This window comes from Microbacterium salsuginis, from assembly GCF_012524205.1.
Classification (GTDB): Bacteria; Actinomycetota; Actinomycetes; order Actinomycetales; family Microbacteriaceae; genus Microbacterium; species Microbacterium salsuginis.
In genome coordinates this window covers 343,114-399,443 of the sequence record NZ_JABACI010000005.1, presented here as the reverse complement: position 1 = coordinate 399,443, position 56,330 = coordinate 343,114, and the positions used below count along the sequence as shown (strand labels likewise).

The following is a 56,330-nucleotide window of genomic DNA, read 5'->3' as shown; positions in this document are numbered from 1 at the left end:
CTCACCCACGACAATGCGGGCAGCCCTCCGGCATCCGCAGTGCCGCGGACGGCGTAGAAGACCGACATGACGATGACCGCGAGCGTGCTCGCGCCGCGCGAGGTGGCGGCGAGCATCGCGGTGATGGCACCGACGCCGGTCATGAATGCGCCGGCCGCGAAGAACTGCGCACCTGTCAGGACAGACCCCGCAGCCGCAAAGCCCAGGGCCGCGAAGGCCGCCGCGATGAGCACAGCGGTGGCGAGGTTCGCGCTCAGGGCGATGATCACGGAGCCCGCGAGAGGGGTCGCCCGGCCGAGGGGGGCGCCGCCCAGGAACTCCCGGTAGCCGTCCTCCTCCGCGGTTCTCGTGTGGCGGATCACGGTGAAGGCGCTGGCGATCCCGAGAATGAGTACGACCAGGCCCTGGACTCGCCATGCGACCAGCCCCGCGACGCTGGCGGCGTTGATGCGGCCGATCATGAACACTTCGGCGGGCGAGCTGTTGATCTCTTCGGCGTACCCGGCGCGTGCCGCCTGCGTGGGGTAGGTCGCCCCGATCGAGGCGGCGACGCCGACAGCCACCACGACGGCGATCCCGTACCAGAGGGTCAGGCGCAGTCGGTCGCGACGCAGGATGAGGCGAAGGAACGGTCCGAGGCCGGCGAGGGTGTGCATTTTCAGCCTCCGACCCTCGCCGTGGCCGGCTCGCTGTCGTAGAAGCGCATGAAGAGCTCCTCCAGGGTGGGCGGAGCGACAGTGAGCGTCTGGATGCCGGCGCGCTGGAGTTCGCCGAGCACCGCATCGAACGAGTCCACTCGCAGCCGGACATGATGGCCTTCGACCTGGACCGAGGTGACGCCGGGAAGATCGGCAAGGTGCGCGGGCACCGACGCGAGGGTCGCGGTGATGGTGGTCGCGGTGAGATGACGCAGATCGGTGAGGGAGCCCGATTCGACGACGGTCCCTGCCCTGATGATGCTGACCCGGTCGCACAGGTCCTCGACCTCCGACAGGATGTGGCTGGAAAGCAGGACTGTCCGGCCCGCTCTCTTCTCTTCGGCGATCACCTCCTTGAACACCGCCTCCATGAGCGGGTCCAGGCCCGAGGTGGGCTCGTCCAAGATGAGAACCTCGGCGTCGGCCGCCAGTGCGGCGATCAGGCCGACCTTCTGCCGGTTCCCTTTCGAGTAGGTGCGGGCCTTCTTGCTCGGATCCAGTCCGAACCGCTCGATCAGCGCCGCCCGCCGCGCCGGGTCGAACCCGCCGCGGAAACGGCCCATCACATCGATGATCTCCCCACCGGTCAGGCTCGGCCACAGGGCGACATCGCCGGGCACGTATGCCATGTGCCGGTGCAGCCGGGTCGCGTCCCGCCATGGGTCCATCCCCAGCACTTCACACAGACCGGACTCTGCTCGCAGCAGGCCCAGCAGCAGACGGATGGTCGTGGTCTTCCCCGCGCCGTTGGGCCCTAGGAAGCCATGCACCTCGCCTCGCTGGACGTGGAGATCGAGACCGTCGAGGGCACGAGTGGTGCCGAAGGACTTCGTCACCGCTGACATCGAGATAACGTTGCTCACAGAGCACAGCGTAAACTAAGTTCACGAATTTTGTGAAAGGTGCGAATACATGCCCGATGCTGACGAGCTCGACGCCTTCGTCGAACGGTACGCCGAAGCGCTGACGTTGTCGGGGTGGCCGCGCATGATGGCGAGGGTGTTCGCGTGCCTGATGGTCGCCGAGGACGGCCGCCGCACGGCCGCGGAGCTTTCGTCGGCGCTCCACGTCGGTGCGCCGGCCATCTCCGGCGGAGTGAAGGCTCTCCTCCAATCGGGACTGGTCACGCGGGAGCGCGAGCCGGGCGACCGGCGCGACTACTACCGCGTGCAGGAGGACACGTGGTTCCGCGCTGTCACGGGCAACGACGCCAACCTCGCCCGGTGGCAGGAGGCGTCCGAGAGTGGTGCGCGGCTGCTGGGCACCGACACGGCGGCAGGCCGACGCTTCGACGAGACCCGGCGGTTCTTCGAATTCCTCCGCGAAGAGCTGCCCCGGCTCATGGATCGCTGGCACGAGTCCCAGCGAGACTGAGCCGCATCGCTCCGGCCGCAAGACGTGGAGCTGCCCCGTGGCGTTCATCCCGACGCTCGGTGGTCGCTTCCGAGCGTTCACGTGAGGCCGCGAATCTGGTCGCGTGCAGGTCGCATTGCGCCCTCGGGCAGTCGTCACGGCATCCCTGATCGCTCTCTCGCTCGTTCACGCGGCACCCGCGGTGGCAGCAGACGTGCCTCCGTCGGGCCCGTCCGTGGTCATCGATGAGATCAGCCCTGGCGGTGGTCCTGGTGGTCCCGGTGCGTCCGGCGGCTTCTTCGAGCTGCGCAACGCCTCGGACGAAGCGATCGAACTCGACGACTGGGCGATCTATCGCTGCGACGCCGAGGGCCTGCGGGCGAAGGCATCGCGGCCCGAGATCGACCTCACCGGGGTGACGCTCGCGCCGGGGGAGCGCTACACCGCGACCCACATGGGCTGGCGGGGCGGGCCGGCGGACGCCGTCTTCACCGCGGTGCTGCCCCACGAAGGCTACGGCCTCGTGCTGCTCGAGCCCGGCGGTGCCGTCGCCGACAGCGTGGCGGTGTATCCCGGCGACCCCGTGCCGACCCAGAGCGAGTGCGGGATGCCGGATGCCCCCGCCGCGACGGCTTTCGCCCTCGGCGAGAGCTGGCAGCGCGGCGCGACGGGGTGGGTCCGGGCGCGGGCGACGCCGGATGCCGAGAATGCGGTCGCCGAAGAGGCGGCTCGTGCGTCCGGCATTCGTATCGACGAGCTCGCCGCCGCCGGACCGGCGGGGCACGGCGACGACTTCGTCGAACTGCGCAACACCGGCCCCGAGGCCGAGTCGCTCGCGGGCTGGGCGCTCTACCGCTGCACCGCCACCGGGCTCTTGATCCATGACACGCTGCAGCATCGTTTCGCCGGCGAGGCATCGCTCGCGCCCGGCGAGAGGCTCGTGCTCGGCGGCCCCGAGTTCACCGGCGAGACCGCCGTCCGCACGCGCACGTCGCTCGCCGACCTGGTGTCCGGCGTGCTCCTGGTCGACGCCGACGGCCGCCGCGTCGACGGCGTGACGGTGTCGTCGCGCGGCGACACCGCGTGTCAGGACGGCGGTGAGCGTCTCGCGGCCGAGCTCGACCACCGGTCGGGGGAGAGCTGGCAGCGCACCTCGGACGACGGCTTCGTGATCGCGGCGCGCACCCCGGGGGAGCGCAACGCCGAACGAGACGCTCCGGTCGTCTCGAGGGCGTTCGACTACCCGGCGCGTCCGGGTGTGGCGATCAGCGAGTTCGCCACCGATCCCGAGATCGCCGGCGCCACCCGGTCGCACTACGTCGAGCTGGGCAACTTCGGCCGCAGCACCGTCGACATCTCGGGGTGGCGGATCGTCGCGTGCGGCAGCGACGGCTTCCGCGCATTCGACGATGTCGCGGTCGTCGCCCAGGGCACGCGCCTCGCGCCGGGCTCGACGTGGCTCGCTGCCCTGGCCGGCACTCCGGCGGCGACAGGCGCCGACACGCAGTTCGAGCACGCGTGGGAACTCGGCGGTGGCGGGGTGTGGATCGAGGACGCCGCGGGCCGGCGCATCGACAGCATCGGCGTCTTCCATCGCAACGAGATGGACGACAGCGTCGAGCGCGCGAGCTTGTGCACCAAGGGCCTGTCCCTTCCCACCTTCGGCGTCGACCGGCTGCGGGGCGAGACGTGGCAGCGCGCCGGGTTCACCGCAGACGACGCCACGGACTTCGTCGCTGCGCCGGCCACACCGGGCGTCCTCGCCGACCGCGACGCCCGGGCGCCGCACGCCCTCGCCGACGAGGCTCTCGAGCGTGCCGTGGCGGCCGCGCCGGCCGCACCCGAGACGCCGCCTCGCGGGGCCGACACCGCGCATGCCGAGACACCGGGAGCCGAGACACCGGGAGCCGAGGCACGCATCGTCGCGGCGTTCGCGGGAGCGACGGACGAGCCGCTGACCAAGCACCGCCTGGCCGACGAGGTGCCGATCGATCCCGCACACATCGACCTCGCGGCCAGAGACGACGGCTACCGGCTGCCCTACCTGCGGCTGATCGTCGCGGCGACCGGCGACGGCACAGTGGGCTGGTCGGGTCGCACCGTCGGCCGCGCCGCTGTGCGACTGTCGGTCTGGAGTCCGGATGCCGGCGGGTGGCGCACGCTCGACGAACAGGCCGGCACGCGCACCGCGACCGGTCCCCGTGCCGAGGAGAGCATCCGGCTGACCGGCGAGGTGGCCGATCGCGAGATCGACGACGGCCGCGTCGAGCTGCTCGTTCAGGTCGTTCCCGCCGGGGATCCCGCGGTGACGGCGGATGCGGGCATCGCGGATGCCTCCGCGTATGACCTGGCGCTGAGCCACATGACCGACACGCAGTACTACTCGGAGGCGTATCCCGAGGTCTATGCCGACCAGGTGGGGTGGGTCGCGGCCAATGCGGAGGCGCGCAAGATCGCCTTCGCCACGCACACCGGCGACCTGGTCCAGAGCTGGGTCGATCCCGACCAGATCGAGGACCGGGCGCGGCGAGAGTTCGAGGTCGCCTCCGAGATGCAGCGGGTGCTCGACGATGCGGCGGTGCCGAACAGCGTCCTGCCGGGCAACCACGACAACAAGCGCGGCGTGACGAACGACCTGTTCAACGAGTACTTCGGCCCCGAGCGGTACGTGGAGGAAGCCTGGTACGGGGCATCCATCGCTCCCGGCGACAACAGCGCGAACTGGTCGTCGTTCGTCGCCGGCGGGGCGCGCTTCGTCATGATCTCGCTGCCCTACGCGTACGCAGAGCGTGAGGTCGCCTGGGCCGAGGCTGTGGTCGCGGCCCACCCCGATGCGAACATCGTGATCTCGACGCACGAGCATCTGACACCCAAGACGGACGAGCAGGATGCCGAACGCTCGACGTCCTCGCGCTGGGTGTCGCACGGCGACCTGCTGTGGGAGCGCGTCGTGGCACCCCATCGCAACGTCGTCCTGGTGCTGTCGGGACACTTCCACGGCGTCGGCTCGATCGTCACCGAGAACGCCGGCGGCATCGCGGGGCACACGGTGCTGGAAGTTCTCGCCGACTACCAGGAGTTCCGCACCCACACCGGCGAGCGGGCCACGGGGTTCCAGCGTCTCCTCCAGATCGACCTCGCATCCGGGACGCTGGCGGTCGACACCTTCTCGGTGGGACTCGGCGCCACCGCCAGCCACCCGTACGACTACGAGCAGTTCGTCCCCGACAACGGCCACGACACGACGGCGTCGAACGAGCGGCCGTGGCGCGTGCTCGAGCGCGGGCTGCAGCACCGGTACACCGAGGCCGACGATGAATTCGCCGTGCGACTGCACCTGCAGTACGCGAAGGCGGTCGAGACGGATGCCGTCACCTTCGCCGCCGCGGATGCCGCCGCTGCCGACGGGCACGAGGACGACTCCGCACTCGCGGCTAGTCTGGAGCCGTGAACGGCCGAGACGACGATGCCCTGAGCTGGTCGGGAGACGACGACCCGACGCTGGACGCCGGCGTGCCGGAGGCGGACCCGGATCCCGCCGGTCCCGTGCTGCCGGATGGATACGTGGCAGTCGGGAAGGGGAGCGAGGCGATCGGCGAGGCGCAGGACTCCACCGGCTCCGCCGATGCTGACGCGCCGAACGACGCCGGGGCAGGAGCGGAAGAGGTTTCCGCGAAGACGCCGATGGGCAGCGCCGAGCTCATCACGCTGGGCGTGCTGGGCGGGGTCTACGCCCTGTTCGCGATCGGGTGGCTGATCGGGGGGCTGCGGCTCCAGGGCCGCGCGCAGTATCTCGTCTTCGACGTCATGTACCAGGGCAGTCTGTGGCTGGCGGTGCTCGCGCCGGTGCTGTGGTTCGTCACGGCGTTCCTGCTCACGCGCGGTTCGCGCGCCTGGGTGAGGTTCGCGTGGCTCGCGGCCGGTGTCGTGCTGCTGCTTCCATGGCCGTTCGTGATGATCGGGGCGGTGGGGCAGTGAGTGACATGACGACGCAACCGGCCGCGTCCGGCCCTACTGAGCGGCGGACGCCGACGTGGCTGGTCGCCACGATCTCGGGCCTGGTCGGGCTCTTCTACGCGTACGCGGTGTGGAACGCGATCGGCAATCTCGTGGTGACGCTCGGGGCCTTCGGCGATGCGGGGCTTACCCTGAACGCGCTGGGCTGGTTCATCTGGATCTTCGCCGCGGTCTTCCCGCTGCTGGTGTGGGGAGCCGCGTTCGCGCTCGGCTACCGGCGTGCACCGCAGCAGCTCCTGCTGCTCATGATCACTGGGCTCGCGCTGGTCGCCGTGTTCTGGCTCAACGTCGTCGCCTACACGACCCTCAACTCGGCGTCCTTCCTCGCGTGACCGGCGTCACACGGTCAGGCGGCCGGTGACGCGCGCGATAGGCTGAGCAACGGCCTCGCCCCCGCTGGCGTGCGGCGCGGCATCCGGTCCGCACTGCTCCGCGCCCTCGCGCATCGCCTCGAAGGAATCACCTGTGACGAAGCCTGTCGTCCTCATCGCCGAAGAGCTCTCTCCCGCCACGATCGACGCTCTGGGTCCCGACTTCGACGTGCGCTACGTCGACGGAACCGACCGCCCCGCTCTGCTGTCGGCCCTCGCCGACGCGAACGCGGTGCTCATCCGGTCGGCGACCAAGATGGACGCCGAGGCCATCGCCGCGGCGCCCGTGCTGAAGGTCGTGGCACGTGCGGGCGTCGGCCTCGACAACGTCGACATCAAGACGGCGACCACCGCGGGGGTGATGGTGGTCAATGCTCCGACGTCGAACATCATCTCCGCCGCGGAGCTGACGGTAGGCCACATCCTGAGCCTGGCCCGCCGCATCCCCGCCGCGCACGCCTCGCTCGCGGCCGGACAGTGGAAGCGCAGCGCGTACACCGGCACCGAGCTGTTCGAGAAGACAGTCGGCATCATCGGCCTGGGCCGCATCGGCGCCCTCATCGCGGCGCGTCTGCAGGCGTTCGGCGTCAACGTCGTCGCATACGACCCGTACGTCACGCCGACCCGCGCGCAGCAGCTCGGCGTGCAGCTGCTCGAACTCGACGAGCTGCTCGCGCAGAGCGACTTCGTCACCATCCACATGCCGAAGACCCCCGAGACCACCGGGATGATCGGCGCCGAGCAGTTCCGCCGCATGAAGCCGACCGCGTTCGTCGTCAACGTGGCCCGCGGTGGTCTCATCGACGAAGCGGAGCTTCACACCGCGCTCACGACCGGCGAGATCGCCGGCGCCGGACTCGATGTCTTCACCAGCGAGCCGCCCGCCGAGGACGGCACGGCCTTCCCGCTGCTCAGCCTTCCCAACGTCGTGGTCACCCCGCACCTCGGCGCCTCGACCGACGAGGCGCAGGAGAAGGCTGGCGTCTCGGTCGCCAGATCGGTCAAGCTCGCTCTCGAAGGCGACCTCGTGCCCGACGCCGTCAACGTCGCCGGCGGTGTCATCGATCCGTTCGTCCGCCCGGGCATCGCCCTCGTCGAGCAGCTCGGCCAGTTCTTCACCGGCCTCGCGCACAGTGCGCTCACGAGCCTCGACATCGAGGTGCGCGGCGAGCTCGCGCAGTACGACGTGAGCGTCTACCGGCTGGCCGCGCTCAAGGGCATCCTCGCCAACGTCGTCAGCGAGAACGTGTCGTACGTGAACGCCCCGCTGTTCGCGGAGCAGCGCGGCATCGAGACGCGCCTGATCGTGGAGGCCGAGAGCCCGCTGTACCGCAACATCACGATCCTGCGCGGCACCCTCGCAGACGGCTCCGTTCTGACCGTCGCCGGCACACTCGCCGGCACGCGCATGGTGCCCAAGGTGGTCGGGATCAACGGCTATGAGATCGAGGTGCCGATCGAGCGCCACCACCTCGTGATGCGGTACGCCGACCGGCCCGGGATCGTCGCGATCTACGGCCAGAAGCTCGGCGACGCCGGCATCAACATCGCGGGGCTCCAGGTCGCGCAGGCCGATGCCAGCGGACGCGCGCTGTCGGTCCTGACGGTGGATTCGCCGGTGCCCGAGGAGCTGCTCGAAGAGATGCGTCAGTCCGTCGGCGCCGACCTGTTCCGCCGTATCGAGGTCACCGAGGACTGACTCGGCGTCAGCTCTTGGCCGCGCGCTCCACGAGGGCGACGAGGGCGTCCATGGCCGGTCCGCGTGGCACGGGGCCGGGGATGGACCCGCCCGAGAGCGCGTTGTTGAAGTAGATGCCGTCGCTCACCAGCATCACCAGGTCGAGCGCGGTGTCGTCGGCGGCGTGCGGCCGCAGCGTCTGCGCCCACAGCTCGCGGATCTGCCGCAGCGACTCGCTCGCCGCGGTATTGCCGCCCTGCGCGAGCCGGGAGGTCGCGAGGATCGCCCGGTCGAGCGGGTCGTTCTGCATCGCGGACGAGCGCAGGAAGTAGCCGATCGGACCCTCCGGCGACGCGGCCATCGCCGCGACATCGGCATCCGCGAGCGCTCGGAGGCGCTCGATGAGCCCCGCCTCGAGCGCTTCCTTCGAGGCGAAGTGGTACAGCAGCCCGCCCTTGGACACGCCGGCGGCGCGAGCCGTGGCATCCATCGTCGCCGCCCGCTCGCCGTCGTCGACCAGAATGCGCTCGAACGCGTCGAGCACCTTCTCGCGGGCCAGGGGAGGGCGGCTCATGCGGTCGATCGTATCGACAGGGGCCCCGGCATCCTGTTACTATACCGGCTGGACGGTACAGAAATGATGACTCTCACTCAAGAACTCTCCCTCGCCGACGCACAGGGCCGTCGCGTGGGCTGGCGCGGCTGGGCCGCGCTGGTCGTGCTCATGCTGCCGGTGCTGCTCGTCTCGGTCGACAACACCGTGCTCAGCTTCGCGCTGCCGTCGATCGCCCTCGATCTCGAGCCCACCAGCACGCAGCAGCTGTGGATCATCGACGCCTACCCGCTCGTGCTCGCGGGTCTTCTGGTCACGATGGGCACGCTCGGCGACCGGTTCGGACGGCGACGGATGCTGCTGGTCGGCGCCGTCGGCTTCGCCGCTGTCTCGGCACTCGCGGCCTTCGCGCCGACCGCGGCATGGCTCATCGCCGCACGAGCCGCGATGGGCGTGTTCGGCGCGATGCTAATGCCGTCGACGCTGTCGCTCCTGCGCAGCATCTTCACCGACCGCGACCAGCGACGACTGGCCATCGCGGTGTGGGCGTCCATGTTCTCGGCGGGCTCTGCGCTCGGCCCGATCGTCGGGGGAGTGCTCCTGGAGCACTTCTCGTGGGGATCGGTGTTCCTCATGGCGGTGCCCGTGCTCGTCCCGCTCCTGATCCTCGCCCCGCTTCTCGTGCCCGAGAGCCGCGATCCTCATCCGGGTCGCATCGATCCGATCAGCATCGCGCTGTCGATGGCGACGATGATCCCCGTCGTGTACGGGATCAAGGAGCTAGCGGTGCACGGCTTCGGTGTCAGTGCGTGGCTGCCGGTGCTCGCCGGCCTGGGCTTCGGCGTCGTCTTCGTCCGCCGGCAGCTGCGGGCCAAGTCGCCGATGCTCGACATGCGCCTCTTCCGCCAGGGCACCTTCAGCGGCGCGCTGCTCGTGAATCTGCTCAGCGTCATCGCGCTGGTCGGCTTCCTGTTCTTCGTCGCGCAGCACCTGCAGCTCGTGGTCGGCCTGTCGCCGATGCACGCGGGGCTCGCACTCGTGCCGGGCCTTGCGATGATGATCGTCGCCGGGCTGGCGGTCGTGCCGATCGCCAAGAAGTGGCCTGCCCGGATCGTCGTTCCGGTGGCGCTGGTCTTCTCGCTGGCGGGCTACCTCGCGGTGGCCTTCGCCACGGGCCCTGACAGCCTGGGTGCGCTGGTCGGCGCATTCGTGGCGCTCGGCATCGGCATCGGCGCCGCCGAGACCGTGTCGAACGAGCTCGTCCTCGCCAGCGCGCCGCCGGCGAAGGCCGGTGCTGCCAGCGCGGTCTCCGAGACGGCATACGAACTGGGGGCGGTGCTGGGCACGACCGTGCTGGGCGGCATCCTGACCGCGCTGTACCGGGCAGAGCTCGTCATCCCAGACGGAATCCCGGATGCCGCCGCCGACGCCGCTCGCGAGACCCTCGCCGGTGCGGTCCAGGTGGCGGGCGACGTCGGCGGGTCCGCGGGCATGGCGCTCCAGGAGGCGGCGGCACACGCGTTCGACGCCGGCGTGACCGTCACCGCCCTCATCGGCGCAGGGCTGGTGGTCCTGGCCGGCGTCATCGCGGCCACTACCCTGGGAGGGTCCCGCTCGACCTCGTAGGAGCCCCATGTCGTCCCCAGCACCGTCGCGTCCGCACGAAACCAGGCCCGTGAAGCTCGCCGTCATCCCCGGTGACGGCATCGGACCCGAGGTGGTCGCCGAGGCCGAGAAGGTGCTGGATGCGGTGACCGCGGGCAGCGGCATCCGTTTCGACAAGAGCCGGTTCTCGCTGGGAGCATCGCGGTTCCTCGAGACGGGCGAGACGCTCACCGAGACCGACCTCGAAGCGATCAAGGAGCAGGACGCGATCCTGCTCGGCGCGGTCGGCGGAGTGCCCGGCGATCCTCGGCTGAAGAACGCCAACATCGAGCGCGGACTGCTGCTGAAGCTGCGGTTCGAACTCGACCACTACGTCAACCTGCGACCGTCGAAGCTGTATCCGGGCGTCCCGGGCCCGCTCGCCGAACCAGGTGACATCGACTTCGTGGTGGTGCGCGAGGGTACCGAGGGGCCGTATGTCGGCAACGGCGGCTCCATCCGGACCGGGACCCCGCACGAGGTCGCGAACGAGACCTCGGTGAACACCGCCTTCGGCGTCGAGCGGGTGGTGCGCTACGCGTTCGACCTCGCTGAGCGCCGGTCGAAGCGCGTGACCCTCGTGCACAAGACGAATGTCCTCGTGCACGCGGGGGGAATCTGGAAGCGCCTCGTCGACGATGTGGCGCGAGAGCACCCCGATGTCGCCGTAGACTATGTCCACGTCGACGCGGCCACCATCTATCTGGTCACGAACCCGGGCCGATTCGACGTGATCGTCACCGACAACCTCTTCGGTGACATCCTCACGGACCTGGCAGGCGCCGTCACCGGTGGCATCGGCCTCGCCGCTTCGGGCAACATCAACCCCGACGGCACGTTCCCCTCGATGTTCGAGCCCGTGCACGGTTCGGCGCCCGACATCGCGGGTCAGCAGAAGGCCGACCCCACGGCCGCGATCCTCTCCGTCGCCCTGCTGCTCGATCACCTCGGGCTCACGGACGAAGCACGGCGCGTCACCACCGCCGTCGAGGACGATCTCGCGGGCCGGGGCGGCGCACCTCGCACCACGGCGCAGATCGGCGACGCCATCGTCGCACGCCTCCAGGCGTAACCTGGAAGCCACAGGCAAGCGCCGCACCGAGCCGCGGGACATCCGCACGAAAGCACAGGTACGTCATGACCCTCATCGACTCCGATCCCGACACCGGACTCGCTCCGCTCGAGTTCACCGTCAACCGCAACCTCCAGGCGAAGACGCCCGCGCAGCGCGACGAGATCCTCGCCAATCCCGGCTTCGGCACGAGCTTCACCGACCACATGGTCGACATCTGCTGGTCGGTCGGCGGCGGTTGGCATCGTCCGCGTGTGCAGCCTTACGGTCCGCTGTCGCTGGATCCCGCCGCGGCGGTCCTGCACTACGGCCAGGAGATCTTCGAGGGCATCAAGGCCTACCGGCACGCGGACGGGTCGATCCACACGTTCCGGCCCGACCAGAACGGTCGGCGCATGCAGCGGTCGGCGCGCCGGCTGGCGCTGCCCGAGCTGCCGGTGACCTACTTCATCCAGTCACTGCGCGAGCTCATCGCCGTGGACGGCGACTGGGTGCCGACCGGCGCCGATCAGAGCCTCTACCTGCGCCCCTTCATGTTCGCCAAAGAGGCGTTCCTCGGCGTGCGTCCGGCGCACAAGGTGGGGTACTACGTCATCGCCTCGCCCGCCGGCGCCTACTTCAAGGGGGGCGTCAAGCCCGTCTCGATCTGGCTCAGCGAGGATTACGCGCGCGCGGGCAAGGGCGGCACCGGAGCAGCGAAGACAGGCGGCAACTACGCCGCGAGCCTGCTGCCGCAGTCCGAGGCGTACGAGAACGAATGCGACCAGGTCGTCTTCCTCGATCAGGACCGCAACGTCGAGGAGCTCGGTGGCATGAACGTCGTGTTCGTCTACAAGGACGGCACACTCGTGACCCCGCAGTCCGACTCGATCCTCGAGGGCATCACGCGCGATTCGATCCTGCAGCTGGCCGCCGATCGCGGGCACAAGGTCGAGGGCCGCGCGGTCTCGTTCGACGAATGGCGCCAGGGCGTGGCATCCGGTGACATCGTCGAGGTCTTCGCGTGCGGCACCGCCGCCGTCGTCACCCCCATCGGGCTGCTCAAGGGCAAGGATTTCGTCGACGAGCAGCCGACCGGCGATCTCGCGCTCTCGCTGCGCGAGGAGCTCACCGACATCCAGTACGGCCGTCGCGAAGACAAGCACGGCTGGCTTGTCCGCCTCGACGGATAAGGTCATCGGGTGAGGATCGCGCGCTTCAGTCACAACGACGCCATCAGATTCGGGATCGTCGACGAAGGTGAGCTGGTCGTTCTCGCCGGCGACCCGATGTTCGCCGGGTACGAGACGACGGGGGAGCGCGTGCCGCTCGCGGACGTCGCGCTGCTGGCACCGGTCATCCCGCGGTCCAAGGTGGTGTGCGTGGGCCGCAATTACCGCGATCACGCGGCGGAGCTGGGCAACGACGTCCCCGAGGCGCCGATGCTCTTCTTCAAGCCGAACACGTCCGTCGTCGGGCCGGGGGACGCCATCGCGCTGCCTCGCGGGTCGGAGTTCGTGAGCTTCGAGGGCGAGCTGGCCGCCGTCATCGGCAGGATCGCCAAGAACGTCACTGCCGAGAACGCACTCGACTACGTCTTCGGCTACACGATCGCCAACGACGTCACCGCGCGCGACTGGCAGAAGTCGGACGGGCAATGGGCCCGGGCCAAGGGGTTCGACACGTCGTGTCCGCTCGGCCCCGCGATCGAGACCGACTTCGACCCGAACGGCAGCGCGGTGCTGACGACGCGACTGAACGGCGAGGTGCGCCAGCAGGGGCCGATCAGCGACATGATCTTCTCCCTCGCCGACGTCGTCTCCTACGCCTCGGCGGCCTTCACGCTCCTTCCCGGGGATGTCATCCTCACCGGTACTCCCGCGGGCGTCGGCCAGATCGTGGCCGGTGACGTGGTGGAAGTCGAGATCAGCGGTCTCGGCATCCTGCGCAACACCGCCCGGAACGCCTGAGGCCGCCGATGAGCGGGATCAGTCCGGATGCCGCCACCGACGCCGCGGGCGCCGACGTCACCGATCACAGCGTCAGCCCCGCCGAGGTCGCGCGGGTCCAGCGGCGGACCGTCTGGACGCTCTCGCTCGGCCAGGTGCTCGGCGGTCTGGCCTTCGGGGCGACTCTCTCGCTCGGCGCCGTGCTGGCGGCGGAGCTCTCGGGCGACGAGGCGTTCTCCGGGCTCGCCGCCGCCGCCGTCACCCTCGGCACGGCGGTCACGGCGGTTCCGCTGGCGCGCCTCGCACGCGCACGCGGGCGCCGTCTGTCGCTGACCGTCGGTATGGCGATCGCCCTCGTGGGCGTCGTGCTCGTCGTGGTGGCGGTGGCGGCGGACTCGTTCCCGCTGCTGCTCGGCTCGTTCCTCCTCGTCGGCGCGGGGCAAGCGGCCAACCTGCAGTCGCGCTTCGCCGCCGCCGACTTGGCGACCGACGCGACACGTGGACGTGACCTGTCGATCGTGGTGTGGGCGACGACCGTCGGAGCAGTGCTGGGCCCGAACCTCACCGGTCCGGGCGAGCTCATCGGCGACGCGGTGGGCATGCCGCCGCTGACCGGACCATATCTGTTCACCGTCGTCGCGCAGCTGATCGCGATCGCGGTGTATCTCACGACGCTCCGGCCTGATCCACTGCTCCTGGCGCAGCGCGTCGTCGCCGCGGCGCCCAAGACGGCCACCGCATTCGTCAAGCCCGACAGTCCCATCGCCGCGCGCTACGCCATCTTCGCGATCGCCGCCGCGCACGGCACGATGGTGTCGGTCATGGCGATGACGCCGGTGCACCTTCTGCATCACGGCGCATCCCTGGCCATCATCGGTCTCACGCTCAGTCTGCACATCGCGGGGATGTACGCGTTGTCGCCGGTGTTCGGCATCCTGTCCGACCGGGTCGGGCGCGTGCCGACGATCCTCGTCGGTCAGGCATTGCTGGCCGCAGCACTGCTCACCGCGTCTTTCGGGTCGGAGTCGACCGTCGCCGTCACGGTCGCGCTCATCCTGCTGGGCCTCGGCTGGAGCGCGTCCACGGTCGCGGGCTCGACACTGCTGACCGAGGCATCGTCCGAAGAGCGTCGCACCCGCCGGCAGGGGTTCAGCGACTTCGCCATGAGCATCGTCGGTGCCGGCGGAGCCATCCTCGCCGGCCTCGTGCTGGGCTGGATCGGCTATGGCGGGCTCGCGCTGGTGGTCGGGGTGCTCGTCGTCTCGAGTCTGCTGCTGTCGCCCCTGGGGATGCGTGTCGCGGCCCGCGCGACGCCCACGGGCTGAGCGGTCCAGCCCACGACTCGGCGAGGTCAGCGACCCAGGGCGGCGATCGCCCGCTCGACGTCGGACTCGTCGTTGAACACGTGGAACGCGACGCGCGCGCGGCCGGCTCGGCCGGATGCCACGATCCCCGCGCCGGTGAGCCGGGCGAGGTCGTCGCCGCCGGGATCGCTCCACGTCACGATGGCCGAAGCCCGCTCGGACTGCGGCATCCCCATGCGGCTGCCGAAGGCGGCAGCCAGTCCGGTCGTGTGCGCGTACAACGCGGCGGCGTCGAGAGAGGCGAAGAGCTCGAGAGCGGGCGCCGCCCCGACGAACGCCTGCCACGCCGGCGACACGTCGAACCGCCGCGCATCGCCGGCGAGCCGGCTTTCTCCGCCGTAGCACGACGCCCACGGGTCGTCCCCGGCGTACCAGCCGGCCAGACGCGGCGGCATCACCGCGGCGAGCCGGCCCGACACCGTCAGGAACGACACGCCGCGCGGCGCGCACAGCCACTTGTAGGCGTGGCAGATGACCGCGTCGAAACGGGATGCCTCCACCGGCAGCCACCCGACGGCCTGGGTCGCATCGCACAGGGTCATCGCCCCGTGTTCGGCGGCAGCGGCGGCGATGGCGTCGGCGTCGGCCACGTCGCCGGTCGCGGACTGCACGATCGAGAACGCCACCAGGCTGGTGCGCGCGTCGACCGCCTCTGCGAGGGTATGGAGGGGTGCCGTGCGCACCCGGATTCCGCGTCCGGCGTGCACGAACGGCAGCACGATCGATGAGAACTCGCCGTCCGGCACGAGCACCTCGGCGCCATCGGGGAGAGCTGCCGCGACGAGTGCCGCCGACGCGGAGGCCTGCGAGCCGATCGCGACCCGATCGGCCGCGATGCCGACCAGCGATGCGAAGAGCGCCCGGGATCGTTCCACGGCAGCGGAGTACGCGGCGATGTCCGGTCGTCCGGCCGCAGCCGCCTCGAGGTCGGCGGTGACCGCTGCGACCGTTGCGCGGCTGGGGAGACCCACGGTGCAGGCGGCGAGGTAGCCGGCGCCGGCGGCGAAGGCTGACCGCGCCTGCGACGGCGACAGCGACGGTGAAGCGGCGAGTGGCATGGGTTCAGCCTGCGCCCGACCGATACCTCGCGTCTACGGCAGGTAACGCTTGACTCATATGACAGACGCTTATGATTTGCGGATGAGCGACATCCGTGCCGGTGAGGACGCTGACCCTGGCTTCGACGCCCGCGAGCTCCGCATCGTGAAGGCCGTTGCCGACACCGGTTCGATCACCGGCGCAGCCGCGCAGCTCGGTTACAGTCAGCCCGCGGTCAGCCAGATGGTGCGTCGTCTGGAAGGGCGTCTCGGCGTCGCGCTCCTGGAGCGGGTGGGGCGCGGTGTGCGTCTCACCGAAGCCGGACGCGTTCTGGCCCATCACGCGGCTGCCGTCACGACGGCCCTCGACGCTGCGGCCGGCGAGCTCGCGGAGCTGCGGGGCCTGCGTGTCGCGCGCGTGCGTCTCGTGGCGTTCCCCTCGGCCTCGCCCACCGTCGTGCCGAGGCTCCTCGCCGACCTCGCGCGGAAGCATCCGGGGATCTCGTTGACCTACGTCGAGGCCGAGCCGCCGGAGGCGGTTCAGGCGGTCAGAGAGGACCGCACCGACATCGCGCTCACTTTCAGCTACCCGGGTGACCGAGAGGACCCGCACGGTTCGAGCGCCCGTGGACTGGCCGTCCGCGCCCTCGGCACGGACGACCTTCTCGCTGTGCTGCCCGCCTCGCACGCCGCCGCCGGCAGCGACCTCATCGACGTGGCGACGCTGGCCGGCGAGGAGTGGATCGCGGGGTGTCCCCGCTGTCGTGGCCACCTGCTCGAGCTGTGCGGAAGAGCGGGATTCTCACCGCGGATCGCCTTCGAGACCGACAACTTCGTCGCCGTCGAAGGGCTGGTCGCCCAGGGCATCGGCGTCGCGACGCTTCCGCGGATGGCGGTGGAGTCCTTCCCACAGCTGCCGGGGGTGTCCGTGGTGCCGCTGCCGGCAGGCGAGCAGCGCACGATCCACGCGGTGACGGCGCGCGGTGCCGACCGTGTGCCGGCGGTGCGTGCGACGCTCGCGGCGCTGTCGCGGCTGGTCGACCCGGCCGGTCTGCGCGACCCGGAGGGCCCGGCGACCCGCAACTAGACTGGGTGGCGATGCCTTCTTCGCCTGATCCCCGCACCACGACCGCGACCGGCGCCGATGTGCGCGTGCGGTTCTGCCCGTCGCCCACCGGACTGCCGCACGTCGGACTCATCCGCACCGTGCTCTTCAACTGGGCGTATGCGCGCAATCAGGGCGGCAAGCTGATCTTCCGTATCGAGGACACCGACGCGGCGCGCGACAGCGAGGAGAGCTACCTGCAGCTGCTCGAAGCGCTGCGCTGGCTCAAGATCGACTGGGACGAGGGTGTGGAGGTCGGCGGCCCGCATGCTCCGTACCGGCAGTCCGAGCGGCACGACATCTACCGCGAGGTCCTGGCGAAGCTCGTCGAGGCCGGCGCGGTCTACGAGAGCTACTCCACCGCCGATGAGATCGATGCGCGCAACGAGGCCAACGGCCGGGCGAAGCAACTCGGCTACGACAACTACGACCGCGACCTGACAGACGAGCAGCGGGCGGCGTTCCGCGCCGAGGGCCGCGAGCCGGCGTGGCGCCTGCGCGTGCCCGACGAGGATCTCACCTACGTGGACCTGATCCGCGGTGAGGTGACCTTCCCGGCCGGCTCGTTCCCCGACTTCGTCCTCGTGCGAGCCGGCGGCGTGCCGCTGTACCCCTTCGTGAACCCCGTCGACGACGCGCTCATGGGTATCACCCATGTCATCCGCGGCGAGGATCTCATGCCCTCGACCGCGCGGCAGCTGGCCCTGTACCGCGCGCTCGTCGACGCCGGTGTGACCACCTTCATCCCGCGCTTCGCGCACATGCCGCTCGTGCTGGGGGAGGAGGGCAACAAGAAGCTCTCGAAGCGCGACCCGAAGGCCGACCTCTTCCTGCAGCGCGAGAAGGGCTTCATCCACGAGGGCTTGCTGAACTACCTCGCCCTCCTCGGCTGGTCGATCGGGCCCGACCGCGACGTGTTCTCGCTCGATGAGCTCGTGGCGGCGTTCGACATCGCCGACGTCAACCCCAACCCCGCCCGGTTCGACCAGAAGAAGGCCGAGTCGATCAACGGCGACCACATCCGGATGCTGGAGGCCGCCGACTTCGCGGCACGTCTGGTGCCCTACCTCGCGGCGGCGGGCGTCGTCTCCGACCCGCCGACGCCGGCACAGCTGGCGACGCTCGCCGCGGCGGCGCCCCTCGTCCAGGAGCGCATGCAGCTGCTCGGTGACGCGCCGGGGCTGCTCGGCTTCCTGTTCACCGACACGGTGACCTACCAGGACGATGCCCTGGCGTCCCTGCCCGCCAACGCCGGCGAGGTCCTCGTGGCCTCGGTCTCGGCGCTGGAACTCGTGCCCGAGTCGGAGTTCACGACGGCTGCGGTGCAAGAGGCGCTGGCTTCGGCGCTCGTGTCGCCCGTCGAAGACGGCGGACTCGGACTGAAGCCGCGCATCGCATATGGGCCGCTGCGCGTCGCCCTCAGCGGCCGGCGGGTCTCACCGCCGCTGTTCGAGTCGATGGAGCTGCTCGGTAAGCCCGAGACGATCCGTCGACTCGGGCTGCTCGTCGACGCGCGCGGCTGACTGCTCGGTTTGGAACACGTGCCGCGGTCGCGTAGACTTGATCCTCGGCACGGCTTCGGCTGACAGCCTTGGGGTATGGTGTAATTGGCAACACGGCGGTTTCTGGTACCGTTGTTCTTGGTTCGAGTCCAGGTACCCCAGCAAGACGAAAACCCCCGGTCAGACCGGGGGTTTTGCTTTGTGCCCACGCCGTTGCGGTCGATCCTTCAGCTCGGCGCGTGAGAGAGCACTTCGGTGGCGGCATCCCGCCCCAACTGGAAGTAGTCGGGATTGTCGTCGCTGTGGGTCAGGAGCGTGAGGGCGACGGCGGCTGCCCACGCGTGCGCGCGGCGCCACGTGGCGGCGTCGTAGCCGGAGCCGGTCGCCGTGACGAACCGGGCGCGGCCCTCCGGGTTGAACGCGAGCCAGGCGATGGCGAGGTCATAGGCGGGATCGCCGGCGGTGACATCGCCGAAGTCGATGATCCCGGTGAGCATCCCGCTGTGCGCCACGATGTTGCCCGGGTGCAGGTCGCCATGGATCCACACCGGCGGCCGGCCCCATTCGGGCGTCCCGAGCCCGGCCTTCCAGATGGCGCGCAGCCCGTCGGCGGAGGCGGCGTCCAGCGTGCCGGCGGCGATGAGCGCGTCAAGGCGCTGCGTGACGGCCGCGTCACGCGTGGCCAGCGGGCGGCCGCGGACCGGATTGACGGGGAATCCTTCTGGCGCGGCGACGTGCAGGGCGCGAAGGGCGCCGGCCATCCGATCCGCCCACGCACTGCGCTCGTCGCGCGCCACATCGAGGCCGCGCTCGCCCTCGATCCACGGGACGATCGACCACGCCCACGGGAAGCCTGACCCGGACGTGCCGGCGACCACGGGCTCCGGCACCCCGACGCCGAGCGGGCGCAGGCGGTGTGCGATGTCCGGCAGCACGAGCTGCTCGTTCCGCACGAGCGGGGCGGCGAGTTCGCGACGAGGGAGCCGTACGGCCAGCGCGTGACCCAGTCGCCAGACCTCGCTGTCCCATCCCTCGGCGACCTTCTCGAGAGGAAGGCTCGCGGCATCCGGGACCGCATGCTGCGCCTGCGATGCGAGCAGTCGGCGGATGAGTGGGCTGTCGATCGTGATCTCGGCAGAGGGCTTGTCGGGCACCGTACGACGATAGCGGCTTGTGTTTATGTTGGGATGTGTTGTAATGTGTGGGAATCCGACGAAGGGTCACCGCATGTACGCGACGGAGCGCCACGAGCAGATCGAACTCCTCCTGGCCGCGCAAGGCCGGGTCGGCGTCGTCGAGCTCGCCGAGCGCTTCGACGTCACGACTGAGACCATCCGTCGCGATCTGGACCATCTCGAGTCCTTGGGGGCGCTGCGCCGCGTCCACGGTGGAGCGGTCGGCCGCGAGCGCGCAAGCACCCGCGAGCCCTCGCTCGCGGAGCGTGAACACCACCACGGCAGCGCCAAGGCGGCCATCGGACGCCGCGCCATGGATGCCCTCGGCGCCGATTTCAGCGGCTCGGTCTTCCTCGATGCCGGCACGACGACCGCGGCCGTGGCCTCGGCCCTGATCCCGCGGCTGCCGGGTGCGCGGATCGAGGTCGTCACGCACGCGCTCTCGCTCGGAAACACGCTGTCGGCGGTACCCGGAGCCGCCCTGTCGCTCATCGGCGGCAGAGTACGTGGACTCACGGCTGCCGCCGTGGGAGCCGACACCGTGCGCGCGATCGAATCGCTGCGCCCCGACGTCGCCTACATCGGCACGAACGGCGTCTCGGCGGGCTTCGGCCTGAGCACGCCCGATCCCGACGAAGCGGCCGTCAAGCGGGCCATCGTGCGGTCGGCACGACGTGTGGTCGTCGTCGCCGATGCCGACAAGTTCGGTGCCGAGCTGCTGGTGGGTTTCGCGTCACTGCGTGACATCGACGTGCTCGTCACCGACAGCGCGCCCGACCGCGACCTGGCGGAGGCCCTGGCCGATGCCGAGGTGGAGGTGTGGCTGGCATGATCGTGACGCTCACCGCCAACCCGTCGCTGGACCGGACTGTGACTCTGCCCGCGCCGCTCGTGCCCGGAGAGGTGCAGGCGGCGACATCGGCGCGGGAGGATGCCGGCGGCAAGGGCATCAACGTGGCTCGCGCTGTCGCCGCGGCCGGCGAGCAGTGCATCGCCGTGCTGCCCCTCGCGCACGACGACCCGTTCGCTGCGGCGCTGGATTCCGGCGCCCTCGAGACCGAACGCGTACCGGTGCACGGCCACGTGCGTGCCAACCTCGCCATCACCGACCCCGCCGGCGTCACGACCAAGCTCAACCTTCCCGGGGCGAGCCTGTCGGCCGGCGATATCGCCGCCGTCATCAACGCGGTCGTCGCGCGTACGGCGAGCACCCGGTGGCTGGTGCTCGCGGGGTCCCTCCCGCCCGGAGTGCCGGACGATCTCTACGTGCGGGTGATCCACGCGGTGCGTCGCGCGCACCGTGATGCACCGCTCATCGCCGTCGATGCCGCGGGCCCGGTCCTTGCATCGGCGGTCGCCGACGGCGCACCCGATCTGATCAAGCCGAACGACGACGAGCTGACGGGGCTGGTCGGTGCGGATATCGACGACGCCGACGCGTCGGCGATCCTCGAGCTCGCACGTGGCATCGTGCCGAGCCGCGCCGGAGCCGCACTGATCACCCTCGGCTCTCGCGGCGCTCTGCTGGTCGAAGCGGGCGGCGCCTGGACCGCATCGCCGCCGCCGATCGATGTCGTCAGCACGGTCGGAGCCGGCGACAGCTCGCTGGCCGGATACATCCTGGCGCACCTGGCCGGCGCCGATCCGGCGGAGCGACTGCGCCAGGCCATCCGCTACGGCGCGGCCGCGGCATCCCTTCCCGGCACGCAGGCGCCGACGCCGACCGATCTGCCGCGCGGCGACGTGACCGTCACGCGCCTGGCCTGAGTCTCATCCATCGACCGCAGGAGGTCATCGTGTCCGACACCATCGCCCCGGGGCTCGTCAGCCTCGACGCCCCACTCGGCGACGACAAGGCCGCCGTCATCCGCGCACTCGCGACCCGCGTCGTGGCGGAGGGACGAGCCACCGACGCCGGAGCGCTCTTCGACGACGCCTGGGCACGCGAGGAGAAGGACGAGACGGGCCTGCCGGGCGGCATCGCGATCCCGCACGCCAAGAGCGCGGCGGTGACGACGCCGTCGCTCGCCTTCGCCCGGCTGGCGCCCGGGGTCGACTTCGGTGCTCCCGACGGACCGGCCGACCTCGTCTTCCTGATCGCGGCGCCGGCCGACGCCGCAGAGGCGCATCTCGCCGTCCTCTCGAAGCTCGCCCGCAGGCTGATGCAGGCAGACTTCACCGCGGGCCTTCGCGCCGCGAGGGACGCCGACGCGGCGGTGGCGATCGTACGGGAGGCGATCGGCGAGGCCGAGCCCACTGCGGCAGGCGCCCCCGCGAGCGCTCCCAAGGCCCCGGCGGCGGCGCCCGCAGAAGCCGAGGCATCCGGTCTGTCCATCGACGGCCGGCCGGCGCGGATCGTCGCCGTGACGGCCTGTGCGACAGGCATCGCCCACACGTTCATGGCCGCCGACGCGCTCACGGCTGCCGGGCGCAACGCCGGTGTCGAGGTCGTCGTCGAGCCGCAGGGCTCCAGCGGCTATCAGGCACTGCCGGCGGACGTCATCCGCAATGCGGACGCCGTCATCTTCGCCACCGACGTCGACGTGCGCGAGCCGCAGCGGTTCGCCGGAAAGCCGGTGGTGCGCTCGGGTGTCAAGCGCGGCATCGAGCAGCCCGACCGTCTGATCGCCGAGGCGATCGCCGCCGCGGGGGATCCGTCTGCGACACGTGTGGGCGGCGATGCCGGCGCCGTCGCGGCGGCCCCGGCCGAGAGGCTGTCGTGGGGCGCGCGCATCCAGCGGATCCTGCTGACCGGCGTGAGCTACATGATCCCCTTCGTCGCGGGTGGCGGCCTGCTCATCGCGCTCGGCTTCCTGCTCGGCGGCTACGACGTCACCGAGAACGCCGCGACGATCATCACCCAGAACGCGCTGTGGAACCTGCCGGAAGGGGGAGAGGATCTCTTCCTGGGGCCGCTCGGGCTCTATCTCGGCTCGGTCGCGTTCATGATCGGCGCCACGTCGATGGGCTTCCTGGTGCCGGCGCTCGCCGGGTACATCGCATTCGCCATCGCGGACCGGCCGGGCATCGCCCCGGGCTTCGTCGCGGGCGCCGTGGCCGTGCTCATGAACGCGGGCTTCATCGGGGGCATGATCGGCGGTCTGCTGGCCGGCTTCGTCGCGTGGTGGCTCGGCAGCCTGCCGGTGCCGCGCTGGCTGCGCGGGCTCATGCCGGTCGCGATCATCCCGCTGCTCGCGTCGATCGTCGCGTCGGGTCTCATGGTGCTCTTCCTCGGCCGCCCGATCGCCACCCTCATGGAGGGTCTCAACGCCTGGCTGACCGAGCTCGCGGGCACCTCGGGCATCGTGGTCGTCGGCGTCATCCTCGGCCTCATGATGTGCTTCGACCTCGGCGGCCCGGTGAACAAGGTCGCGTACGCCTTCGCGACCGCGGGCCTGGCTGCCGCGTCGACCGACAATCCCACGCCGTACCTGATCATGGCGGCCGTCATGACGGCGGGCATGGTCCCGCCGCTGGCGATGGCACTGGCCTCGACGGTCCTCGCCCGCGACCTCTTCCCGCCCGTCGAGCGTGAGAACGGCAAGGCGGCGTGGTTGCTGGGCGCCGCGTTCATCAGCGAGGGCGCGATTCCGTTCGCCGCCGCCGACCCGTTGCGCGTCATCCCGGCATCGATGATCGGCGGCGCGGTCACCGGCGCGCTGTCGATGGTGTTCGGGGTCCAGTCGCTGGCCCCGCACGGCGGAATCTTCGTGTTCTTCGCCATCAACCCCATCTGGGGCTTCCTCATCGCCCTCGCGGCCGGTACCGTCGTGTCCGCGCTCGCTGTCGTGGCGCTGAAGAAGTGGGTCGGTCGCAAGGAGCTCGAGCAGGCCGAGGCGGGCCTGGCCGTGGCGGCGTGACCGCCTCGCCCACCCGGACCCGATGACCCCGACAACGAGGAGACACACCATGGCACAACGTCAGGCCACCATCGCCAGCAGCTCCGGGCTCCACGCCCGGCCCGCGAAGCTGTTCGTCCAGGCCGTCCAGTCCAAGTCCGTTCCCGTCACCATCGCCGTCGACGGCGGTCCCGATCTCAATGCCGGCAGCATCCTGTCCCTCATGGGGCTGGGCGCCTCGCATGGTACGGTCGTGACACTCAAAGCCGAAGGCGACGGTGCCGAGCAGGCCCTCGACGAACTCGTGGAGCTTCTCGAGACGGATCTCGACGCGCAGTAACCGCCGGCGCAGAGACGAGACGACGGATGCCGCTGGTCGAAGCCGCTGCGGCATCCGTCGTCCGTATCGCTCAGACGTCGGTGGCGTCGCCCGGGTCGAGCGCCAGGAATTCGCCACCGCCCTGCTCGGTGGCCCATCGCAGCCGCGCGCGGCCCATGTCGCGCCCGACCACCGAGAGCGTCATGTCGTGGGTGCCGAACGCCCGTCGCGGCGCGACGGCGAGGACGAAGTCCATGGCCTCCCCGATCTTCAGCCACGGTGCGCCGATGGGCGCCGCGAGCAGATCGATCTCGCGGCCTTCCGGCACGACGTACGAGTCGCCCGGATAGTAGAACGCGTCGTCGACGAGGACGCCGATGTTGTCGACGACCGGGATGGACTCGTGGATGACCGCGTGACGTCCTCCGAAGAACTCGAGCCGGAACGGGTCGACCTCGACCGTGTCGCCGGGTCGGACGACGGTCACCTCGTATCCCGCCGCGGCCTTCGCGAGCCCCTCGGGACCGAAGATCGGCGTGCCCGGGAAGGTTCCGAGCAGCCGGTCGAGATGATCCGGGGTCCAGTGGTCGGGATGCTCGTGGGTGAGGACGATTCCCACGACGTCGCTCACGTCGCCCAGGGGAGCGGTGAACGACCCGGGATCGATCACGAGGGTCTTGCCGGCGTTCACGAGCGTGAGGGTCGCGTGTTCGAACTTGGTGACTCGCATGAGTCGAGTCAACAGGCCGGCTGCGCGGCGGGCAACACGGGCTGCACCGATTTGGAGGGGTCATCCCCGACGTGGCATAATCGAACGGTTGCCTGAACGGCCCCATCGTATAGCGGCCTAGTACGCCGCCCTCTCACGGCGGTAACGCGGGTTCGAATCCCGCTGGGGTCACCAGTCAGGCAGCACAGCAGATCCGCCGGTTCTCCGGCGGTGACGTGCGGCCCCATCGTACAGCGGCCTAGTACGCCGCCCTCTCACGGCGGTAACGCGGGTTCGAATCCCGCTGGGGTCACCAACGACAATGCGCCCCCGCTCGGTCACGAGCGGGGGCGCTTTGTCGTTGGTCGTGCCGGCAGAGTGAGAAACGCTCCTCCGGCGGAGTGGCCGATCAGAGTGCGTAGGGGAGCAGGACGACGACGGCGGAGAGGATGCCGCAGCCACCGACGAAGAGCGTGAGCAGCAGCATCAGCCCTGCCCCCGGCATCCGTTCCGGCCGGTCTTCGAGCAGGGCGCGCGTCACCCGGGCGTGGCGCGCGCGGGAACGCAGCCACAGCAGCATCGCGAAGGCGACGCCCACGATTCCCGGCGCGAGCCACGCCTGCTGCAGACCGGGGGACGGGGCGATGGCGGGCAGGACCCGGAGGGCGATGAGCGAGCCGACGCCGATCGCGAGTGCGGTGCGACGCCACGCGAGCTCGGTGCGCTCGGGCTGCAGCCCCGGATCGAACAGCCGGCGCTCGGTCACCGCAGCACCACGCCGAGGAGCACGAGTGCCCCCACCGCCACGATCGTGACGGCCAGGGCGATGCTCGTCGCCGAACCGGGGAGCGGCGATGCTGCGCGCAGGGCCCGTTCGGTGCGGCCCCATTCGAGCCACGCGAGCACCGGTACCACGAGGCCCGCCGCGATGAGGATGAGGGATGCTGTCAGCCGCAGGCCCGGGTGCAGGTCGAGGCCGAGGGCCTCCAATGCGACGCCACCGGCGATCAGCGCGAGAGCGGTGCGGTTCCAGGCCAGGAACGTCCGTTCGTTCGCGAGGCTGAACCGCGCGTCCGGTTCTTCACCGGTTCCATAGACCGATTGCGGAAATCTGCTGCGGGGCACCCTCCCACACTATCGACGGCGCCCCGTGCGGATCATTCGGGCGCGTCCGCCGGAGCCTCCGGCCGAGGGGAGCCCGCCGCGGGCCGGGCTGCGGCATCCGTCCTCCGCCGGCGCCGGCGGCGCACCGCGCGGACGATGCCCCACACGATGAGCACCACGACGGCGGCGACGGCGAGCCAGGGCAGAAGGAACCCGAGCGCCACCACGATGCCGTTGAGCGTCGCGACCAGCCCGTTCCAGCCGGCGACCAGCCCGTCGCCGAATCCCGCCGGGTCGGCCGTCACGGTTTCGATCTCTGGGGCCAGCGTCACGGTCAGGGTCGACATCGCCACCTGGGTCTCGAGCATCTCGAGCTGCTGCTGGTACGACTCCAGCAATGCCTGGCGCTCCGAGAGCGCCGACTCCGCGGCGATCAGATCGGCGACGCTCTCAGCCTGCGCCATGAGCGACGTCAGCCGGTCCACGGATGCCTGCGCCGCCTCGATCCTCGCGGCGAGATCGACTGTCTGCTCGGTGACGTCCTGCCGGTTCACGGAGGATGCGGTGACGTCGCCGACCTCGGCGAGCTCGTCGACGAGGCCGGTGAGCTGGTCTGACGGCACGCGCACCGTGATCCACGTGTTGCCCGGCGGCTGCGGGTACGGGTACGGCATCGTGTCGTAGACGACCCCGCTGGACGGATCGACCGCGGAGGACGGTGCGCCGTCCGCGCTGAGGTTCATCGACTCGACGTAGCCGCCCCGTGCGATCGCGGCGTCGCTGATCGCCCTGGCGGCGGCCTCGACGTCGTCCACCGTCACCGACGCGGAGGCGGTCGTGATGATGTCGCGGTCGGCCGTGCCGTCGTCGAGAGAACTGTCACGCGCCGAGGAGTCAGAGGACTCCGTCGATGCGTCCGGCGCCTGCATCTCGATGGGGGAGTCGGCGACGCCGCCTTCCGCTCCGCCGAACTCGTCCGCCGGCGCGATCGCCGAGTTGTCGGCGGTGCCACCGGATCCCGACACGAGTGGCCCGATGCTCGGCGCGATGATGGCGGCCACGGCGATGACGGCCGCGGCGGCGCCGCCGGCCAGCCAGAGCCGCCCGCGGCGGGCACGGCGTGCGGTGGCGGCGTCCCGCTCGCGGGCGATGTCGGCGAACAGCGCTTCTTCGATCTCGTCGACGCGCTGTGCACTCAACTCGGGCAGGGGCGCCGGGGCGCCGGGCTGCTGCGTGTTCATGTGCTCTCCTTCACAACGGTCCGCAGGCGCGTGCGGATGCGGGAGAGACGGTTGCGGACGACCCCGTGCGTGACCCCGAGCTCGGCGGCGGCGGCCTCATAGGCGTAGCCCTCCGCGGCGCACAGCCGGAAGATGTCGCGGTCCAGCGGGCTGAGCCCTGCCACTTCGCGCAGGATGGCGTCGGCGAGCTCGCCGTCGACGATCTGCTGCTCGACGTCGACGGTCGCGGGCAGGGTCTCGTCTGCGACGCCGGCCTGGTGCTCGCGGTCCCGACGCTGACGTCGCACCCGGTTCGCGGCCTGGTAACGGCATACCGTCGCCAGCCATGGCAGGAGGGAGTCGCCGGCGAGCTCGAGGCCGGGCAGCTTCCGCCACGCCACCAGGAAGGTCTCCTGCGTCACCTCCTCAGCGTCGGCGGGATTGCCGACGAGTCCGTGGGCGAGCCAGTACACCGGCCGCACATAGGCGCGGTAAAGCGTGCGGAAGGCCAGTTCGCTCCCGCCGGCCGCAGCCGCCACGAGCGCACCGTCCCCCTGCGAGTCCTCGTCCGCCATGCCCGTCCTCCGGCTCCGCGCCCGGCGCCAGGCAGGCGACGTCGCGGAGCTCATTGTCTCTCACCGTGTCAGTGTCCGCATCGAGCGAAACGTCTCAACAGCGACGGATGCCGCATCTCGAGCCTGTATCCTGATGCGAGCGAGAGGGAGTATCCCGACTGCGCACATCCGTCATCACGGGTCTCGGCATTCAGACCCCGGGTGTGCGACGCGGACCGGACCACGGGCCGCGGGGAGAGACTTTCGGCACCGACCGACCCCTCGTACATCTCCCCGCGAAAGGCCCTCAATGGACCTCGAACTCCCGCTGTGGTTCGAAATCGGATCCCTCGTGATCCTCACGCTCATCCTGGTGGCGGACCTGCTGCTCATCCTCAAGCGGCCGCACATCCCCTCGACCAGGGAGTCGACGCTGTGGGTCGTCTTCTACGTCACGCTCGCGCTCATCTTCGCCGGCCTGATGTGGGTCTTCGCCGGCGGCGAGTACGCCGGCCAGTTCGTCGCCGGCTGGCTGACCGAGTACAGCCTGTCGATCGACAACCTCTTCGTCTTCGTGCTGATCATGACGCAGTTCGCCGTCCCGCGGCGGTACCAGCAGGAGGTGCTGATGGTGGGCATCATCATCGCCCTCGTGCTGCGAGGACTGTTCATCCTGGCCGGCGCCGCGATCATCGAGCAGTTCAGCTGGGTGTTCTACATCTTCGGCGCGTTCCTGGTGTGGACGGCCATCCGCCAGGCGTTCCCCGGCGGTGACCACGACGACGACGTCAAGCAGGAGAACTTCGTGGTCCGCCTGCTGCGCCGCACGATCGACATCAGCGAGACCTATGACGGGGCGAAGATCCGCACCGTCGTGGACGGCAAGAAGATGTGGACGCCGATGATCATCGTCTTCGCGGCGATCGGCGTGACCGACCTGCTGTTCGCGATCGACTCGATCCCCGCGATCTTCGGCATCACGACGAGTCCGTTCATCGTCTTCACCGCGAACCTCTTCGCCCTGATGGGGCTGCGCCAGCTGTACTTCCTGCTCGGCGACCTGCTCGACCGCCTGCGCTACCTGCACTACGGCATCGCGTTCATCCTCGCCTTCATCGGCGTGAAGCTCGTCTTCCACGCCATGCACGTCAACGAACTGGCGTTCATCAACGGCGGCGAGCACATCGAATGGGCCCCAGAGATCTCCACGTGGATGTCGCTCGGCGTGATCGTGGTGTCGATGGCGGTCGCGACGGTCGCGAGCCTCATCGCGTCCGCGCGTGAGAAGCGTGCGGAGTCCCCCGAGGACGCCGCTGCGGCCGTCGCGGACGAGAAGGGCACCCCGGCGACGGTCGAGCCGCCGCACGCCGACGACCGGCACTGACGGTCGTCGCCCCGGGGAGGGGTGGTAGCCTGGGGCACGTGCGGATCGCTCGCCTTCTCCTTAGCGGCCGCGGCGAGACCTCGTTCTAGGCCTCTCTCGTCGCGGAGTTCGTCGCGGGCCCATCCCTGAGGGCGCAGCCCCCTTCCGAGGAGACAGAGCAATGAGCATTTCCACCGCACCGAGCAGTTCGAACACCCCGAGCATCCCCGATAACCCGCGCACGCTCGCGGAGAAGGTCTGGGACGACCACGTCGTCGTCAAAGGCGAGAACGGTCAGCCGGACCTGATCTACATCGACCTGCACCTGGTCCACGAGGTCACGAGCCCGCAGGCCTTCGACGGCCTTCGCGCGGAGGGGCGTCCGGTGCGACGTCTCGATCTGACCATCGCGACCGAGGACCACAACACCCCCACCCTCGACATCGACAAGCCCATCGCGGACCTCACCAGCCGCACGCAGATCGAGACGCTGCGGCGCAACGCCGAGGAGTTCGGCGTCCGTCTGCACTCGCTCGGCGACAAGGAGCAGGGAATCGTCCACGTCGTCGGCCCGCAGCTGGGGCTGACGATGCCCGGCATCACGGTGGTCTGCGGCGACTCCCACACGTCGACCCACGGCGCATTCGGCGCCATGGCGTTCGGCATCGGCACCAGCGAGGTCGAGCACGTGCTCGCGACGCAGACGCTGCCGCTCAAGCCCTTCAAGACGATGGCGATCACGGTCGAAGGCGAACTGAAGCCGGGAGTGACGGCGAAGGACATCATCCTCGCCGTCATCGCCAAGATCGGCACCAACGGCGGGCAGGGGTACGTGCTGGAATTCCGCGGCAGCGCCATCCGTGCGCTGTCGATGGAGGGCCGCATGACGATGTGCAACATGTCGATCGAGGCCGGCGCCCGCGCCGGCATGGTCGCTCCGGATGAGACGACCTTCGCGTACCTCGAGGGCCGCCCGCACGCGCCCCAGGGCCAGGACTGGGCGGATGCCGTCGCCTACTGGCGCACGCTGCCCAGCGATGAGGGCGCGGTCTACGACGCCGAGGTGTTCCTCGACGCGAACGAGCTGGAGCCTTTCGTCACGTGGGGGACCAACCCCGGGCAGGGCGTTTCGCTCAGCGACGTGGTGCCCTCGCCCGACGACTTCGCGGACCCGAACGACCGCGCCGCCGCTCAGCGCGCTCTGGAGTACATGGCGCTCGAACCCGGCACCCCGCTCAAGGCGGTACCGGTCGACGCCGTCTTCATGGGCTCGTGCACCAACAGCCGCATCGAGGACCTGAGGGCGTTCGCATCGGTCATCGAAGGCCGCAAGAAGGCTGACGGCGTGCGGGTGATGGTCGTCCCCGGCTCGGCGCGCGTTCGTCTCGAGGCCGAGGCCGAGGGCCTCGACAAGGTCTTCGAGGAATTCGGAGCGGAATGGCGCTTCGCCGGGTGCTCGATGTGTCTGGGCATGAACCCCGACCAGCTCGCACCGGGGGAGCGCTGCGCCTCCACGAGCAACCGCAACTTCGAAGGCCGCCAGGGCAAGGGCGGCCGCACGCACTTGGTGTCGCCGCTCGTGGCCGCGGCGACCGCGGTTCGAGGAACGCTCTCGAGCCCGAGCGACCTGGAGCCGGTCACCACCGCGGTGGGCGCGACGAGCGGGGCGGAGGCCTGACATGGAGAAGTTCATCACGCACACCGGCGTCGCCGCGCCGCTGAAGCGCTCCGCCGTCGACACCGACCAGATCATCCCGGCCGTCTATCTCAAGCGCGTCACCAAGACCGGCTTCGAGGACGCGCTGTTCGCGAACTGGCGGCAGGACCCGGAATTCGTGCTGAACCGTCCCGCGTACGCCGGCGCGAGCGTCCTCGTCGCCGGACCCGACTTCGGCACGGGATCCAGTCGCGAGCACGCCGTCTGGGCACTGCGCGACTTCGGCTTCCGCGTCGTGCTCAGCCCCAAGTTCGCCGACATCTTCCGCGGCAACGCCGGCAAGCAGGGACTGGTCACGGGAGTGATCTCGGAGTCCGATGCCGAAGCGGTGTGGACCATCCTCGAAGAGCAGCCCGGCACCTCGATGACAGTCGATCTCGAGGCACGACGCGCGAGCGTCGCAGGCCTCGACCTCGCTTTCGAGATCGACGATTACACTAGGTGGCGGCTTCTCGAAGGGCTCGACGACATCGGGCTGACGCTGCGTGAACAGGACAAGATCACGCAGTTCGAGGCTCGCCGCGAGGCGTGGCGGCCGCGGACGCTTCCCGTTCCGTGAGTCAAGACCGAGTGCCCCACCCGGGCGCAAGGTCTCCGCAAGCCGCCCCTCGAGCACACCAAGTGAGGTCCACCGGATGAAGTCGCTTCTCAATGTCGACGCTGATGCCAAGTCGGGAGTGAAAGAAGTGGCCGGTGAGATCCTCGCCATCCGAGGCGGACGCCCCCTGACGGGCCGCGTCGAGGTGAAGGGCGCCAAGAACCTCGTGACGAAGGCGATGGTGGCAGCCCTCCTCGGCGAGACCGCCAGCACTCTGCGCGACGTCCCCGACATCAGCGACGTGCAGGTGGTGCGCTCGCTCCTCGAGGTGCATGGTGTGCGCGTCGAGGACGGCGAGGAGGAGGGCACGCTGCACCTCGACCCGTCCGGTGCGGTCGCGGCGCATTTCGAGGAGATCGACGCGCATGCCGGGGCATCCCGCATCCCGATCCTCTTCTGCGGGCCGCTCCTGCACCTCCTCGGCGAGGCGCTCATCCCCGACCTCGGCGGCTGCCGCATCGGCGACCGGCCGATCAACTTCCACATGGACGCGCTGCGCGCGTTCGGCGCGGTCGTCGACAAGAGCTACGAGGGCATCCGGATCACGGCCCCCAACGGGCTGCACGGCGCGAACATCGAGCTGCCGTACCCGAGCGTGGGCGCCACCGAGCAGGTGCTGCTGACGGCGGTACGGGCCAAGGGCACCACCGAGCTGCGCGGCGCGGCCATCGAGCCCGAGATCATGGACCTGATCGCAGTGCTGCAGAAGATGGGCGCGATCATCTCGTACGAGCCCAACCGCGTCATCCTCATCGAGGGCGTCGAGTCGCTGCGCGGCTACGACCACCGCGCGATCTTCGACCGCAACGAGGCCGCGTCATGGGCGTGCGCGGCGCTGGCCACGGACGGCGACATCTTCGTCGGCGGCGCCAAGCAGCAGGAGATGCTGACCTTCCTCAACGTTTTCCGCAAGGCCGGCGGATGGTTCGACGTCCGAGAGGACGGCATCCAGTTCCGCCGCGACGGCGCGCTGAAGCCGGTGACCGTCGAGACCGACGTGCACCCCGGGTTCATGACCGACTGGCAGCAGCCCTTGATCGTCGCACTCACGCAGGCCGAAGGCCGATCGGTCGTCCACGAGACGGTGTACGAGAACCGGCTCGGCTTCACGCAGGCGCTGAATCAGATGGGCGCCGACATCGTGGTGCACCCCCACGGCATCGACGCCCCCGACCGGCGGGTCGCGCGCCGAGCACTCGAGCAGGCGGCCGTGATCAACGGACCGACCCCGCTCCACGGCGCCGACGTCGTCGTCCCCGACCTGCGCGGCGGCTACAGCTACGTCATCGCGGCGCTGGCCGCCGAGGGCGAGTCCGTGGTGCGCAACATCGGGATCATCCGCCGCGGCTACGAGAAGTTCCTGACCAAGCTCGAGACTCTCGGCGCCGACTTCGACGTCGTCGGATAGCCCGCGGTGGTGGCCTCGCAACCCCGCGCCTCGCGCGAGAAGACTCGGCCGAGCGTGTTCTGGCCGCTCGCGGCGATCGTCGTCCCGCTGTTCGGACTGCTCGCCAAGGTCGAGATCGTCAACGGCGACAAGCTGCCCCGCGAAGGGGCCTACGTTCTCGCGCCCAATCACATGAGCGAGATCGACCCGCTCGTCGTGGCCGTCGCGGTGTGGCGGCTGGGTCGTGCGCCGCGTTTCATGGCCAAGGAGAGCCTGTTCCGCGTGCCGGTGCTCGGATGGGCGCTGCGGCGGACGGGAATGGTGCCGGTCTCACGTGCGTCCTCGGGCAGCGGTGCGAAGCAGACCCTCGACAGCGCTCGCGAGCTCGTCCGGCACGGGCGCGGTGTGATCGTCTACCCCGAGGGCTCGCTCACGCGCGACCCCGACCTGTGGCCGATGCGGGGCAAGACCGGCGCGGTGCGACTGGCGCTCGCCGGGAACATCCCCGTGATCCCCGTCGCGCATTGGGGCTCGCAGCAGATCCTGCCGCGCTACGGCAAGCTCCGCCTATGGCCGCTGCGGCGGCGGGTGCGGGTCATCTTCGGCGATGCGATCGACGTGCAGGCCATCGAGGGTGCTGCCGGGCAGCCGGTCGCCCTCGCGGCCGCCACCGACGAGATCATGTCCGAGATCGCGACACTGCTGTCGCAGCTTCGCGGCGAGCCCGCACCCGCACAGCGCTGGAATCCGGCCGCGCACGGCCAGGAGGAGACGGGTCGCCTTGAGTCGTAGACAGGATGCCGCGCGTCCTCGCGTCGCCGTCATCGGCGCGGGCAGCTGGGGGACCACGTTCGGCAAGATCCTCGCCGACGGCGGGGCCGATGTGATCATGTGGGCCCGCCGGCCCGAGCATGCCACCGAGATCCAGGAAGCCAAGCGCAACAGCGAGTACCTCCCCGGGATCAACCTGCCGCGGTCGATGCACGCGACGCATCACCTCTCTGATGCCCTCGAGGGCGCGGAGCAGATCTACCTGTCCATCCCGAGCCAGGCGGTGCGGCAGAACCTGAAGGCGGTACGCCCGCTCGTCGCCCGCACCGACGTTCCCATCGTCTCGCTCATGAAGGGCCTGGAACGGCGGACTGGCCTGCGCATGAGCCAGGTGATCGAGCAGGAACTGCACTGCGATCCCGCTCGCATCGCCGTGGCCTCGGGTCCGAACCTCGCCCTGGAGATCGCCCGCGAGCAGCCGACGGCCGCCGTCATCTCGTCGACCAGCCAGGAGACCGCCGAAGCGGTCGCCCGGCGCGCCCGCAACCGGTACTTCCGCACGTTCGTCAACACCGACGTCATCGGCACCGAGTTCGGCGGGGTGCTCAAGAACGCCATCGCGCTGGCGATCGGCATCGTCGACGGCGTGGGCTACGGCGAGAACACGAAGGCGTCGATCATAACGCGGGGTCTCGTCGAGATGACCGACTTCGCCGTTGCCTTCGGGGCGCAGCCCGAGACACTCCAGGGTCTGGCGGGCCTCGGCGACCTCATCGCGACCTGCCAGTCGCCGCTCAGCCGCAACAACACCGCCGGACGCCTGCTCGGCCAGGGTTACCGCTACGACGACGTCGTCAAGCAAATGAACCAGACGGCCGAGGGTCTGGCCTCTGTGGCACCGATCCTTCAGCTGGCGCGCGAGGTCGGCGTCGAGATGCCGATCGTGGAACAGGTCAAGATGGTGCTCGACGGCACCATGAACCCGCGCGACATCGCGCCCCACCTCACGACAGACGACGACACCCCCCAGGGCGAGAGGACGCAGAATGGACAGGCCGGCGGTGGCGGTGCTCTTTGGCGGTCGCTCCAGCGAGCACTCGATCAGTTCCGCAACGGCGGGCGGGGTGCTGCAGGCGATCGACCGTGACCGCTACCGCGTGATCCCCATCGGGATCACGCGGGACGGCGTGTTCGTCCTCGAAGACGACGATCCGGCGAAATTCGCCCTCGATGCCGCGCGGCTGCCCGAGGTGGCCGACAACGGGACTCGCGTGCTGTGGCCCGAAGGCGGCGGCGATCGCGGGCTGCGGGTCCGCCGGGCGGATGGCACCGTCGACGAGCTCGGTCGTGTCGACGTCGTCCTGCCGATCCTGCACGGTGTGCATGGCGAGGACGGCACGGTGCAGGGATTCTTCGACACGCTGGGCATCCCCTACGCGGGTGGTGGCGTGCTGGATTCGGCCTTGTGCATGGACAAGCACTTCATGAAGATCGTGCTCGCCGCCGCGGGCGTCCCGGTCTCCCCGTCGGTCACGGTGACCCGCTCCCGCTGGGAATCCGACCCGTCGGGCGTGAGGACGGATGCCGCCGCACTGGGTGTGCCGTCGTTCGTCAAGCCGTCTCGCGCCGGGTCGAGTGTCGGCGTGTCGAAGGTGCACGACGCGTCCGAGCTGGACGCCGCTCTCGAGGTGGCGTTCGCCGAGGACGACAAGGTGCTCATCGAGACCGCGATCGTCGGTCGTGAGATCGAAGTCGCCATCCTGGAGGGGCGCGCGGGTGCCGCTCCGCGTGCGTCACTGCCCGGCGAGATCGTGCTCACGACCCGTGAGTTCTACGATTTCGAGGGCAAGTACCTGGGCGGAGACGGGGCGGATGTCGTGTGCCCGGCGGATCTCACCGAGGCCGAGATCGCGGCGATCCAGGAACTCGGGATCCGGGCGTTCCAAGCCGTCGACGGACGCGGGCTCGCACGCGTGGACTTCTTCCTCACCGAGCAGGGGCTCTATGTGAACGAGCTCAACACGATGCCCGGCTTCACGCCCATCTCGATGTTCCCGAAGTGCTGGATCGCGTCAGGGATGACCTACCCCGAGCTGATCACGGAGCTCGTCGACATCGCGCTTGAACGCGCGGCGGCCTGAGCCGTCTTCGCCGGCTCAGCTCTCGGGGAGGAGCGTCTCGGTGAGCGTGCATTCGCTCTCGGACAGAGTGCCCGCAGCGACGGCTCCGCCGAGATCGCCGAGGACGTCGTTGGGCGAGACGACCTCGTTGTCGATGAAGACCTCGACCGCGGGCACACGCCCGTAGGTCGTGACGAGGTAGCGCGGCGCCTGGCTCTCGTCGACGATCCAGTCGACACCCCCGATCGTGATGCACTTGGCCTCGGTCGGCCCCGGCGGCGTGACGCCGCATCTCAGCAGCACCGCGGACGGCTCGCCCCATGCTCCGGTCGCCTGCGCATCGGTCCAGCGTCGCGGCTGTTCGGCGACCGTGCCCGGAAGGCGCACGCTCACTTCGGCGCACGCCGGGTCGTTCGCGCTCTCGGCGGGCTCGAGATTGACGGTCGTCGAGCAGCCGGCGAGGACGCCGGCGGCCACCGCGAGGCAGGCCGCGGCGGCGAGGGAGGACAGGCGCACCCGTCCAGGCTAACCCGGCGTGCCCGGGTAGCGTGGAGACGTGATCGACGAGCATGCGGACCCGACGGTGGGCGACCTCAGCGAGGGCGAGATCCTGCGTCGCATCCTGGAGCGGGTGGGTCCCTCGGCCGCGCTCGTCGGCCCGGGCGACGATGCCGCGGTGATCGCGGCGGCCGACGGCCGGGTGGTCGCCACCGTCGACACGCTGGTGCACGGTCCCGACTTCCGCCTGGCATGGTCGAGCGCGTTCGATCTGGGCTTCAAGGCGGCGGCCGTGAACCTCGCCGACGTCGCCGCCATGGGCGCGACGCCGACGGCACTGCTCGTCGCCCTCGCCATGCCGGAGTCGACGCGCGTGTCGTTCGTCACCGGTCTGGCCGACGGGCTTCGTGCGGCGTGCCGTGAGCTGGCCCCTGGATGCGCGATCGAGGGCGGGGACCTGACCGTGTCGGACACCCTCACGGTGGCGGTCACGGCCCTGGGCGCGCTCGCGGGGCGCGATCCGGTGCTGCGCTCTGGCGCGCGGCCGGGGGACGCAGTCGCACTCGCGGGCGAGCTCGGACGCGCGGCGCGCGGCCTGCGCGTCCTGTTCGAACGCTTCACCGACGGCGCCGGCCGTCCGGTTCCGCTCGACGAGCGCACGCTCACGCCCGGCGAGCGCGGCGACCTCGCGGCCCAGTTGCGGCCGACTCCGCCGGTGGCACTGGGCCCCGCCGCTGCGGCCGCGGGTGCGACCGCCATGATGGACGTGTCGGACGGGCTCGTGCTCGATGCGACACGCCTCGCCGAGGCATCCGGGGTCACCGTCTCGATCGAGACCGCCACGCTCGGTCCCGATCCGGCGAGCGCGCTCACGGGCGGCGAGGATCACGCGCTCCTCGCGACGTTTCCCGGCGACGTGGCGCTGCCTCACGGCTTCCACCGGATCGGGAGCATCGCGGCACGCGGCGAGACGGCGGTGCTGGTCGACGGCCGGCCGCCCAGCGGGCCCGGAGGATGGGACCCGTACCGGGACTGGGACAGCCGCAGCGGGTGAGAACGTCGTCCGACGTCGGGGCACGTTAGCCTGACCTGATGACGACGCTGCTGCCGCGTTCGCGCCCCGAGGATCAGGGTGTGCCCTCCGCCGCACTCGCCCGGCTGGTGCACGCGCTCGATGAGATCGACCACGTCCATACGCTGACGGTCGTGCGTCACGGCCATGTGGTCGCCGAGGCCACGTGGGCGCCGTACGACCGCGAGCTTCCGCACGCGCTGTATTCGGTCAGCAAGAGCTTCACCGCAATGGCCGTGGGGCTCGCGGTGGACGAGGGTCGATTCGGCCTCGACGACCGCGTGATCGACCTCCTGCCCGATGCCGCGCCCGCCGTGATCAGCGACCGGCTCGCGTCCCTGCGGGTGCGGCACCTCCTCACGATGTCGACCGGCCATGCCGAAGAGCCTCGCGACTGGGGCGAGGACTGGTCAGCGACACTGCTCGCGTCCGACTTGGCGTACGACCCCGGCACCCACTGGCTGTACAACACGCCCGCGACCTACGCGCTGTCCGAGATCGTGCAGCGCCGGACGGGCCTGCGGCTGAACGACTACCTCCGGCCGCGCCTGTTCGAGCCGCTCGGCTTCGACGAGTCGTGGTGGGAGCAGAGCCCGACCGGAGTGGACGCGGGCGGGTTCGGGCTGATGCTGCGTGCCGAGGAGCTCGCGGCTTTCGGTCAGCTGCTGCTGCAGCGCGGACGGTGGCAGGGTCGCACCCTGGTGCCCGCGGAGTGGATCGACCTTGCGACGAGCGCGCAGATCTCGAACGGCACCGGCGAAGGGGACTGGAACCGCGGTTACGGATTCCAGTTCTGGCGGTGCCGGCACGATGCGTACCGTGCGGACGGCGCGTTCGGCCAGTACGTCGTCGTCATGCCCGAGCACGACGCCGTCATCGCGATGTCCGGTGGTCTGGCGGACATGCAGGTGCCGCTGGAGGCGATCTGGCGCGAGCTGATGCCGGCGTGGGACACCCAGGAGGCACCCACGGCGGTGCCGACGCATCTGACGATCGCTCCGCCCGGAGGAGAGCTGCGTGAGGACGCGGCCGAGTTCCGTTACGAGGGGCCGATCGCGCACCTGCGCATCGCGGGCGACACCCTCACCCTCGACGGCGCCGAGCTGACGGTCGTGCCCGACAGATGGACGGCGGCGCGCCTGGGGGACAGGCCCGGCCGACGGGGCTTCTGGTATGGAGACCGCTTCGTGATCGCCGGCGGCTGGGTGGCGGACGCCTACGTCGCGCACCTGCGCACGCTGCAGGATGCCGTCACCTTCCGTCTGGAGCTGTCCTCGACGGGTCGCCTGACGATCACGCGCGACCATGGCTTCACCGGCCCCGATGTGTGGGCGGGGGATCCCGTGGGCGTTCAGTCGAGCGTCGCCGACCACCACAGCGTGGTATCGCCGTAGCGCTTCTCGCGAGTCGCGACCAGGCCGGGCGGCAGCTGCGGCCGCGGTGACCGCGAGGCGCGTTCCACGACGACGCGGGCGTCCTCGGCCAGGACGGGAACGAGCAGACCGAGCGTCGCCGCGAGCTCGGCTTCGGCCACGTCGTACGGAGGGTCGAGGAACACGATGTCGTAGCGATTGCTCGTCGTGCGGAGGAACGCGTCGGCAGACGCACGATGGACCCGGATGACGGCATTCCGCCCGACAGCCTTGCCCACGCGGGCCGCGTTGCGCTCGGCCACCGTCGCCGCGCGCGGCGAGCGTTCCACCAGATCGGCGGCGACAGCGCCGCGACTGATCGCCTCGAGGGCGAGTGCACCGGAACCGGCATACAGATCGAGCACCGTCGCGCCCCGCACGAGATCCGCCGATTCGAGGGCGCCGAACAGGGACTCGCGCACCCGGTCGCTCGTGGGCCGCGTGCCCGCATCGGGAACGTCGAGGACGATCGATCCGGCTCGTCCGGCGATGATGCGGGTCACCCTCTCACGATATCGGCGGAACGCGCGGGTCCGCGGGTGCACGCGGGTGCGGCCCGGCCCGCACCCTATGATCAGCGGCGGGGGAATCACCAGTCGTCGGGGGTCGAGATGATCAAGAGCGGTACCAGGTTCGTGTCCTTCGCAGTCGGCGCTGTCGTCGCCGTCGCCGCGCTGTCGGGTTGTGCGAGCGAGACGCCGCCGGGCGGCGAGCCATCGGCAAGCGTGTCGACGCCGAAGCCCGAGCAATCCGTCGCTGAGCCGACGCCGACGGGTGACCAGCCCGCTCCGGCGAATCTGCCTACCGACTGCCTGGCGCTCGGGGCCGCGGAGACGCGCGAAGAGACGGTCGGCGACATGACGCTGCAGAGCAACGGGGAGGGATTCGTGCGTCCCGCGCCGGAAGGCGCGACGCTCGCGCTCGGGTGCGACTGGATCGTCGGTGACGCGACGGGTCTGCTGCTTCTGATCAGCACCGCCTCGGCGGACGCGGTGACCCAAGCTCTCACCACGCTGCCCGCGGAGGGGTACACGTGCCAGCCGGCCGAGGACTTCGGCGCGCAGTTCTGCGACCTGCCGGGTGAGGGCGCCGATACGGAGGAGATGATCGTGGCACGGGACGACGTCTGGATCTACATGTCCACGGCCAATCGCAACGGACGGGCGTTCCTCTCCGACATCGTCCAGGGCATCTTCGGCTGAGCGACGGGGGTCCGCCCCGGAATCTAGACTCGTCGCATGACGTCCTTCACGCTCGACTCGCGCCTGGACGGGGCGGTCGGCGGCAAGACGGCGTCGGCGCTGGAACGCGCCTTCGGCATGAAGGCAGTGGGCGACCTGCTCATGCACTATCCCCGCCGCTATGCACGGCGGGGCGAGCTCACCCCGATCTCGTCGCTGCCCGTGGGCGAGCCGGTGACGATCGTGGCCGAGGTCCGCAGGGTCAACGAGCGCCGCATGAAGAACCGGAACGGGTCGCTGCTCGAAGTCGTCATCAGCGACGGTCATGGGGATCTCTCGCTGACCTTCTTCAATCAGGCTTGGCGCGTGAAGGATCTCCAGCCCGGCCGGCGCGGGATCTTCGCGGGCAAGGTGGGGGAGTACCGGGGTTCGAAGCAGCTCGCGCACCCCGACTACCAGCTGTTCGACGATGAGGAGACGGCCCGCCTGACCGCCGAGGCGACGGCGAACCTGCCGATTCCGATCTACCCCGCCACGAGCACCGTCTCGAGCTGGCAGCTGCAGAAGATCGTCGCGATCGTGCTCGACGGGCTGGGCCCGGTGCCCGATCCGCTGCCCGATGAGCTTCGCGCCCGGCACGGCCTGCTCGAGGCGCGGACCGCGATCGAGCGGATCCATCGGCCGGATTCGCTCGACCAGATCGAGCCCGCTCGTGACACGCTGCGGATGCAGGAGGCCTTCGTGCTGCAGGTCGCTCTGCTGCAGCAGCGCGCCTTCGTGCGCGCCCTCTCGGCGACCCGGCGTGCGCCCGGCTCGCTCCTCGAGCGTTTCGACGCCGCGCTGCCGTTCGCACGCACTCCCGATCAGGTCGACGTCGGCGCCGAGATCGAGCGCGATCTGCAGGGCGACTGGCCCATGAACCGGCTCGTGCAGGGCGAGGTCGGCTCGGGCAAGACCCTCGTGGCCCTCCGCGCGATGCTGCAGGTGGCGCAGGACGGCGGGCAGTCAGCGCTCATCGCGCCGACCGAGGTGCTCGCCGCGCAGCACGTGCGGTCGATCGCACGGATGCTGGGGCCCCAGCTGGCCCCCGAGCTCATGCCGACACTGCTGACCGGGCAGCTGACGGCGGCGGAGCGCCGCAAGGCCTCGCTGCGCGCCGCGTCGGGCCAGGCGCGGATCGTGGTGGGCACCCACGCGCTGCTCAGTGAGAGCACGACGTTCGCAGATCTCGGGCTGGTGGTCGTCGACGAGCAGCATCGGTTCGGCGTGGATCAGCGCGAGGCGCTGCGCGCGAAGGGATCCTCGCCGCACGTCCTGGTGCTGACCGCGACGCCGATCCCACGCACGGTCGCGATGACGGTGTTCGGCGATCTGGATGTCTCGACGATCCGCACCATGCCGGCCGGCCGTGCCGGGATCGAGACGTTCGTCGCACCGCTGGCCGAGCGGCCCGGGTGGTTCGCCCGCGTGTGGGATCGCATCGCCGAAGAGGTGGCACAGGGGCGTCAGGCCTTCGTCGTGTGTGCGGCGATCGATGCCGAGGCGCTCACCAATGACGACACCGCCGACGAGCCCGTCCCCGACGGCGCCGGTGAGGCGACCCGCACGCGGTGGGGCGTCGTGCAGGTGGCGGATCTGCTGTCGCGGCTCGACGCGTTCGCGTCGCTGCGCGTGGGGACGCTCCACGGCAAGATGCCGTCGGATGAGAAGGATGCCGTCATGCAGGCGTTCGCGCGCGGCGACATCGACGTGCTCGTGGCCACGACGGTGGTCGAGGTGGGTGTGGATGTGCCCAACGCCTCCACGATGGCGATCCTCGAGGCGGATCGGTTCGGGGTGTCGCAGCTGCATCAGCTGCGGGGACGCGTCGGCCGCGGGGGCGTGCCGGGGCTGTGCCTGCTGGTCACCGAGGCCCCGCCGGCCAGTCCCGCTCGGCAGCGGGTGGAGGCCGTGGCGGCGACTCTGGACGGGTTCGCCCTGGCCGAGGTCGACCTGGAACTGCGCGGCGAGGGGGACGTGCTGGGCGACGCCCAATCCGGGGCGCGGTCGTCGCTGCGGCTCCTGCGGGTCGTGAAGGACGCCGACATCATCACCGAGGCACGAGTCGCGGCGGAGCACGTGCTGGCCGAGGATCCCGCGCTGCAGCGGCACACCGGATTGGCTGCCGCGCTTGAGCGCAGCGTCGGAATGGCGGAGCGCGCCGCGCTGGCCAAGAACTGACGTGCGACCGGAGCGGTCCCCGCGTCCCGTTAGGCTGGGCCCATGAGCAGCCGGATCGCCGTCGTCCCGGGGTCGTTCGACCCGCCGACCCTCGGTCATCTCGATGTCATCCGACGGGCGGCGATACTGTACGACCAGCTCCACGTGCTCGTCGTGCACAACCCGGGCAAGGAGGCCATGCTGCCCATCGCGCAGCGCCAGACGCTGCTGGAGCAGTCCATCGCCGAGACCGACATCGAGGGCGACGTCGTCGTCGCCTCGTGGAGCATGGGCCTCCTCGTCGACTACGCGACGGATGTCGGTGCGAGCGTGCTCGTGAAAGGCATCCGCTCACAGGTCGACGTGGCTTACGAGACCCCGATGGCCATCGTCAACCGCCATCTCGCGCACGTCGAGACGGTGTTCCTGCTGCCGGACCCGGCTCACGCACTCGTGTCCAGCTCGCTGGTGCGGCAGGTGGCCGGACTCGGCGGCGATGTCACGCCGTTCGTCCCGCCCGCCGTGGCACGGTTCCTCGACACCGGCGCACGCGGCATCTGAACGCTCAGGCACCCTCGGGCGCGCCCTGCCCGCGACGACGCCGGTACGATGGGTGATCGTGGCCAGAAAGCATGTGACGGGACCCTTCGTGATCCCGGTCAGAGACATCGTGCACCGCTCCGGCGAGATGCGCGAGTTCACGCTCGAGGTCCCATCGCCCGAGAAGTGGGGCGAAGGACTCGTCGCCGTCGAACAGGGCGAGCCCGTCGTCGTGGAGGTCCGACTGGAGTCGGTCCACGAGGGGATCCTCGTCACCGGCGACATCGACACCGAGTACACCGGCATCTGCAGCCGATGCCTCACCGACATCGCCGAGGGGCTCCAAGTCGAGTTTCAGGAGCTTTTCGCGTATCCTGGGGAGGAAGAAACTGACTTCGAGGTTCAAGACGACCACGTGGATCTTGAAACTCTGGTCAGGGAAGCGGTCGTCCTGGCGCTTCCGTTTCAGCCGGTGTGTCAGCCGGATTGCCCCGGCCTCGATCCGGCTACGGGCAAGCGACTGACCGAGAGCACCGGGTCAGAGCAGCGTGAGCCCCTCGATCCTCGATGGGCTGCGCTCCAGGGCTTCACCACGGACCACGACGACGATTCACCGCGCTCCCGCGGCTGACCCGGCGCCGAGAACACAGAAGAGAGCAAGCTATGGCAGGCAACCCCCCGAAGCGGAAGGTCTCCCGTTCCAACACGCGCTCGCGTCGCGCGCAGTGGAAGGCCGAGGCCCCCACGCTCGTCAAGACGGTCGAGAACGGCAAGGTCGTCTACAGCCGTCCGCACCAGGCGAAGGTCGTCACCGACTCGCAGGGCACGGAGCTGTTCCTCGAGTACAAGGGCCGCAAGGTCGCCGACGTCTGATCGTCGCGCACGGCCTGACGTGACCGACGTCGCTGCCGAGCGCACCGCGCTCGCAGAACTCACGCAGAAGCTCGGAGTCGATATCGACCCCGAGCTTCTGTCGCTGGCGCTCACGCACAGGTCGTGGGCGTACGAGAACGGTCAGGTGCCGCACAACGAGCGGCTCGAGTTCCTCGGCGACTCGGTGCTCGGTCTGTCGGTGACGGTGCGGCTGTTCACGGCGCACCCCCACCTCGACGAAGGCTCGCTCGCGAAGCGCCGGGCCGCCGTGGTGTCCACGGTCGCCCTCGCGCACATCGCCCGCGGCATCGGCCTGGGCCATCACATCCTGCTCGGCCGCGGCGAGGACCTCACGGGCGGGCGCGACAAGGACTCGATCCTGGCCGACACGATGGAGGCCATACTCGGCGCGGCGTACCTTTCTGCAGGACCGGAAGCCGCCACCGCCCTCGTGCTGCGACTGGTCGAGCCGCTCCTGGACGACCCCGAGCGCTACGGCGCGGCGATGGACCCGAAGACGAGCCTCCAAGAGCTCGCCGCACGCGGCGGCCTGCTGCCGCCGGTGTACTCGGTGAGCTCCACGGGTCCCGATCACGACCGTCATTTCACCGCGACGGTGCTGGTCGGCGACGTCACGGCCGACGGCACGGGCTCGAGCAAGAAGCAGGCCGAGATGGCCGCCGCGCTGAGCGCTTGGCGCGAGCTCAGCGGTCGTGCCTGAGCTGCCCGAGGTCGAGGTCGTCCGCGCCGGTCTCGCCCCCGCGGTCACCGGCGCCACCGTCCTCGGCGCCACCGTGCTCGACGAACGCGCCCTGACGCGCCACACCGGCGACGCGGCGGGGTTCGAGGCCACGCTGACCGGCCGAGTCATCGAAGGCGCGGCGCGGCGCGGCAAGTTCCTGTGGCTGCCGCTCGCGTCGCTCGCCGCGGACGAGTCTCGCGAGGCCGTGGTCGCGCACCTCGGAATGAGCGGGCAATTGCTGCTGCGTACGCCGGGAGCCGCGACCGAGCGCCACGAACGCGTGCGTCTCGACATCGCGCACCCGGTCCACGGCGAGCTCGCCGTCGTCTTCGCCGACCAGCGGACCTTCGGCTCGCTCGCGATCGACGACCTGGTGCCGACGCCCGACGGTGCAGCGGGCGGCTACGGCCTGGCCGCGGCATCCGTCCCCTCCCAGGTGACGCACATCGCGCGCGATCCCCTCGATCCGGCATTCTCGGATGCCGCCTTCCGCCGCGCGCTCGCGCGGAAGGACTCGGCGATCAAGCGCGTGCTGCTCGACCAGACGGTGATCAGCGGCGTCGGCAACATCTATGCCGACGAGTCCCTGTGGGCTGCGCGCATCCATCCCGAGACACCGGCGCGCGCACTCACAACGCGTGCCGTCAACCGGCTGCTCGTCGAGGTGCGCCACGTGCTCGAGAAGGCGCTGGCCGAGGGCGGCACGAGCTTCGACGCTCAGTACGTCAATGTCAACGGGCAGGCCGGCTACTTCGCGCACTCGCTCAACGCGTACGGCCGCACCGGGGAGCCCTGCCCCCGATGCGGCCGTCCGATCGTCCGCGTCTCGTTCACCAACCGCTCGAGCCACTTCTGCCCGAAGTGCCAGCGACGCGCCTGACTCAGCCGGCGAGCACCTTCTTCCACGCACCGGCGTACGAGGCGGGTGTGAAGCCGATCTTCTCGTTGATGTCGAGCATGTGCCGGTTCTCCTCGGCGTTGAACGTCGAGACCCGAGGCGACTCGGGCACCACCGTGCGCCAGCGCAGCAGGTTCGCGCACTTCACGATCGTGCCGAGGCGATGGCCGCGGTGCTCCTTGAGCACCAGCGTGCCGAACTGCTGCGTCGCTCCGGTGTGATCCTCGGCGATGACCAGCTCGTTGTACGCGGCGATGGTCCCGGTCGGCTCGTGCACGACGGTCGCGACGGACACCGTGAGGCCCTGTGCCTGCTGGCGGGCATCACGTCGCTGCACACGCGCGGCATCCCAGCGCTGCTCCTCGATGACGAGGCCTCCCGCCGGAACGTCCGTCGACATGCGTGAAAGGGCGAAGGCGTATCCCTCGGCGTACTCCTCGGGCGTGGGCGATGTCCACGACACCTGCCGATACTCGGGGCCGGCGGCCGCGACAGCTTCGGCGAGCATGCGCTCGATCGGCGCGGGGTCCGAGGTCAGATCGAACACGCTGTTGCGTTCGACCTGCTCCAGGGTGAACCCGTTCCGTCGTGAGAACACCGTCTGAGGGTCGTCGGCCGGGATCGAGCCCCACCCTGTCGACGGCTCGAGCCGCGCGCCGCCGAGCGACGGTCGATGCAGCGTCCAGGTCTGGATCACGCTGATGCCGCGCTCTCGAGCCTCACGCTCGACCTCGGCGAGCAGGAGCTCCTCGACGCCGCGACCGCGGTGAGGAGGATCGACCATGAGGTCGAACTCGAGCGCCGTCGTGTGCGGCTCGGTCGAGATCATGAGCTTCACCGCGCCGAGCACGTCGCCGCCGCGCATCACCGCGAACCCCAGCTGAGTCCAGTCGGTCTGGTCCTGCCAGAGCCCGAGCATCTCCTCGGGCTCTTCGCGCAGGTAGTCGTGACCGGCGTCGTGCCGGCACACCGCGTTGGCGATGCGCACCATCTCGAGGAACACGCGGGCGTCCGGTGCCTCGAGGGTGCCGGGAACGGTGATGCGCTCCACCGTCATCGCTTCATCCGTCACGAGATCGGGGGTTTCGGCCAGGTCAGTCATCGAGCACCTTCTTCCATGCGCCGGTGTACGCGATCGGTGCGAATCCGATCGCCTCGTTGATGTCGAGCATCGGGCGGTTCTCCTCTGCGTTGTACGTGATGATGCGAGGGGACCGGGGTGCCACCTCACGCCAGGACATGAGCCCGGCGCACTTGACGAGCGTTCCCAGCTTGTGACCGCGGTGCTCCTTCAGGACGAGCGTGTCCTCCTGGTGGCTCGCTTCGGTGCGGTCCTTGCCCACGACGAGTTCGTTGAACGCGCAGAGCGCACCCGTCGCGATGTGCTGAGCCGCCGTCACCTGCAGCGTCCGTCCGCTTCCGGTGTACTTCGCGTCGTGCTCGGCGATGCGCGCCGCATCCCACGCCTCCTCGTCGAACTCCAGGGCCGCGGCGGGCGCGTCGGTCGACATGCGGGACTTCATCCACGCGTATCCGTCGGCGAACTCCGGCGGCGTCGGGGCGAACCACTGCACGACGCGGTAATCGGCCGACGCGGCTGCGGCTTCGTTCAGAAGGCGCTCCACCTCGGTGAAGGATCCCGTCAGGTCGAACGCGCTGGCGCGCTCGACCTGCTCCAGCGTGTAGCCCTGTCGCACGAAGAAGCGCGCGATGTGGTCTTCCGGGATGTCGCCGAAGCCCGTGGGTGGCGAGAGCCGGGGACCGTCGGCCGCCGGATGCTCGGCCCATGACTGCAGCACGGTGCGACCGTTCTCACGTGCCACGCGTTCGACGAGGTCGTAGGCGGCGGAGCCGATTCCGCGGCCCCAGTTCGCGCGCAGCAGCTCGATGAGCCAGAACGCCACCTTGGATCCCTCCTCGTGAGGAAGGTCGACGCCGATGCGGCCGATGACGGCGCCGTCTTCGACGACGATCCACGCGTGGCGTTGCTGATATCGGCTCGGCAGGTAGTGGGGGAGCAGCTCGTCCGGTGCGATGCTCTCGTCATCGTGACCCGAGATCTCGCGGTAGATGAGGTTGCGGACGCGCACCATCTCTACGAAGTCGGCGGCGTCGGCTGAGTCGATGGAGTCCGGAACGACCAGCGGCCGGAACTCGATGTCGGTCAGGGTTGTCATGTCAGGGCGTCCTTGTGCTCGAAGTGCGGGAGGTGGGGTGGGTCCGTCGCCCGGAGGGCCGGGCGACGGACCCGATGGCCGTCATGCGCGCGGAGCGAGGAGGAGAGCCTCGCGGCGGTGAGCCCGCTCGCGCAGGGCGGTGGTCTCCTGCCGGCGGAATGCGGCGGTGTGCCGGGGACGATCGTCGGTCAGCCGGCCGGTGCGCGTGCTCCACAGGAGCAGGCGCAGGCCGATCCGGAGCGCCAGACGGTCCAGGACGGTGATGTGGGTGTGGCGGCTGGGGAGCCGCAGCGTATCGGGGACGCCCGAGGGGCGCTGCGGCGCAAGCAGAGTGTTCATGTGAACTCTTTCGATGGGAGGAGGATGCTCCGGACGATCGCCCGGCGCGGGGATGCCGTGCCGCAGCACGACGGGAGGACGGCGGAGGGGAGCGCGGTCAGGACCCGGAAACAGGGCCGACGCGCAGGAGGGTCGCCCGGAAGCGGGCAGACCCGTCCCCTGCGGAGGTCAGATGGCGGCGGGGAATCGCCGGCTCAGCGTGGCGCCCGAGGAGACGGTCCCCGGTGCGAACGCAGTGGCGTATCCGCCCGCAGGGGCGGTGACACGTGTCTTGTTCATGTGCATCATCGGGGACCTCCTTTCTCGACTTCAGACGCGAAGAGTGACAGTAGCGCGATTCTGAGACCGGCGTCAAGCTTTCTCGCAGATTCGGGGGACGACGGGCGTGTCGCGAATCGTCGTCGTGCGGCTCGCCTAACGTGGCGCGCGCCTGTCCTCGGGTAGCGTATGCGGGTAATCGACCGGGCTGGAGGGCGCATCGCATGCACCTGAAGAGCGTGACGCTCAAAGGGTTCAAGTCGTTCGCTCAGCCGACGACCTTCGCCTTCGAACCCGGCGTGACGTGCATCGTCGGTCCGAACGGGTCCGGCAAGTCCAACGTCGTCGACGCGCTCGCCTGGGTCATGGGCGAGCAAGGGGCCAAGACCCTCCGCGGCGGCAAGATGGAGGACGTCATCTTCGCCGGCACTGCCACGCGCGGCCCGCTGGGGCGCGCCGAGGTGCAGTTGACGATCGACAACAGTGACGGAGCGCTGCCGATCGAATACAGCGAGGTGACCATCAGTCGCACGCTCTTCCGCAACGGCGCCAGCGAGTACGCGATCAACGGCGAGACCTGTCGTCTGCTGGACGTGCAGGAGCTGCTCAGCGACTCGGGTCTCGGCCGCGAGATGCACGTCATCGTCGGTCAAGGCCGCCTCGACAGCGTGCTGCAGGCCACACCGGAGGATCGTCGCGGGTTCATCGAGGAAGCCGCCGGCATCCTCAAGCACCGCCGCCGCAAGGAGAAGACGCTCCGCAAGCTGGAGGCGATGGAGGCGAACCTCACGCGCTTGAGCGACCTGGCGGGGGAGCTGCGTCGGCAGCTGAAGCCGCTCGGCCGACAGGCCGAGATCGCCCGCGAGGCCGCGACCATCGCCGCGGTGGTCCGTGACGCGAAGGCCCGTCTACTCGCCGACGAGCTCGTCGGCCTGCGCGAAGAGCTCGCCTCGCACGCCCGCAGCGAGCAGGAGCGTCACGCCGAGCGGATGCTGCTGCAGGAGCGCCTCGACAACGCGCGCGTGCGGATCGAGCAGCTCGAGTCCGATCAGCGCTCGGAGGCGGTGGATCGCGCACGGCGCGTCGTCCACGGCCTCGAACGGGTGCAGGAACGGCTGCGCAGCCTCTACGCGCTCGCGGGGCAGCGGCTCGCGCTGCTGGGTGACGCGGAAGACGAGGAGCGCATCGAGCTGACGACGGTCTCGCAGGCCATGATCGACGAGGCGCGCGCCGAGATCGACGCCGTCGGCGATGGGCTGGGCGCGGCACAGGATGCCGCCGCCGAGGCGGCCCGCGACGTCGTTCGGGCACGCGCCGAACTCGATGCTCTGGACGTCGACATCGCGGCGCAGAGCGCCCTGGTGTCCGAGCACGACATGCGGATCACCGCGCTGCGCGGATCGGCCGAGGCCGCCGCCTCCGCACTCGCCGCGGTGCGCACCGCGGTGGAGCGTCAGCAGAAGGCGCTGGACGCGGCTCTGGCGCGACGGGCAGAGGCCGAAGAGCTGCTGGCGGGGCTGGACCCGCACCTGATGCCCGAGACGACGGCTGCCGAGCACGCCGCCGCGTATGAGCGCGCGCAGCGGGAGGCGAACGAGGTCGAGGCCAACGTGGCGTCGCTGCGTGAGCGACTGCATGCGGCCGAGCGCGAGAAGGACGCCCTCACGGCGCAGACGACCGCGCTCGGCCGGGCGCTCGACGTCGAGAACGGCGCCTCCGCATTGATCGCACAGAACCACGCGGGTGTGCGGGGGCTCGTGAGCGACTCCGTCCAGGTCGAGCCCGGCTTCGAGGCCGCGATCGCGGCGGTGCTCGGCCCGTTGGCCGAGGGTGTCCTCGTCGAAGATCGCGATGACGCGTTCGCCCTCGCGCAGCACGCGCGCACGGCGAACGCCGGCGTCGTCGACATCGTGATCGCGTCGTCGTCGACGGCCGCGATGCCCGGATCGCCGGCGCCGGCCGAGGCGCCCGGCGTCGTGAGGGCCACCACCGTGGTGACTGCTCCGGCAGGCGTCCTCGCGCTGCTGTCGCACGTCGTGGTGGCCGAGGATCTGAAATCGGCACGCGACATGGTCGCCTCGCCGACCGGCGAGGTCGGGCTCGTGACCGTGGTGACGCGTGCGGGTGAGGTCTACACGGCGCATTCGCTGCGCGCGGGGGCCGGAGCCTCCCGCTCACGCCTCGAGCTGGCCGCCGAGCGCGATGCGGCCGCTGATCGACGTGACGAGATCACGGTGATCGCGGATTCGCTCCGCGAAGCGCTGGCCGATGCCACTCGTGAGCTCGAGACCGCACGCCAGCGGACGAAGACCGCGCTGACGACCCTGCGCGAGCACGACGCGGCCCTGGCCGCCCATGCGGAGCAGGTCAACCGCGCGACCGTGCGCCATGAGGCGGCCGTCGCCGAGTGCGAGCGGCTGGCATCGGGCCTCGCCCAGGCGACCGCCGCCGTCGAGGATGCGGAGGCCTCCGCGCGGTCGGCCGGCGACCAGCTCACCGCGGCGCTCGAAGCGCCCCGCCCGATGCTCGACGCCTCGGCGCGTGACGGCATGCTGGCGGCGCTCGAAGAGGCGCGCGACGGCGAGATGCGTGCGCGTCTGGAAGTCGAGACGCTGCGAGAGCGGATCCGTGCGGGCGAGGCGCGCGTGGTGGCTCTGGAGCGGCAGCGCGAGCGCGAGAAGGAAGCGGCCGCGGAGGCTGCACGCCGCGCTGTCGTGCGCCGGGCGCAGCGCGAGATCGCCGCGGGAGTGGCCGGCCACCTTCCGGCGGTCATCGATTCGGTCGATCGATCGCTCGCCCAGGCACGCGCCGAGCTGGCTGCGGCGGAGTCCGAGCGCACGGCGCTCACCGCGGAGCTGGCGGAGCTGCGCTCGCAAGAGGCCGGCCTCCGCGAGCGGCTGAACGGGCTCACCGAGAGCGTGCACAGCCTCGAGCTGCAGATCCATGAGAAGCGCCTGCACGTGAACGGCCTGCTCGAGCGGGTGCAGTCCGAGCTCGGCCTCGATGAGGACATTCTTGTTTCGGAATATGGACCTGACCAGCCCGTTCCCGACGAATCGGCGCCAGTCGCGGAGTCAGAGGCAGCCGAGGGTGCGCCCGATCCGGAAGCGCCCGCCACTGTCCCGTTCGATCGTGCGCAGCAGCGCCGGCGCCTCCAGGAGGCGGAGCGAAAGCTGGGGCAGCTGGGGCGCGTGAATCCGCTCGCGCTCGAGGAGTTCGAAGCTCTTGAGCAGCGCCACAAGTTCATGACCGAGCAGCTCGCCGATCTGACGCAGACCCGGAAGGATCTGCTGACGATCATCGAGGAGCTCGACGAGCGGATGCAGACGATCTTCCTCGCCGCGTTCGAAGACACCAGGAACGCCTTCGGCGAGGTCTTCCCGATCCTCTTCCCCGGCGGCACCGGCAGCATCTCGCTCACCGACCCCGACTCGCCGCTGACGACGGGAATCGAGGTGGCGGTGCGTCCCGTCGGGAAGAAGATCGAGCGCTTGTCGCTGCTCTCGGGCGGAGAGCGGTCCCTGGCCGCCGTCGCCCTCCTGACTGCCATCTTCAAGGCGCGGCCGAGCCCGTTCTACATCCTCGACGAGGTCGAGGCGGCGCTGGACGACGCGAACCTGGGGCGCCTGCTGGGTGTCTTCGAGCAGCTCCGGGCCTCGAGCCAGTTGATCGTGATCACGCACCAGAAGCGCACCATGGAGATCGCCGACGCGCTCTACGGCGTCTCGATGCGGCAGGACGGTGTCTCGGCCGTCGTGGGCCAGCGGATCGCCGAGCGCGTCGCGAGCTGAGCCGGAGTCAACCGGCCCCGAGCACGATCGAGCCGCGCAGGAAGGGCGGCAGATGCCAGCCGTGCGTCACGGAGCACGTGCGCGCCGCCTGGATCCCCCCGAACCCGGTCAAGTGTCCGCCTGCGAAGAACTCCTGCTGGGGAGTGAGGTCCAGCGGCGGCGGCACGAGCGAATGCGGAATCAGAGTCGACAGCGCGTTCCACCGCTGCGGGGGCATGTAGTGCGAGAGGAAGGTCGTCACGAAGTCGGCGGCGAGCGGCCGCATGAGATTGCACGGACCGCGGAACGCGCGACCGCAGGTGGTGGAGCCCTCCCGGAAGTAGTCGAAGTGCTCGCCGTCGCGGAAGACGACGTGGTGCACAGCTCCGCGCGGCTGCGCCAGGACGGCAGCCGCCGGTCCGCTCAGCTGAGCGAACAGGTCGCTCTGGCCGGTGCCCCACGCGAACAGCGTCGCGAAGTCGAGATCGAGGGGCCGGGGCGGGTTCGGCGGCCACTCCAGCCAGCCGCCGCTCAGCGATGCGAATGCCGAGATCGACCCCTGCGCCTGCAGGTGCTCCGCCACGACACCGCCCAGCAGAGCGCCCCACGAATGACCGACGACGCCCGTCATCGGCCGGGGCATCAGCTCGGCGCGGTGCTGCCACTGCCCCCGCACCCATGTGAGAGCCGATGTGGCGGCGGTGAAGTCGGCGCCTGCCGCGCCCCCGAACGGAGGAGCGCTGGAGAGCTTCGGGACGACGACGACATAGCCGCTGCGAGCGAGCTGCATGGGCACCAGATCCCACTTCAGGTAATGATCCGGCTCGGCGCACTGCCCGTGGAGGAACAGCACGACGGGATAGCGACCCACGCCGGTGAGCATCTGCGCGTCTTGCGGTGATCCGTCGACGGACGGATAGAAGACTCGAACCGGCCCGGGCAGTCCGTCGGCCGTCCCGTGGTCGGTGTATCCGTAGAACACCGGCGCGAGCACGCTCGGCTGCCACTGCGGCGACTCTCCTGGGTCCAGGACCCCTGTCACCGGCGCACGCACGTCGCGCAATGCGTCCAGGATGCGTTCCAGCCGGGCCCGCGCGTCGCCGTCGAATCCGAGCTCGTCCAGGGCGGCTCCCGCATCGTCGGGCCGGCGCGCCAAGGCGCGGGCGAGACGCAGGAGTTCGAGCACATCGGCCTGCGCGCGCGGATCGTCCCTGCCGTCCCGGGTCTCCAGGTCGTCGTCCATCGGTTCTCCTCTGCTCGCGGGCGAGGTCGTTGTGCCTTCGCGGAGGAGAGGCCGCGCGGCGCCGAGGTGATACGTCGGGCTCCGCCGCGTGGAACCGTAGGCTGGTCGCATGGCTGAGAGTTCCTGGTCGCTCGGGCGCGCGCTGCGCGGGATGTTCGTCAAGCCCACGATCGACGAGACGACGTGGGAAGACCTGGAGACGGCCCTGCTCACGGCCGACTTCGGCCCCGACATCACCGAGCGCATCGTCGACGAGCTGCGCGAGAAGGTCGAGCGGTTCCGCACGACCGACCCGCGGGATCTGCAGCGCATGCTCAAAGAGACCCTCGAGGAGCACTTCGCCAAGTTCGACACGACGCTGCGGCTCACCGAGCGACCGGCCGTCGTGCTCGTCGTCGGGGTGAACGGCGTCGGCAAGACGACGACGATCGGCAAGTTCGCGAAGTTCCTGCAGCGCTACGGTCGCTCCGTCGTGGTAGGTGCAGCCGACACCTTCCGTGCCGCGGCCGTCGACCAGCTCGCAACGTGGGCCGAACGCGGCGGGGCGGCGATCGTCCGGCCGCAGCACGAAGGCCAGGACCCGGCATCCGTCGCCTTCCAGACCATCGACTACGCCAAGCGGACCGGCACCGAGATCGTGCTGGTCGACACGGCAGGTCGGCTGCACACCAAGGGCGGGCTCATGGACGAGCTCAGCAAGATCCGACGTGTGATCGAGAAGCAGGCGCCCATCAGCGAGGTGCTGCTCGTGCTCGATGCGACCACCGGGCAGAACGGCGTCATGCAGGCACAGGCGTTCCTCGAGCACGCGGGGGTGACCGGGCTGGTGCTGACCAAGCTCGACGGGTCGGCGAAGGGCGGGTTCGTCCTTGCGGTGCAGGAGCGGACCGGCATCCCCGTCAAGCTCCTCGGGCAGGGCGAGGGCATCGGCGACCTCACCGGATTCACGCCGCATGTCTTCGCGGCATCCCTCGTCGACTGAGGGTGCGGCGCGAGTGCTTCGGCGCCACACACGGCGCGGGGTATCGCGTGCGCGCCCGGTTGCGGTTTCATAGGAGCATGGCGATCGAGCACGACTACTTCGGACTCCTCGAGTCGGGACCGGACGGATCGATCTTCTGGTCCGAGAACGTCGAACTGGGGGATCAGTCGGTCACGGTGGATCTCACCGCGCCCGACCAGGACGACGTGTCGGAGGCGGCGCTCGATGTCGCGGCCGGCCTGATCTCGTCGCTCGAGACCATCGACCGCAGCGCTCGCAATGCCATGGTCAACGAGCTCAACGACCGCACGAGTGAGGTGACCGAGTACATCCTGCAGCAGCAGGAGTCTTTCGGCGAAGCGCTCGACGACGTGCTCGTCGACATCTCGGGCGACGTGCAGATCGACGTCATCCGCTCACTGCAGCTGATGAGCATGACGATCCTCGCCGACGAGCACGGCGGATCGGACCCGTTCGCCGTCCTCGAGTACGCGCTCGATCCCGACGCCACCGATGACGTGCTGCTGGTGAACCTCGGCTCCGACGGCGACGTGCTGTCGGTGACCAGCGCCGACTGACGGCGGCTGCGGCCACCGCAGCGGCTTCGCTCGCGCCGCTCACACGGCCTGAGCGAAGCCCCGCTCGACGTGGACGTCCTCGGCGATGTGGGCGAGGTGTGCGGGGATCTCGCGGCCCTTCGACAGCATCGACTGCGCCCACAGGCGCCCGGCACGATACGACGAGCGCACGAGCGGACCGGCGAGCACGCCGAGGAAGCCGATGCGCTCGGCCTCGTCCTTGAACTCGACGAACTCCTGGGGCTTGACCCACCGCGCGACCGGCAGATGCCGGGGCGTCGGCCGCAGGTACTGCGTGATCGTGATGATGTCGGTTCCGGCGTCGTGCAGGTCCTGCAGAGCCTGCACGACCTCCTCGGGCTCCTCGCCCATGCCGAGGATCAGGTTGGACTTCGTGATGAGGCCCGCGTCCCGGGCTTGCGTGAGAACATCCAGCGAGCGCTCGTACCGGAACGCGGGGCGGATGCGCTTGAAGATGCGGGGCACCGTCTCGACGTTGTGGGCGAAGACCTCGGGACGGGAGTCGAAGACCTCGCGCAGCAGGGCCGGGTCTCCGTTGAAGTCCGTTGCGAGGATCTCCACCCCGGTGTTCGGGTTCTGCGCGTGGATCTGGCGCACCGTCTCGGCGTGCAGCCACGCACCGCCGTCGGGGAGGTCGTCGCGGGCCACGCCGGTGACCGTGGCGTACCGCAGGTTCATCCGCACGACGCTCTCGGCCACACGACGCGGCTCGTCGACGTCGTAGTCGGCCGGCTTGCCGGTGTCGATCTGGCAGAAGTCGCACCGTCGCGTGCATTGCGAGCCGCCGATGAGGAAGGTGGCCTCGCGGTCCTCCCAGCACTCGTAGATGTTCGGGCAGCCGGCCTCCTGGCAGACCGTGTGCAGCTCCTCGGTCTTCACCAGCGAGTGAAGGGCCTGATACTCGGGGCCCATCTTCGCTTTCGTCTTGATCCATTCCGGCTTGCGTTCGATCGGCGTCTGGGCGTTCCGTACCTCGAGGCGCAGCAGCTTTCGGCCCTCGGGACCGCTGGCCGGCGCCGCGGCCGGGCCCGTTCCGCACGCGCTCATGCCGGCACCGCCGCGTAGTCGGCGTCGAAGACACGCGAGACGGTGTCGACGATGTCGCTCGGGGCGACATCCGCTCCGACGATCTCGCTGATCGTCGTGACCCCGGCATCCGTGATCCCGCACGGGATGATGCCGCGGAACCCGGCGAGGGTGTTGTCGCAGTTGATGGCGAAGCCGTGCATCGTGACGCCCTTCTCGACACGCACGCCGATCGCGGCGACCTTGTCTTCCGACAGGGGTCGCCGGACCCACACGCCGCTGCGGCCCTCGACCTGGTAGCCGTCGACGCCGTGCGCGTGCAGCGCCTCGATGAGCAGTCGCTCGAGACGGCGGACATGCGCGACGACGTCCACGGGCTCGACCAGCCGGACGATCGGATAGCCGACGAGCTGACCGGGCCCGTGCCACGTGATCTTGCCGCCGCGGTCGACGTCGATCACGGGCGTGCCGTCCGCGGGCCGCTCATGGGTCTCGGTGCGCTTGCCGGCCGTGTACACGGCCTCGTGCTCGAGGAGGAGCAGAGTGTCGGGTCGCTCACCCGCCACGACACCGGCATGGACCCGGCGCTGCAGATCCCACCCGTCGAGGTAGGGAACGAGGTCGGGCGAGAGGCCGACCGTCTGGATCTCGAGCATCATGCTCCTTCGCTCGTGGCGATTGGTGGATCGCGTCCAACAATACCCCGAACGCGCGAGAACGGATGCTGCGGCGCAGGTCGCCCGGTAGCGTGGCGACGTGACAAGCAGCGGACGGGTGGGACGGCCCAAGGCCTCGTCGAGAGAGATGCTCGCCGAGGCCGCGTGCGAGCTGTTCCTGGAGCAGGGCTTCGAGGCCACATCGATCGTCGACATCACCAGCCGGGCAGGCGTCAGCCGCTCCAGCTTCTTCAACTACTTCTCGTCGAAGTCGGACATCCTGTGGGCCGGGCTCGACGATCGCATCGCCGCGTTCGAGCGCGGGCTGGCCGGCGAGCGCGGGGAGCGCACGGCAGCCGGTGTCCGCGCTCACGTGCTCGCCATGGCCGAGGACTTCGCACCCGACAGCCTGGCGCTGGGCATCGTGAACGCCGCTGCCATGGGGCTGACGGCGGAGCTCGAGCGGGAAGCATCCGTCCGGCGTTCCCGGATCCTGCGGGCTGTGACGGAGCATCTCGTTCGCGGCGGCGCCGACCGGCTGCATGCCGAGGTGGCCGGCGCTGCGTGGGGCGGGGCTGTGCTGGCGGCGATCGAGGCCTGGGCGCACGACGGCGCCGGGGTGACGTCGCTCGAGCGATTCCTCGCGCGCGCGGCGGACACGGCCGCG

At 70.2% G+C, this 56,330-nt stretch carries 54 protein-coding genes and 3 tRNA genes (2 of these 57 only partly in view); 39 read left to right on the top strand and 18 right to left on the bottom strand.

What is annotated here, in order from left to right; all coding sequences use genetic code 11:
- A protein-coding gene (locus tag HF576_RS17945) for an ABC transporter permease (RefSeq protein WP_168914195.1) crosses the window boundary here: on the bottom strand, nt 1-656 show its beginning. Its footprint begins 925 nt before the window's first position; 656 of the gene's 1,581 nt are visible here — the first part of the coding sequence; it begins with the start codon at nt 654-656; the stop codon falls past the left edge of the window.
- A gap of 2 nt (nt 657-658) precedes the next feature.
- A complete protein-coding gene (locus tag HF576_RS17940) occupies nt 659-1,561 on the bottom strand; it encodes an ABC transporter ATP-binding protein (protein WP_343234337.1) in 903 nt (300 codons plus the stop codon).
- 49 nt (nt 1,562-1,610) lie between these two features.
- Here HF576_RS17940 and HF576_RS17935 point away from each other — a divergent pair, with 49 nt between their 5' ends.
- From HF576_RS17935 to serA, 5 genes are all read left to right on the top strand, one after another.
- Nucleotides 1,611-2,072, top strand: coding sequence for a GbsR/MarR family transcriptional regulator (locus HF576_RS17935; protein ID WP_168914194.1), 462 nt, complete (start codon nt 1,611-1,613; stop codon nt 2,070-2,072).
- A 103-nt stretch (nt 2,073-2,175) separates the two neighbouring features.
- Nucleotides 2,176-5,502, top strand: coding sequence for a lamin tail domain-containing protein (locus HF576_RS17930; protein WP_168914193.1), 3,327 nt, complete (start codon nt 2,176-2,178; stop codon nt 5,500-5,502).
- Nucleotides 5,499-6,029 carry a DNA polymerase III subunit gamma/tau gene (locus HF576_RS17925; RefSeq protein ID WP_168914192.1) on the top strand — a complete coding sequence of 177 codons (531 nt, stop codon included), beginning with the start codon at nt 5,499-5,501 and terminating at the stop codon, nt 6,027-6,029. The genes HF576_RS17930 and HF576_RS17925 overlap by 4 nt, the downstream gene beginning before the upstream one ends.
- A gap of 5 nt (nt 6,030-6,034) precedes the next feature.
- Nucleotides 6,035-6,400, top strand: a complete 366-nt coding sequence (locus HF576_RS17920) for a bacitracin resistance protein (RefSeq protein ID WP_168914191.1) — start codon at nt 6,035-6,037, stop codon at nt 6,398-6,400.
- A 133-nt stretch (nt 6,401-6,533) separates the two neighbouring features.
- On the top strand, nt 6,534-8,138 hold the full coding sequence (gene serA / locus HF576_RS17915) for a phosphoglycerate dehydrogenase (protein ID WP_168914190.1): 1,605 nt from the start codon (nt 6,534-6,536) through the stop codon (nt 8,136-8,138).
- Nucleotides 8,139-8,145: 7 nt separating this feature from the next.
- On the opposite strand, the gene HF576_RS17910 is transcribed toward serA, so the two are convergent.
- Nucleotides 8,146-8,691, bottom strand: a complete 546-nt coding sequence (locus HF576_RS17910; protein WP_168914189.1) for a TetR/AcrR family transcriptional regulator — start codon at nt 8,689-8,691, stop codon at nt 8,146-8,148.
- Between the two features lie 63 nt (nt 8,692-8,754).
- Between HF576_RS17910 and HF576_RS17905 the strand changes: the two genes are divergently transcribed.
- The 5 genes from HF576_RS17905 (at nt 8,755) to HF576_RS17885 (ending at nt 14,639) form a co-directional block, all read left to right on the top strand.
- Nucleotides 8,755-10,296, top strand: coding sequence for an MFS transporter (locus tag HF576_RS17905; protein WP_205835392.1), 1,542 nt, complete (start codon nt 8,755-8,757; stop codon nt 10,294-10,296).
- A gap of 7 nt (nt 10,297-10,303) precedes the next feature.
- Nucleotides 10,304-11,386 (top strand): 3-isopropylmalate dehydrogenase, encoded by a 1,083-nt coding sequence (locus HF576_RS17900; protein ID WP_168914188.1) that lies wholly within the window; start codon nt 10,304-10,306, stop codon nt 11,384-11,386.
- A 65-nt stretch (nt 11,387-11,451) separates the two neighbouring features.
- Nucleotides 11,452-12,558: a branched-chain amino acid aminotransferase gene (locus HF576_RS17895; RefSeq protein WP_168914187.1), complete on the top strand. Its 1,107-nt coding sequence runs from the start codon at nt 11,452-11,454 to the stop codon at nt 12,556-12,558.
- A 9-nt stretch (nt 12,559-12,567) separates the two neighbouring features.
- On the top strand, nt 12,568-13,335 hold the full coding sequence (locus HF576_RS17890) for a fumarylacetoacetate hydrolase family protein (protein ID WP_168914186.1): 768 nt from the start codon (nt 12,568-12,570) through the stop codon (nt 13,333-13,335).
- An 8-nt stretch (nt 13,336-13,343) separates the two neighbouring features.
- Complete coding sequence (locus HF576_RS17885) at nt 13,344-14,639, top strand: MFS transporter (RefSeq protein ID WP_168914185.1); 1,296 nt, start codon at nt 13,344-13,346, stop codon at nt 14,637-14,639.
- Nucleotides 14,640-14,665: 26 nt separating this feature from the next.
- On the opposite strand, the gene HF576_RS17880 is transcribed toward HF576_RS17885, so the two are convergent.
- Nucleotides 14,666-15,736 (bottom strand): aminotransferase class V-fold PLP-dependent enzyme, encoded by a 1,071-nt coding sequence (locus HF576_RS17880; protein WP_168914184.1) that lies wholly within the window; start codon nt 15,734-15,736, stop codon nt 14,666-14,668.
- A gap of 82 nt (nt 15,737-15,818) precedes the next feature.
- Between HF576_RS17880 and HF576_RS17875 the strand changes: the two genes are divergently transcribed.
- From HF576_RS17875 to HF576_RS17865, 3 genes are all read left to right on the top strand, one after another.
- Nucleotides 15,819-16,802: a LysR family transcriptional regulator gene (locus tag HF576_RS17875; RefSeq protein ID WP_168914183.1), complete on the top strand. Its 984-nt coding sequence runs from the start codon at nt 15,819-15,821 to the stop codon at nt 16,800-16,802.
- 11 nt (nt 16,803-16,813) lie between these two features.
- Entirely contained in the window at nt 16,814-18,343 is a 1,530-nt protein-coding gene (gltX, locus tag HF576_RS17870) for a glutamate--tRNA ligase (RefSeq protein WP_168914182.1), read from the top strand.
- A gap of 69 nt (nt 18,344-18,412) precedes the next feature.
- Nucleotides 18,413-18,484: transfer RNA gene (locus tag HF576_RS17865), tRNA-Gln, on the top strand.
- Nucleotides 18,485-18,549: 65 nt separating this feature from the next.
- Here the strand turns inward: HF576_RS17865 and HF576_RS17860 are convergent.
- Entirely contained in the window at nt 18,550-19,476 is a 927-nt protein-coding gene (locus HF576_RS17860; protein WP_168914181.1) for a phosphotransferase, read from the bottom strand.
- Between the two features lie 73 nt (nt 19,477-19,549).
- Between HF576_RS17860 and HF576_RS17855 the strand changes: the two genes are divergently transcribed.
- Genes HF576_RS17855 through HF576_RS17840 form a run of 4 tightly spaced genes read left to right on the top strand, consistent with a single transcriptional unit; the run spans nt 19,550 to nt 23,676 of the window.
- The gene (locus tag HF576_RS17855) at nt 19,550-20,329 is read left to right on the top strand and encodes a DeoR/GlpR family DNA-binding transcription regulator (protein WP_168914180.1); all 780 of its coding nucleotides are present in this window, start codon (nt 19,550-19,552) and stop codon (nt 20,327-20,329) included.
- Nucleotides 20,326-21,264: a 1-phosphofructokinase gene (locus tag HF576_RS17850; protein ID WP_168914179.1), complete on the top strand. Its 939-nt coding sequence runs from the start codon at nt 20,326-20,328 to the stop codon at nt 21,262-21,264. The genes HF576_RS17855 and HF576_RS17850 overlap by 4 nt, the downstream gene beginning before the upstream one ends.
- Before the next feature lie 29 nt (nt 21,265-21,293).
- Nucleotides 21,294-23,357: a fructose-specific PTS transporter subunit EIIC gene (locus tag HF576_RS17845; protein ID WP_168914178.1), complete on the top strand. Its 2,064-nt coding sequence runs from the start codon at nt 21,294-21,296 to the stop codon at nt 23,355-23,357.
- A gap of 49 nt (nt 23,358-23,406) precedes the next feature.
- Nucleotides 23,407-23,676 carry an HPr family phosphocarrier protein gene (locus HF576_RS17840; protein ID WP_168914177.1) on the top strand — a complete coding sequence of 90 codons (270 nt, stop codon included), beginning with the start codon at nt 23,407-23,409 and terminating at the stop codon, nt 23,674-23,676.
- 70 nt (nt 23,677-23,746) lie between these two features.
- On the opposite strand, the gene HF576_RS17835 is transcribed toward HF576_RS17840, so the two are convergent.
- Nucleotides 23,747-24,385 (bottom strand): MBL fold metallo-hydrolase, encoded by a 639-nt coding sequence (locus HF576_RS17835; RefSeq protein ID WP_168914176.1) that lies wholly within the window; start codon nt 24,383-24,385, stop codon nt 23,747-23,749.
- A 98-nt stretch (nt 24,386-24,483) separates the two neighbouring features.
- Between HF576_RS17835 and HF576_RS17830 the strand changes: the two genes are divergently transcribed.
- Nucleotides 24,484-24,559, top strand: a tRNA-Glu gene (locus tag HF576_RS17830).
- A 45-nt stretch (nt 24,560-24,604) separates the two neighbouring features.
- A tRNA-Glu gene (locus HF576_RS17825) sits at nt 24,605-24,680 on the top strand.
- 93 nt (nt 24,681-24,773) lie between these two features.
- Here the strand turns inward: HF576_RS17825 and HF576_RS17820 are convergent.
- From HF576_RS17820 to HF576_RS17805, 4 genes are read right to left on the bottom strand one after another with little or no spacing between them, the layout of a single operon-like run.
- Nucleotides 24,774-25,130, bottom strand: a complete 357-nt coding sequence (locus HF576_RS17820) for a DUF202 domain-containing protein (protein ID WP_168914175.1) — start codon at nt 25,128-25,130, stop codon at nt 24,774-24,776.
- A complete protein-coding gene (locus tag HF576_RS17815; RefSeq protein ID WP_168914174.1) occupies nt 25,127-25,489 on the bottom strand; it encodes a DUF202 domain-containing protein in 363 nt (120 codons plus the stop codon). Before HF576_RS17815 ends, HF576_RS17820 begins: the two co-directional genes overlap by 4 nt.
- A gap of 32 nt (nt 25,490-25,521) precedes the next feature.
- Nucleotides 25,522-26,709, bottom strand: coding sequence for a DUF4349 domain-containing protein (locus tag HF576_RS17810; protein WP_168914173.1), 1,188 nt, complete (start codon nt 26,707-26,709; stop codon nt 25,522-25,524).
- Nucleotides 26,706-27,263, bottom strand: a complete 558-nt coding sequence (locus HF576_RS17805) for an RNA polymerase sigma factor (protein ID WP_168914172.1) — start codon at nt 27,261-27,263, stop codon at nt 26,706-26,708. Before HF576_RS17805 ends, HF576_RS17810 begins: the two co-directional genes overlap by 4 nt.
- A 289-nt stretch (nt 27,264-27,552) precedes the next feature.
- On the opposite strand from HF576_RS17805, the gene HF576_RS17800 reads away from it, so the two are divergent.
- The 7 genes from HF576_RS17800 (at nt 27,553) to HF576_RS17770 (ending at nt 35,219) form a co-directional block, all read left to right on the top strand.
- On the top strand, nt 27,553-28,626 hold the full coding sequence (locus tag HF576_RS17800; protein ID WP_168914171.1) for a TerC family protein: 1,074 nt from the start codon (nt 27,553-27,555) through the stop codon (nt 28,624-28,626).
- Between the two features lie 160 nt (nt 28,627-28,786).
- On the top strand, nt 28,787-30,283 hold the full coding sequence (gene leuC / locus HF576_RS17795; RefSeq protein ID WP_168914170.1) for a 3-isopropylmalate dehydratase large subunit: 1,497 nt from the start codon (nt 28,787-28,789) through the stop codon (nt 30,281-30,283).
- A 1-nt stretch (nt 30,284) separates the two neighbouring features.
- Nucleotides 30,285-30,881 (top strand): 3-isopropylmalate dehydratase small subunit, encoded by a 597-nt coding sequence (gene leuD / locus HF576_RS17790; protein WP_168914169.1) that lies wholly within the window; start codon nt 30,285-30,287, stop codon nt 30,879-30,881.
- 76 nt (nt 30,882-30,957) lie between these two features.
- Nucleotides 30,958-32,328: a UDP-N-acetylglucosamine 1-carboxyvinyltransferase gene (gene murA / locus HF576_RS17785; protein ID WP_168914168.1), complete on the top strand. Its 1,371-nt coding sequence runs from the start codon at nt 30,958-30,960 to the stop codon at nt 32,326-32,328.
- Nucleotides 32,329-32,337: 9 nt separating this feature from the next.
- The gene (locus tag HF576_RS17780) at nt 32,338-33,099 is read left to right on the top strand and encodes a lysophospholipid acyltransferase family protein (RefSeq protein ID WP_343234336.1); all 762 of its coding nucleotides are present in this window, start codon (nt 32,338-32,340) and stop codon (nt 33,097-33,099) included.
- Nucleotides 33,089-34,225, top strand: coding sequence for an NAD(P)H-dependent glycerol-3-phosphate dehydrogenase (locus tag HF576_RS17775; protein WP_168914166.1), 1,137 nt, complete (start codon nt 33,089-33,091; stop codon nt 34,223-34,225). The genes HF576_RS17780 and HF576_RS17775 overlap by 11 nt, the downstream gene beginning before the upstream one ends.
- Entirely contained in the window at nt 34,125-35,219 is a 1,095-nt protein-coding gene (locus HF576_RS17770; RefSeq protein ID WP_168914165.1) for a D-alanine--D-alanine ligase family protein, read from the top strand. The genes HF576_RS17775 and HF576_RS17770 overlap by 101 nt, the downstream gene beginning before the upstream one ends.
- Before the next feature lie 15 nt (nt 35,220-35,234).
- Here the strand turns inward: HF576_RS17770 and HF576_RS17765 are convergent, their stop codons facing one another.
- Nucleotides 35,235-35,714 carry a DUF3515 family protein gene (locus tag HF576_RS17765; RefSeq protein WP_168914164.1) on the bottom strand — a complete coding sequence of 160 codons (480 nt, stop codon included), beginning with the start codon at nt 35,712-35,714 and terminating at the stop codon, nt 35,235-35,237.
- Between the two features lie 40 nt (nt 35,715-35,754).
- Here HF576_RS17765 and thiL point away from each other — a divergent pair, with 40 nt between their 5' ends.
- Both thiL and HF576_RS17755 read left to right on the top strand, forming a co-directional pair.
- The gene (thiL, locus tag HF576_RS17760) at nt 35,755-36,750 is read left to right on the top strand and encodes a thiamine-phosphate kinase (RefSeq protein WP_168914163.1); all 996 of its coding nucleotides are present in this window, start codon (nt 35,755-35,757) and stop codon (nt 36,748-36,750) included.
- A 38-nt stretch (nt 36,751-36,788) separates the two neighbouring features.
- Entirely contained in the window at nt 36,789-38,162 is a 1,374-nt protein-coding gene (locus HF576_RS17755; RefSeq protein WP_168914162.1) for a serine hydrolase domain-containing protein, read from the top strand.
- On the opposite strand, the gene rsmD is transcribed toward HF576_RS17755, so the two are convergent.
- On the bottom strand, nt 38,120-38,683 hold the full coding sequence (rsmD, locus tag HF576_RS17750; RefSeq protein ID WP_168914161.1) for a 16S rRNA (guanine(966)-N(2))-methyltransferase RsmD: 564 nt from the start codon (nt 38,681-38,683) through the stop codon (nt 38,120-38,122). The two genes, HF576_RS17755 and rsmD, sit on opposite strands and share 43 nt — an antisense overlap.
- Nucleotides 38,684-38,815: 132 nt before the next feature.
- On the opposite strand from rsmD, the gene HF576_RS17745 reads away from it, so the two are divergent.
- The 7 genes from HF576_RS17745 (at nt 38,816) to mutM (ending at nt 44,595) form a co-directional block, all read left to right on the top strand.
- Nucleotides 38,816-39,382, top strand: coding sequence for a DUF3558 domain-containing protein (locus tag HF576_RS17745; RefSeq protein ID WP_168914160.1), 567 nt, complete (start codon nt 38,816-38,818; stop codon nt 39,380-39,382).
- A 36-nt stretch (nt 39,383-39,418) separates the two neighbouring features.
- Nucleotides 39,419-41,581: an ATP-dependent DNA helicase RecG gene (locus HF576_RS17740; RefSeq protein ID WP_168914159.1), complete on the top strand. Its 2,163-nt coding sequence runs from the start codon at nt 39,419-39,421 to the stop codon at nt 41,579-41,581.
- 42 nt (nt 41,582-41,623) lie between these two features.
- Nucleotides 41,624-42,121 (top strand): pantetheine-phosphate adenylyltransferase, encoded by a 498-nt coding sequence (gene coaD, locus HF576_RS17735; protein WP_168914158.1) that lies wholly within the window; start codon nt 41,624-41,626, stop codon nt 42,119-42,121.
- A 127-nt stretch (nt 42,122-42,248) separates the two neighbouring features.
- Nucleotides 42,249-42,731, top strand: a complete 483-nt coding sequence (locus HF576_RS17730) for a YceD family protein (protein WP_205835454.1) — start codon at nt 42,249-42,251, stop codon at nt 42,729-42,731.
- 32 nt (nt 42,732-42,763) lie between these two features.
- Entirely contained in the window at nt 42,764-42,973 is a 210-nt protein-coding gene (gene rpmF / locus HF576_RS17725; RefSeq protein ID WP_127818873.1) for a 50S ribosomal protein L32, read from the top strand.
- Nucleotides 42,974-42,992: 19 nt separating this feature from the next.
- A complete protein-coding gene (rnc, locus tag HF576_RS17720) occupies nt 42,993-43,694 on the top strand; it encodes a ribonuclease III (RefSeq protein ID WP_168914157.1) in 702 nt (233 codons plus the stop codon).
- Complete coding sequence (gene mutM / locus HF576_RS17715; RefSeq protein ID WP_168914156.1) at nt 43,687-44,595, top strand: bifunctional DNA-formamidopyrimidine glycosylase/DNA-(apurinic or apyrimidinic site) lyase; 909 nt, start codon at nt 43,687-43,689, stop codon at nt 44,593-44,595. Before rnc ends, mutM begins: the two co-directional genes overlap by 8 nt.
- 1 nt (nt 44,596) lies before the next feature.
- On the opposite strand, the gene HF576_RS17710 is transcribed toward mutM, so the two are convergent.
- From HF576_RS17710 to HF576_RS17700, 3 genes are all read right to left on the bottom strand, one after another.
- The gene (locus tag HF576_RS17710; RefSeq protein ID WP_168914155.1) at nt 44,597-45,715 is read right to left on the bottom strand and encodes a GNAT family N-acetyltransferase; all 1,119 of its coding nucleotides are present in this window, start codon (nt 45,713-45,715) and stop codon (nt 44,597-44,599) included.
- Nucleotides 45,708-46,790: a GNAT family N-acetyltransferase gene (locus tag HF576_RS17705; RefSeq protein ID WP_168914154.1), complete on the bottom strand. Its 1,083-nt coding sequence runs from the start codon at nt 46,788-46,790 to the stop codon at nt 45,708-45,710. Before HF576_RS17705 ends, HF576_RS17710 begins: the two co-directional genes overlap by 8 nt.
- An 81-nt stretch (nt 46,791-46,871) precedes the next feature.
- Nucleotides 46,872-47,129 carry a hypothetical protein gene (locus tag HF576_RS17700; protein ID WP_168914153.1) on the bottom strand — a complete coding sequence of 86 codons (258 nt, stop codon included), beginning with the start codon at nt 47,127-47,129 and terminating at the stop codon, nt 46,872-46,874.
- Between the two features lie 482 nt (nt 47,130-47,611).
- Between HF576_RS17700 and smc the strand changes: the two genes are divergently transcribed.
- Complete coding sequence (gene smc / locus HF576_RS17695; RefSeq protein WP_168914152.1) at nt 47,612-51,178, top strand: chromosome segregation protein SMC; 3,567 nt, start codon at nt 47,612-47,614, stop codon at nt 51,176-51,178.
- 7 nt (nt 51,179-51,185) lie between these two features.
- Here smc and HF576_RS17690 read toward each other — a convergent pair whose 3' ends face one another.
- Nucleotides 51,186-52,400 carry an alpha/beta hydrolase family protein gene (locus HF576_RS17690; RefSeq protein ID WP_168914151.1) on the bottom strand — a complete coding sequence of 405 codons (1,215 nt, stop codon included), beginning with the start codon at nt 52,398-52,400 and terminating at the stop codon, nt 51,186-51,188.
- 109 nt (nt 52,401-52,509) lie between these two features.
- Between HF576_RS17690 and ftsY the strand changes: the two genes are divergently transcribed.
- Entirely contained in the window at nt 52,510-53,382 is an 873-nt protein-coding gene (ftsY, locus tag HF576_RS17685; protein WP_168914150.1) for a signal recognition particle-docking protein FtsY, read from the top strand.
- Nucleotides 53,383-53,459: 77 nt separating this feature from the next.
- Complete coding sequence (locus HF576_RS17680; protein ID WP_168914149.1) at nt 53,460-53,960, top strand: DUF2004 domain-containing protein; 501 nt, start codon at nt 53,460-53,462, stop codon at nt 53,958-53,960.
- A gap of 39 nt (nt 53,961-53,999) precedes the next feature.
- On the opposite strand, the gene lipA is transcribed toward HF576_RS17680, so the two are convergent.
- Together lipA and lipB are read right to left on the bottom strand one after the other, a co-directional pair.
- Nucleotides 54,000-55,028 (bottom strand): lipoyl synthase, encoded by a 1,029-nt coding sequence (gene lipA, locus HF576_RS17675; protein ID WP_168914148.1) that lies wholly within the window; start codon nt 55,026-55,028, stop codon nt 54,000-54,002.
- On the bottom strand, nt 55,025-55,666 hold the full coding sequence (lipB, locus tag HF576_RS17670; protein ID WP_277348955.1) for a lipoyl(octanoyl) transferase LipB: 642 nt from the start codon (nt 55,664-55,666) through the stop codon (nt 55,025-55,027). Before lipB ends, lipA begins: the two co-directional genes overlap by 4 nt.
- 97 nt (nt 55,667-55,763) lie before the next feature.
- Between lipB and HF576_RS17665 the strand changes: the two genes are divergently transcribed.
- A protein-coding gene (locus HF576_RS17665) for a TetR family transcriptional regulator (protein ID WP_168914146.1) crosses the window boundary here: on the top strand, nt 55,764-56,330 show its 5' portion. 429 nt of this gene lie beyond the right edge of the window; the window shows 567 of its 996 coding nt (coding positions 1-567); it begins with the start codon at nt 55,764-55,766; its stop codon lies off the right edge, out of view.

Coding starts and splice junctions, on each gene's coding strand:
- HF576_RS17810 (WP_168914173.1), bottom strand. CDS start 26,709: ATGAACACGCAGCAGCCCGGCGCCCCGGCGCCCCTGCCCGAGTTGAGT.
- HF576_RS17850 (WP_168914179.1), top strand. CDS start 20,326: ATGATCGTGACGCTCACCGCCAACCCGTCGCTGGACCGGACTGTGACT.
- HF576_RS17900 (WP_168914188.1), top strand. CDS start 10,304: ATGTCGTCCCCAGCACCGTCGCGTCCGCACGAAACCAGGCCCGTGAAG.
- leuC (WP_168914170.1), top strand. CDS start 28,787: ATGAGCATTTCCACCGCACCGAGCAGTTCGAACACCCCGAGCATCCCC.
- leuD (WP_168914169.1), top strand. CDS start 30,285: ATGGAGAAGTTCATCACGCACACCGGCGTCGCCGCGCCGCTGAAGCGC.
- HF576_RS17740 (WP_168914159.1), top strand. CDS start 39,419: ATGACGTCCTTCACGCTCGACTCGCGCCTGGACGGGGCGGTCGGCGGC.
- ftsY (WP_168914150.1), top strand. CDS start 52,510: ATGGCTGAGAGTTCCTGGTCGCTCGGGCGCGCGCTGCGCGGGATGTTC.
- coaD (WP_168914158.1), top strand. CDS start 41,624: ATGAGCAGCCGGATCGCCGTCGTCCCGGGGTCGTTCGACCCGCCGACC.
- rpmF (WP_127818873.1), top strand. CDS start 42,764: ATGGCAGGCAACCCCCCGAAGCGGAAGGTCTCCCGTTCCAACACGCGC.
- HF576_RS17920 (WP_168914191.1), top strand. CDS start 6,035: ATGACGACGCAACCGGCCGCGTCCGGCCCTACTGAGCGGCGGACGCCG.
- gltX (WP_168914182.1), top strand. CDS start 16,814: ATGCCTTCTTCGCCTGATCCCCGCACCACGACCGCGACCGGCGCCGAT.
- HF576_RS17895 (WP_168914187.1), top strand. CDS start 11,452: ATGACCCTCATCGACTCCGATCCCGACACCGGACTCGCTCCGCTCGAG.
- HF576_RS17855 (WP_168914180.1), top strand. CDS start 19,550: ATGTACGCGACGGAGCGCCACGAGCAGATCGAACTCCTCCTGGCCGCG.
- lipB (WP_277348955.1), bottom strand. CDS start 55,666: ATGATGCTCGAGATCCAGACGGTCGGCCTCTCGCCCGACCTCGTTCCC.
- HF576_RS17875 (WP_168914183.1), top strand. CDS start 15,819: ATGAGCGACATCCGTGCCGGTGAGGACGCTGACCCTGGCTTCGACGCC.
- smc (WP_168914152.1), top strand. CDS start 47,612: ATGCACCTGAAGAGCGTGACGCTCAAAGGGTTCAAGTCGTTCGCTCAG.
- HF576_RS17880 (WP_168914184.1), bottom strand. CDS start 15,736: ATGCCACTCGCCGCTTCACCGTCGCTGTCGCCGTCGCAGGCGCGGTCA.
- HF576_RS17935 (WP_168914194.1), top strand. CDS start 1,611: ATGCCCGATGCTGACGAGCTCGACGCCTTCGTCGAACGGTACGCCGAA.
- HF576_RS17730 (WP_205835454.1), top strand. CDS start 42,249: ATGCGCGAGTTCACGCTCGAGGTCCCATCGCCCGAGAAGTGGGGCGAA.
- HF576_RS17755 (WP_168914162.1), top strand. CDS start 36,789: ATGACGACGCTGCTGCCGCGTTCGCGCCCCGAGGATCAGGGTGTGCCC.
- HF576_RS17710 (WP_168914155.1), bottom strand. CDS start 45,715: ATGACTGACCTGGCCGAAACCCCCGATCTCGTGACGGATGAAGCGATG.
- HF576_RS17700 (WP_168914153.1), bottom strand. CDS start 47,129: ATGAACACTCTGCTTGCGCCGCAGCGCCCCTCGGGCGTCCCCGATACG.
- HF576_RS17705 (WP_168914154.1), bottom strand. CDS start 46,790: ATGACAACCCTGACCGACATCGAGTTCCGGCCGCTGGTCGTTCCGGAC.
- HF576_RS17690 (WP_168914151.1), bottom strand. CDS start 52,400: ATGGACGACGACCTGGAGACCCGGGACGGCAGGGACGATCCGCGCGCG.
- HF576_RS17800 (WP_168914171.1), top strand. CDS start 27,553: ATGGACCTCGAACTCCCGCTGTGGTTCGAAATCGGATCCCTCGTGATC.
- HF576_RS17680 (WP_168914149.1), top strand. CDS start 53,460: ATGGCGATCGAGCACGACTACTTCGGACTCCTCGAGTCGGGACCGGAC.
- HF576_RS17770 (WP_168914165.1), top strand. CDS start 34,125: ATGGACAGGCCGGCGGTGGCGGTGCTCTTTGGCGGTCGCTCCAGCGAG.
- lipA (WP_168914148.1), bottom strand. CDS start 55,028: ATGAGCGCGTGCGGAACGGGCCCGGCCGCGGCGCCGGCCAGCGGTCCC.
- murA (WP_168914168.1), top strand. CDS start 30,958: ATGAAGTCGCTTCTCAATGTCGACGCTGATGCCAAGTCGGGAGTGAAA.
- HF576_RS17805 (WP_168914172.1), bottom strand. CDS start 27,263: ATGGCGGACGAGGACTCGCAGGGGGACGGTGCGCTCGTGGCGGCTGCG.
- HF576_RS17885 (WP_168914185.1), top strand. CDS start 13,344: ATGAGCGGGATCAGTCCGGATGCCGCCACCGACGCCGCGGGCGCCGAC.
- HF576_RS17840 (WP_168914177.1), top strand. CDS start 23,407: ATGGCACAACGTCAGGCCACCATCGCCAGCAGCTCCGGGCTCCACGCC.
- HF576_RS17905 (WP_205835392.1), top strand. CDS start 8,755: ATGATGACTCTCACTCAAGAACTCTCCCTCGCCGACGCACAGGGCCGT.
- HF576_RS17835 (WP_168914176.1), bottom strand. CDS start 24,385: ATGCGAGTCACCAAGTTCGAACACGCGACCCTCACGCTCGTGAACGCC.
- HF576_RS17910 (WP_168914189.1), bottom strand. CDS start 8,691: ATGAGCCGCCCTCCCCTGGCCCGCGAGAAGGTGCTCGACGCGTTCGAG.